Origin of the sequence: Pseudomonas sp. F9001, assembly GCF_013385435.1 — a bacterium.
GTDB lineage: Bacteria > Pseudomonadota > Gammaproteobacteria > Pseudomonadales > Pseudomonadaceae > Aquipseudomonas.
In genome coordinates this window covers 163,856-214,069 of sequence record NZ_JACAPX010000024.1, presented here as the reverse complement: position 1 = coordinate 214,069, position 50,214 = coordinate 163,856, and the positions used below count along the sequence as shown (strand labels likewise).

Sequence of the window (50,214 nt, the reverse complement as noted above, 5' to 3'; positions counted from 1 at the left end):
GCAAGCCAGCTCCCACACAAACCCTGCTCCCACATTTTGAATCGCATTTAGTCATTCTTATTGGGGAAGCGCCGCAAATCCAGGGTCATCGGCAATTCATCATTGATCACCACACTCGGCACCGGCAATTTCCCGGGGCTGTGTCCCAAGCGGAAAAACCGCGCCATCCGCCGGCTTTCAGCTTCATTGGCATTCACCGGCAGGCTGTCGTAATTGCGCCCGCCCGGGTGGGCGACATGGTACTGGCAACCGCCCAGCGAGCGCTGCATCCATGTGTCCAAAAGATCGAACACCAGTGGCGCATGCACCGGGATCGTTGGCTGCAGGCAGTTGGCCGGTTGCCAGGCGCGATAACGCACGCCAGCCACAAACTCGCCGACACGCCCGGTGGGTTGCAGCGGCACCGGGATGCCATTGCAGGTCAGCAGGTAACGCTGGGGCGGCAGGCCACTCAACTTGACCTGCAGGCGCTCCAGGGACGAATCCACGTAACGCACCGTACCGCCCACCGCACCCTCTTCGCCCAGCACATGCCAGGGCTCAAGGGCCTGGCGCAATTCCAGTTCGATGCCGCTGACGGCGTAGTCACCGACCTTGGGAAAACGGAACTCCAGGTGCGCGGCAAACCATTCGGCCCGCAGCGGATAACCGGCAGCGTTCAGCTCGACGATCACGTCGGCAAAATCCTGCTCGATAAAGTGCGGCAGCAGGAAGCGGTCGTGCAGCTCTGTGCCCCAGCGCGCCAGCTTCGGCGGCGCATAGGGTTCACGCCAGAACCGCGCGACCAGTGCCCGCAGCAGCAACTGCTGGGTCAGGCTCATGCGGGCGTGGGGCGGCATTTCAAAGGCACGCAATTCCAGCAGGCCCAGGCGGCCGGTGGCACCGTCCGGCGAGTAGAGCTTGTCGATGCAGAACTCGGCGCGGTGGGTATTGCCAGTGACGTCGATCAGCAGGTTGCGCAGCAGGCGGTCCACCAACCATGGCGGGCATTCTTCGCCCGCTTCGGGCATCTGCGCGAAGGCGATTTCCAGCTCATACAACGCATCGTTGCGCGCTTCGTCGACCCGTGGCGCCTGGGAAGTCGGGCCGATGAACAGGCCGGAAAACAGGTAGGACAGCGACGGGTGGTTATGCCAATAGCTGATCAGGCTGCGCAGCAGATCGGGGCGCCGCAGGAACGGTGAGTCCTTGGGCGTAGCGCCACCGAGCACAAAGTGGTTACCGCCGCCGGTGCCGGTGTGGCGCCCGTCGATCATGAATTTTTCTGTGGTGAGGCGGGTTTGCCGGGCTTCTTCGTAGAGAAATTCGGTGCGTTCCACCAACTCGTCCCAGGTGGCGGACGGCTGCACGTTGACCTCGATCACACCCGGATCCGGCGTCACCCGGAAGTTGCTCAGGCGTGGGTCGCTCGGCGGCTCATAGCCTTCCAGCAGCACCGGGCAATGCAGTTCTTCGGCGGTGGCTTCGATGGCGGCCACCAGTTCCAGGTAATCCTCGACCCGTTCCAGCGGCGGCATGAACAGGTACAAGCGGCCGTCCCGTGCCTCGGCGCACAGGGCGGTGCGGGTCAGCCAGTCGGCAGACTCGTCGATCTTCGGGATACGGTCTTGGCTGGCAGCTGCCTCGCCATGGCTTTGCAGTTGCGAGGTGGTCGGCAGGTCTGCCAGGTCCTGATTGGGATCGGTGGGGTGCACGAACGGATAGTCCGCCGCCGTTACCCACGGTTGCGAGGCCAGTGGCAGGCGATAACCCAACGGTGAATCGCCCGGCACCAGGCGGCAATGGTTGTCCCGCAGGTACCAGCGCCCGCTCTGCCAGCGGTCATTGGCCGCCGTGCGTGCCAGCGGCAGCACCTGGCCGATGACTTTATCCAGGCCCTGGCTGAAGACCTTGCGCAGGCGTTCGCGCTCAAGCTTGTCCTCCAGGCGCGGATCTTCGGCGCTGACGTTTTGCGGCAAGGCGCCTTCGCGCCACAGGTAATAGAAATTGTCTTCGTAGGCCGGGAATACAAACCGCGCGGGCAGCTTCAAGCGCTCGGCGACACTGGCCAGGAACCGCCCGGCCATCACGCCATCGGCACCGTAGCTTTGCTGCTCATCGGCGATCAGCGCGCTGTTGTGCCAGATCGGCACGCCGTCGCGGCGCCAGTAGCAGTTGAGGGACCAGCGCGGCAGTTGCTCGCCGGGGTACCACTTGCCCTGGCCGAAATGCACCAGGCCCTTGGGTGCGTAGTGCTTGCGCATGCGCTGGAACAGCTCGGCGGACAGCCGGCGTTTGTCCGGGCCCAGGGCGGCGGTGTTCCATTCGGCGCCGTCGGGGTCGTCGATGGAAACGAAGGTGGGTTCGCCGCCCATGGTCAGGCGTACGTCGTCCTTGTGCAGGTCACCGTCGATCTGCCGGCCCAGGGCCTGGATCGCCAGCCACTGCTCTTCGGTGTAGGGCTTGGTAACCCTGGGCGCTTCCCAAATCCGCTCCACGGACATCTCGTGGGTAAATTCGCACTCGCAGGGTTCCACCAGGCCACTGATGGGCGCCGCGGAAGAAGGATCAGGACTACAGGCCAACGGGATATGACCTTCACCGGCGAACAAACCGGAGGTGGCATCGAGGCCGATCCAGCCGGCGCCGGGCAAATAGACTTCGCACCAGGCGTGCAGGTCGGTGAAATCCACCTCGGTGCCGGACGGGCCATCGAGGGCTTTGACGTCGGCGGTCAGCTGGATCAGATAGCCCGACACAAATCGTGCCGCCAACCCAAGGTTGCGCAGCAGTTGCACCAGCAACCACGCCGAATCCCGGCAGGAACCGGAGGCGTTTTCCAGGGTGAATTCCGGTGTTTGTACCCCCGGCTCCATGCGGATCAGGTAGCCGATATCGGCGGCCAGGCGCTGATTCAGGCCCACCAGGAAATCCACCGCCGGCAACGGCGTGCGGTCGATACCCGCCAGATACGCGGCGAATCTCGGGGTCAGCGGCAATGTTTCGAGGTACGGCGCCAGCTCGCGCTGCTCATCGGCGGCGTAACTGAAAGGGATTTTTTCGGCGTAGGGTTCCAGGAAGAAATCGAACGGATTGAATACCGCCATCTCCGCGACCAGGTCGACTTCGATGCGCAGCTCGTCAGTTTTTTCCGGGAACACCAGACGGGCCAGGTAATTGCCCTGGGGATCTTGCTGCCAATTGATGAAGTGCTGTTCCGGCAGCACCTTCAGCGCGTAGGAAAGAATCCGCGTGCGGCTATGGGCCGCCGGACGCAGACGAACAATCTGTGGGCCGAGTTCGACCGCGCGGTCGTAGCGGTAATGCGTAACGTGGTGCAACGCGACATGAATCGACACGGCGGCCTCCTGCGAGCCAGGGCATGGAAACAAAGCGCGCAAGACTTATGCCAGAGCAGTGGTCATTGCGCTTTATCGTGGGACCCGGTGCAGTACAGCACCAAAACGGCGCGATGGCTGCCGTCGTGGTGCGAGGGTTGCACATATTTGTGGCGGGAGTGTGAGGGTGGGTGGTGAATCTACCCAGTCAACGGGCTTTGTGCCTGGCGATCACGGCTTCACGCAGGTGGCGAACTTCGACCAGTTTCTGGCGCATTTCGCGGTGGCGCTTGCTGTTAAGCACCAGCAGCGCCAGCAACGGCAACAGCACGCTCATGCCATAAATAAATGGATGCGGTCGGTACTCGATCGTGGGCAGCACACACACAAGACAAAGCCCCAGCAACGCCACCAGCGGCCACACCCATTGCGGGCGTCCGCGGGCGATCATGAAGTTGCAGTGCACGATGACCAACGTCAGAGCGATTCCGCCGAGAAAGGAGTACTTGGCGTTATCCGCCAGGGGAAGGTCCCGGAAATAGCTGTCAAAAAACAAAGGCACCGCGAAGACCAGGGAAAATACCGCCGCCAATATCGCCCCCATGAAAACCGGAAAGTACCGGGATAGAAAGGCACGAATGCTCGGTGCTTGGTTCATTGCTCAATCTCCTCGTATAGACCTACGGCAATGGTTCGGACATTCCCGGAGAGCGCACTGCCCGTGAAGCCAATCGAGGCGCCCAACGCATCCTGTATTTGCGTGACCGTTGCGTGCTTGACCTGTGTGGGCGTGAAGCGCTTGGGCAGCTCACCTGACAACTGACGCAACTTGAGCATCTTCGAGCTCAAGCGAGGGTCGTTAATGCTCAGCAACTCCTTGGTCAGTTTGGCGCGCTCTTGTCGATTCAAGCCTTTCAGTACCTCCCGAACACTTTTGCCGGTGGTCGCCCTATTCAGCCGGACCAGCTTGAGGGTGGTGAGTGACGATGCACCGACTCCGACCAACGATGCGGCGTCCAACGCGATCATCGTGTATTGATACCATTCCTCGCCGTCGAGCTCGTCGTTGCGCGACGGATTTCTTATTTCGTTGACGGTCCGGTAGCCACCGGCAAAACACTGAACGGTACTGGCTGCCGCAGCGGTGTAGCCGAGGGCTGCGACCACCGTACTGGCACCCGCCGAAAACGGTATCGCGACAGAGCCGCTGAGCACCACTACCCAGCCGATGACTGCACCGGCACACGACAGCGTGGTGTTGATCGCTTCACCCACCAGCCGCGATTCACGGGGATTGTCTTGCACCTGCTGGGCGAACTGCGCCGGCGCTATGTACCGCTGCGCTTCCCGCAGGATCACGCGTTTGGGCGCAATGCTGCAGATGGGTTGGAATTCGCGCAGGGTGACGACGTTGAAGTCAGCATCGATATACACCACACCCGCCCCCACGATGCCGGGGTCGGCGTCGATGGCAGCAAACAGGCGTGGCAGGTTGATCTGGCTTTCGATGCGCTGGCGGGCCATGAACTGGGAGCGGTTGGAGTCCATGCCGATGCCAAGCAGGGGGCTGCTCATGGGGGTGTTCTTCCTTGAAATGGGTGGTGTCTGAACTGGCGCTTTCGCGAGCAAGCCCGCTCCCACATTCGACCGCATTCTCATGCTGAAACCCGGTCACATGTGGGAGCTGGCTTGCCTGCGATGGCGCTCGAATGGGCGCCACCTTAACAAACAGGCTACCCACCCGCTAGAAAGCAAAACGCCAGCACGAGGCTGGCGTTTTGCGTTTCAGGCTGCGATCAACGCGGCACGACCGGCTTGCGGGCTGGCTTCTTGCCTTTGCCCTTGGCGGCGTCGGTGCGCTCCTTGGCGGCCTGCTTGTTGCGCGCCATGGCCGCGGCCTTGGCTTGCTCGCGCTTGTCCCAAGGGTTGCTGCCATCACTGCCACGCGGCGGCAGGCCGGTGTGCTGGGTGAGGATCCTGGTGGTGGTTTCCTTCGCAACCTTGTGGCTGCCAGCCGGCGTCGAGTTTTTGCGACGGGCGCTCTGGTAGCTGTCGGTGGACGGTTGGTGCAACGGGATCAGTTGCTCCTTGCCCGGCCCGATCAGGTCTGCACGGCCCATGCGGGTCAAGGCTTCACGCAGCATCGGCCAGCCTTTCGGGTCGTGGTAGCGCAGGAAGGCCTTGTGCAGACGGCGCTGTTCTTCGCTCTTGACGATGGTCACCGCGTCGCTCTTGTAGGTAACCTTGCGCAGCGGGTTCTTGCCCGAGTGGTACATCGCCGTGGCGGTGGCCATTGGCGACGGGTAGAACGCCTGCACCTGGTCGGCGCGGAAGCCATTGCCCTTGAGCCACAGGGCCAGGTTCATCATGTCTTCATCGGTGGTGCCCGGGTGGGCGGCGATGAAGTAAGGAATCAGGTACTGCTCCTTGCCCGCTTCCTTGGTGTACTTCTCGAACATGCGCTTGAACTTGTCATAGCTGCCGATGCCCGGTTTCATCATCTGGTTGAGCGGACCTTCCTCGGTGTGTTCCGGGGCGATCTTCAGGTAGCCACCAACGTGGTGGGTCACCAGCTCTTTCACGTATTCCGGCGACTCGACCGCGAGGTCGTAGCGCAGGCCGGAAGCGATCAGGATCTTCTTCACACCCGGCAACGCACGGGCGCTGCGGTACAGCTGGATCAACGACGAGTGGTCGGTGTTCAGGTTCGGGCAGATGCCCGGGAACACGCAGGATGGCTTGCGGCACGCGGATTCGATTTCCGGGCTCTTGCAGGCAATGCGGTACATGTTCGCGGTCGGGCCGCCGAGGTCGGAAATGACGCCGGTGAAGCCTGGCACCTTGTCGCGGATCTCTTCGATTTCGCGAATGATCGACTCTTCGGAACGGTTCTGGATGATTCGGCCTTCGTGCTCGGTGATCGAGCAGAAGGTGCAGCCGCCGAAGCAGCCACGCATGATGTTCACCGAGAAGCGGATCATGTCGTAGGCCGGGATCTTTTCCTTGCCGTACGCCGGGTGTGGAACACGGGCGTAAGGCATGCCGAACACGTAGTCCATTTCTTCGGTAGTCATGGGAATGGGCGGCGGGTTGAACCACACATCCACTTCGCCGTGCTTCTGTACCAGCGCGCGGGCGTTGCCCGGGTTGGTTTCCAGGTGGAGCACGCGGTTGGCGTGGGCATACAGCACCGAGTCGCCACGGACTTTTTCCACGGACGGCAGACGGATCACGGTCTTGTCACGGGTCATGCGTGGGCTGGCCAGGATCTGTACCACCTTGGCCTCTTCCGGGTCTTCCACCGGGCCCTTTTCCTGCTCGATGGCGCAGGCCTGGGTGTCCTGGGTATTCACGTACGGGTTGATGATCTTGTCGATCTTGCCCGGACGGTCGATACGGGTGGAGTCCACCTCGTACCAGCCTTCAGGCGTGTCACGGCGAATGAACGCAGTGCCGCGCACGTCGGTGATGTCTTCGATCTTGTGGCCCCACGACAGGCGCTGGGCGACTTCGACGATGGCCCGCTCGGCGTTGCCGTACAGCAGGATATCGGCACAGGCGTCGATCAGGATCGAGTTGCGTACACGGTCCTGCCAGTAGTCGTAGTGGGCGATGCGGCGCAGGGAGGCTTCGATGCCGCCGAGCACGATCGGCACGTGCTTGTAGGCTTCCTTGCAGCGCTGGCTGTAGACCAGGCTCGCGCGGTCCGGACGTTTGCCGGCCATGCCGCCTGGGGTGTAGGCGTCATCGGAGCGGATTTTCTTGTCGGCGGTGTAGCGGTTGATCATCGAGTCCATGTTGCCGGCCGCGACGCCGAAGAACAGGTTCGGCTCGCCGAGCTTCATGAAGTCGTCTTTGGACTGCCAGTTGGGCTGGGCAATGATCCCGACGCGAAAGCCCTGGGACTCCAGCAGCCGGCCGATGATTGCCATGCCGAACGACGGATGGTCCACGTACGCGTCACCGGTGACGATGATGATGTCGCATGAATCCCAGCCAAGCTGATCCATCTCCTCCCTGCTCATCGGCAGGAATGGCGCAGGACCGAAACATTCGGCCCAGTACTTGGGATAGTCAAATAACGGCTTGGCTGTTTGCATGACGGTGACCGGTGTTGAGATGAAAAATCGCGGGCGCGGAATATAGCACAAAATTTGACCAATTCCGACCTTTGCAGTCGGAATTGGCGGGCAGCGCTTTTACTCGTCTTCGAAGTTATAGCTGCCCGGCGCCAGGTTCTCGAAGCGGGTGTATTTACCGATGAAGGCCAGGCGCGTGGTGCCGATTGGCCCGTTACGCTGTTTACCGATAATGATTTCAGCGATGCCTTTATGCTCGGTTTCCGGGTGATACACCTCGTCCCGGTATACGAACATGATCACGTCAGCATCCTGCTCGATCGCTCCGGATTCCCGCAAGTCGGAGTTGATCGGGCGTTTGTTCGGACGCTGCTCAAGAGATCGGTTGAGCTGCGACAGGGCAACCACCGGGCAGTTGAATTCCTTGGCCAGGGCTTTCAACGAGCGGGAAATCTCGGAAATCTCGTTGGTCCGGCTGTCACCGCTGGAGCCCGGGATCTGCATCAACTGCAGGTAGTCGATCATGATCAGGGCGATGTCGCCGTGCTCACGCACCAGGCGTCGGGTACGCGCGCGCATTTCCGACGGGCTGATGCCCGCGGTGTCATCGATAAACAGCTTGCGATCGTTGAGCAGGTTGACCGCCGAGGTCAGGCGCGGCCAATCGTCGTCTTCCAGGCGACCGGCACGCACCTTGGTCTGGTCGATGCGGCCCAGGGACGACAACATACGCATGATCAGCGATTCGCCTGGCATCTCCAGGGAATAAACCAATACGGCCTTGTCGCTGCGCAACACGGCGTTTTCCACCAGGTTCATGGCGAAGGTGGTTTTACCCATGGACGGACGGCCGGCGACGATGATCAAGTCGGCTGGCTGCAGGCCGCTGGTCATGCCGTCGAGGTCGGTGTAGCCGGTGGACAGGCCGGTGATGGCGTTGTCGGTGTTGAACAAGGTGTCGATACGGTCGATGGCCTTGGTCAGCAAGTCGTTGACGCTGACCGGGCCGCCGGTTTTCGGCCGGGCCTCGGCGATCTGGAAGATCTGCCGTTCGGCTTCGTCGAGAATCTCTTCGGCAGTGCGGCCTTCCGGGTTGAACGCGCTGTCGGCGATCTCGGTGGCGATGCCGATCAACTGGCGCAACGTGGCCCGCGCACGGACGATCTGCGCATACGCCTTGATGTTGGCGACCGATGGCGTGTTTTTCGCCAGCTCGCCCAGGTAACCCAGGCCGCCCACTTGGGACGTCTGGCCTTCCTTGTCCAATTGCTCGGCCAGGGTCACCACGTCGATCGGTGAGTTCTGGTCGGCCAGCTTGGCAATGGCGCGGAAGATCAGGCGGTGGTCATGACGGTAGAAATCGCCGTCCGAGACTTGATCCAGCACGCGTTCCCAGGCGTTGTTGTCCAGCATCAAGCCACCGAGCACGGCCTGTTCGGCCTCGATGGAATGCGGCGGCACCTTCAGGGCAGCGGTTTGCAGGTCATATTGCTCAGGAGCGGAGATATCGTTCATGGCCACTTGGAATAGTTGGAGAATCAGGAGCTACAGAAAAACAAAAGGCACGACCTGTGAACAGGATCGTGCCCGATGTTAACTGCCTGGCACGCGAGGTGCCAGTCAGTTAGGTGTTGCTTAAGCTGCTACCACAACAACGCGTACGGTTGCCTCGACTTCAGCGTGCAGGTGCACGGCTACATCGAATTCGCCAACGTTGCGGATGGTGCCGTTCGGCAGACGAACTTCGCTCTTCTGCACTTCAACGCCGGAGGCGGTCAGTGCATCAGCGATGTCGTGGGTGCCGATCGAACCGAACAGCTTGCCTTCGTCACCGGCGGTGGCAGTGATAGTCACTTCCAGCTCAGCCAGTTGGGCAGCGCGAGTTTCGGCCGAAGCTTTTTTGTCTGCTGCTGCTTTTTCCAGCTCAGCACGACGCTCTTCAAACGCAGCCAGGTTGGCAGCGGTTGCAGCGGTGGCTTTGCCGTATGGCAGCAGGTAGTTACGACCGTAGCCGGCCTTAACGTTCACTTTGTCGCCCAGGTTGCCCAGGTTGGCGACTTTTTCCAGAAGGATCAGTTGCATGTGAAAATCCTCTAACTTTTAACCTTCACCGTTCGCGTTATCGGCGTCTTTCGGCGCCAGACGACCGCGAAAATCAATCAGGCCGTCGACAATGGCCAAGACCACGAGTAACGGATAGATCAGCTGCATGAACAGCAACAGCGTCACGTACAACCCCACCAGCCAGAATCTGCCCAGTCGCTTTTGCGCCACCAGCCCATGAATCAGGGACAGGCCGGCGAATACCAGCGGTACGCTGCACAACGGCACCAACAGCGCCAGGCCAAAAGTCGGCCCGACCACCATGAACGCCAGCAGCAACATCGCCGGTCCAGCGGGGATTCTGATACTGCGAAACTCGCGACCAAAACCACCCGGGTTATACAACAACGCCTGCCAGTAACGCCCAAGAATCAGGCTCAGCAAGCTGACAATCTGCAACAGTGCCGCTATCAGGCCGGTAAGCATCGGTGCAACCACTGACGCAAAGCGCGCTCGCTCCTCTACCGATAACTGCTGGTAGAGATCCCCGAGGGCCAGCGGCAGGATCTTTATGATCTCCTGCGCCAGCGCCTCGATTTGCGGGCGGAAAGCCGCGCCAAGCGCCAGTGAATACACCAACCCCAATGCCACGCTGACCAGCAGCGTACGGACCCAGGACTCACTTGCGCGCAAAACCAACGCAAGGGTCGATGAACCGAGCAGTACCAGAAGTACCCGTGGATCATCGAATTTCAACCACCAGACCAAGGCCGGCAGTATTCCCAGGGCAAGAACGCCAAGGGCGTCCTTCAAACCGCGCCGCAGAAGCACAAGGCAACCCGCGGCAGCACCCAACCAATACAACAACGGCAATGCTGCACATCCAGCCACTACCAGAGTGGCCTGCACACGACCGCGCATGATGAACTCAGCTAAGGCGCGCATGCATTCAATCCCTTACTACTTGTCGACTGCCCGGTCTCAGCGGCCGTGGCTGTCGGTGTAGGCCAGCAGGGCCAGGAAGCGGGCGCGCTTGATAGCGGTGGCCAGCTGACGCTGATAACGAGCTTTGGTACCGGTGATGCGGCTTGGAACAATTTTGCCGGTCTCGGATACGTAGGCTTTCAGAGTGTTGAGATCTTTGTAATCGATCTCCTTCACGTCTTCAGCGGTGAAGCGGCAGAATTTACGACGACGGAAGAAACGTGCCATTTGATAGGCTCCTTAAAAGGTCCGTGGATTACTCGTCAGCGTTATCGCTGTTGTCGCTGTCATCACTATCAGCGCTTTCAGCGCCTTCGTGCTCAGGACGGTCGCGACGCTCACGGCGCTCACTGCGGTTTTCTTCAGCCTTGAGCATCTCGGATTGGCCGGTAACGGCTTCTTCGCGACGGATGACCAGGTTACGGATCACTGCATCGTTGTAGCGGAAGTTGTCTTCCAGCTCGGCCAGGGCCTTGCCAGTGCACTCAACGTTCAGCATCACGTAGTGAGCCTTGTGAACATTGTTGATTGCGTAGGCCAGTTGACGACGGCCCCAATCTTCCAGACGGTGGATTTTGCCGCCGTCTTCTTCGATCAGCTTGGTGTAACGCTCTACCATGCCGCCGACTTGCTCGCTTTGATCCGGGTGGACCAAAAAGATGATTTCGTAATGACGCATGAATGCTCCTTACGGGTTGTAGCCTGCCGCTCAAAAACGGTCAGACAAGGAGTGAATGACACTTATGGATCTTGCCGAAGGGAGGCACATGCGTGCCTGCCATGAAGGCAAGGGGCGCAATTGTAGAGAAGGGGGAGAAAGGGTGCAAGGTGATTGGTGATTATTTGAACAGCCCCCATACACCACAAAAACAAATGTGGGAGGGGGCTTGCTCCCGAAAGCGATGTGCCAGTCACCAAATGCACTGACTGATACACCGTATTCGGGAGCAAGCCCCCTCCCACATTTTGACCTGCGCCAGACTTGGTTATTTCTTGGCTTTAGCCTTGGCGCCACGCTGGCGCTGGGCTTCGAACAGGCAGACGCCCGTTGCGACTGAAACGTTGAGGCTGCTGACGCTACCGGCCATCGGCAGGTGCACCAGGTAATCGCAATGCTCGCGGGTCAGGCGGCGCATGCCCTTGCCTTCGGCCCCCATGATCAGGATGGTCGGGCCGGTGAGGTCCTGGTCATAAATGCTGACCTCAGCCTCCCCCGCCGCACCCACGACCCACAGGCCGCGCTGCTGGAGTTTCTCGAGGGTGCGCGCCAGGTTGGTCACGGCCACCAACGGAATCACTTCCGCCGCACCGCAGGCGACTTTACGCACTACAGGCGTCAAGGTTGCCGACTTGTCTTTAGGCACGATCACCGCCAACGCACCGGCAGCATCCGCCGAACGCAGGCAGGCGCCGAGGTTGTGCGGATCGGTCACGCCGTCGAGCACCAGCAACAGCGGTGCGCCTTCGGTGCGGTCGAGCAGCTCGTCGAGCATCGCTTCGCCCCAGACCTGGCTTGGACTGACGTCGGCTACCACGCCCTGGTGAACGCCTTCGACCCAGACGTCCATCTCGCGCCGCTCAGCCTGGCCGATGGCAACTTTGTTCTGATTGGCAAGTTCGACCAGCGCTTGAACACGCGGCTCACTGCGGCCTTCTGCCAACCACACCTGCTTGACGCGTTTCGGGTGGTGACGCAGCAATGCTTCTACGGCGTGTACGCCGTAGATTTTTTCCAGACTCATGACTTGGCCTTAGGTTTGCGCGACCCGCCGCTTTTCGCGGGGGCCGATCCCGCTTTTGGCGGGCCTTTACGGTGTTTACTCGGCTTGCTCGACGGCTTTTCCGCCTCGCGGGACTTTCCCCCAGACGCCGCTTTACCACCGCTTTTGGCTTCGTTGAGCAACTGCTGCTTCAACTCGCGGCTCTTGCGCAGCTCGGCGTTTTTCGCCGCGGCATCGCTAGGGCGGTAGGCTTCGGGGGCCTTGTCCTTGGCAGACGAACGACGCGCAGGCTTGGCTGGCGCAGGCTCGGCGACCGCTGCTTTCGCAGGAGCACCTTTGCCTTTGCTGGCCGGGGCTGCAGTTTCGCTGCCACGTTTTTTACGGCCAGTCGGTTCAGCCGGCTTGTCAGGCATACCGAAATCGATCTTGCGCTCGTCGAGGTCGACGCGCATGACCTGCACTTCAACGGTATCGCCCAGACGGAAGCTGCGACCGGTGCGCTCACCCGCCAGGCGGTGATGCACAGGGTCGAAGTGGTAGTAGTCACCCGGCAAGGCGGTGACGTGCACCAGGCCCTCGACGTAGATGTCGGTCAGCTCGACGAACAAACCAAAACCGGTCACGGCAGTGATCACACCCGGGAACGACTCGCCCACGCGGTCTTTCATGAACTCGCACTTGAGCCAGTTCACTACGTCGCGGGTGGCTTCGTCGGCACGGCGCTCGCTCATGGAGCACTGCTCGCCCAACTGTTCCAGGGCCGCTTCGTCGTACGGATAGATCCGTGCCTTCGGAATGGTCATGGCACCAGCACGCTTGACGTGCGGGGTGTTCTGCTTGGAATGGATCACGCTGCGGATCGCCCGGTGCGTGAGCAAGTCCGGGTAACGACGAATCGGCGAGGTGAAGTGGGTGTACGCTTCGTAATTCAGGCCGAAGTGGCCCTGGTTATCGGCGCTGTACACCGCCTGGCTCAGGGAGCGCAGCATGACGGTCTGGATCACGTGGTAATCCGGACGGTCCTTGATGCTCGCGAGCAGAGCCTGGTAGTCCTTTGGCGTCGGGCCGTCCTTGCCTTTGTGCAGGGACAGGCCGAGCTCACCGAGGAACGCACGCAGCTTCTCCAGACGCTCCGGCGGCGGGCCGTCGTGCACCCGGTACAACGCAGGAATCTCGTGCTTTTTGAGGAATTCTGCGGTGGCCACGTTGGCCGCCAGCATGCACTCCTCGATCAGCTTGTGAGCATCGTTGCGCGTGGTCGGGGTGATCGCGGCGATCTTGCGCTCGGAACCGAAGACAATCCGGGTTTCCTGAGTTTCAAAGTCGATCGCGCCACGCACGTGACGAGCGCCCAACAGCACCTTGTACAGCGCGTAGAGCTGCTTGAGGTGCGGCACGACATGCCCGTACTCACCGCGCAGGGCCTTGGCTTCGCTGGTTTTCGGCTGTTCCAGGATGGTGCTGACCTTGTTGTAGGTCAGGCGGGCCTGGGAGTGAATCACCGCTTCGTAGAACTGGTAGTCGGTCATTTCGCCGGTTTTCGAGATGGTCATCTCGCACACCATGGCCAAACGGTCGACTTTCGGGTTCAGGGAGCACAGGCCGTTGGACAACTGCTCAGGCAGCATCGGGATGACGCGCTCGGGGAAGTACACCGAGTTGCCGCGCACCTGGGCTTCATTGTCCAGGGCCGAACCGATCTTCACGTAGCTGGACACGTCGGCAATCGCGACGAACAACTTCCAGCCGCCGGAGAACAGGCGCAGTTTGCCAGGCTTGGCTTCGCAGTAGACCGCATCGTCGAAGTCGCGGGCATCTTCGCCGTCAATGGTGACGAACGGCAGATGACGCAGGTCGATGCGCTTCTCTTTGTCTTTTTCTTCGACTTCCGGCTTGAGCTTGGCGGCTTCTTTGAGCACAGCCTCAGGCCAGACGTGAGGGATATCGTAGGTGCGCAGCGCAACATCGATCTCCATGCCCGGCGCCATGTAGTTGCCGACCACTTCAACGATATCGCCCTGTGGCTGGAAGCGCGCAGTTGGCCAGTGGGTGATTTTCACCTCGACGAACTGGCCCACTTTGGCGGCGCCATTGCGCCCCGGGGTGATCAGCACTTCCTGCTGGACCTTGGGGTTATCCGGCACCACGAAACCGATGCCGCCTTCTTCGAAGTAACGGCCGACGATGGACTCGTGGGCACGGGACACCACTTCGACGATCACGCCTTCACGGCGACCGCGACGGTCGAGGCCGGAAACGCGGGCCAGGGCACGGTCGCCATCGAACACCAGGCGCATTTGCGCCGGGCTCATGAACAGGTCGTCGCTGCCATCGTCCGGGATCAGGAAGCCGAAACCGTCACGGTGGCCGGCGATGCGGCCGAGGATCAGGTCGAGCTTGTCCACCGGCGCGTAGGTGCCGCGGCGGGTGTAGATCAACTGGGCATCGCGCTCCATGGCGCGCAGGCGACGACGCAGGGCCTCGAGTTGGTCTTCGGTGGTCAGACCGAACTCTTCAACCAGCTGCTCGCGGCTAGCAGGCGAACCCCGATCGGCGAGGTGCGCCAGGATCAGTTCGCGGCTAGGAATAGGGTTTTCATATTTTTCCGCTTCACGAGCGGCCTCGGGATCGAGGGACTGCCAATCGGCCATTAGAGAGTTTTCACCTTGTCTATATGCGGGTTAGTTTGGCATACGCGTATTGAAACGGGAAATTTCAGGTGTCAACAAGCCCGTAAAAGCACTTTGTAGCCCTTGGAATGCACCTTGCGCGACCGTCGGCGAAATATTCCAGACTTTTTTCATGGCAGGGCTTTACAGCTCAAAATAGCCTCCGTATAGTGCGCGCCATCGACGACGGCAACGTTGTTGATGCTGCCCAGGTGGTGAAATTGGTAGACACGCCAGCTTCAGGTGCTGGTGATCGCAAGGTCGTGGAAGTTCGAGTCTTCTCCTGGGCACCAATTTCAAACTCAAGGTTATGCCTTGAGTCTCCAAAAACCCGCGAAAGCGGGTTTTTGCGTTTCAGGCCTTTGATTTTTAAAGAGAATCTTGATTTATATTTTTGAATCAGGGGTTTACAGATCAAAAAGCCCTCCGTATAGTTCGCTCCATCAACAGCGCAAGCGTTGATAATGCCCAGGTGGTGAAATTGGTAGACACGCCAGCTTCAGGTGCTGGTGATCGCAAGGTCGTGGAAGTTCGAGTCTTCTCCTGGGCACCAAATTCAGATCAAACCCGCGAAAGCGGGTTTTTTCGTTTCCGGGGTTTGAAAACCTGACCGGTGATTTCCCCCCTCGTCCGCACTTGAGAAGTTTTATCGTTTATCCTTGTAAGGATTTGTTGCACTCAAGTGAGGAAAACCCCGGATGATGATCCGCGATACCCGTCTCAAGACATCCCTTCTGCGTGGCCTGACCATCACTCTGCTCGGCCTGACCCTGCTCTCGCCCGCCGCCTATTCTGCCGATAAGGTTGCACTGACCTTGTACAACGGCCAACACAAGGAGGTCGGCGATGAACTTGCCAAGGCCTTCGAAGCCAAGACCGGCATCCACGTCAATGTGCGCAAGGGCAGCAGCAACCAGCTGGCCAGCCAGGTCGTCGAAGAAGGTGACCGCTCCCCTGCCGACGTGATCTACACCGAAGAATCGCCGCCGCTGAATAAACTCGGCGAGCAAGGCCTGCTGGCAACCATCGACGCCAGCACCCTCGACGTCCTGCCGAAGGAATACGTGGCCGCCAACGGCGCCTGGATGGGCGTGACCGCACGCACCCGCGTCGTGGCCTTCAACCCGAAGCTGATCGCCGAAAAAGACCTGCCCAAGTCGGTACTGGATTTCGCCGGGCCCGAGTGGCAAGGCAAGGTCGGTTTCGTGCCCACCAGCGGCGCGTTCCAGGAACAAGCCGTAGCGATCATCAAGCTGCACGGTCGCGAAGCGGCTGAAGAGTGGCTGACCGGCCTGCGCGCTTTCGGCAAGGTCTATAGCAACAACATGGTTGCGCTCAAGGCCGTGGAAAATGGCGAAGTCGCCACCGTGCTGGTGAACAACTACTACTGGTTCGCCCTGAAGAAAGAAAAAACCAACCTGGATTCGCAGTTGCACTACTTCACCAACGGCGATGCCGGTGGCCTGATCACCGTGTCTGCCGCGGCTGCACTGAAATCCAGCAAGCATCCAAAGGAAGCCCAGCAACTGCTGGCCTTCATGGCCAGCGAAGAAGGCCAGCGGGTGATCACTAACACTTCCGCCGAATACCCGCTGCGCAAGGGCATGGAATCCAACCGCGGCCTCAAGCCTTTCAGCGAGCTGCAACCGCCGAAAGTCACCCCTGCCGACCTGGGCAACGCCGAAGAAGCCCTGGAACTGGAACGTGACGTTGGCTTGAACTGATGAACCCATCGCTCCCCGCCCCCGCCTTGCGCGGGGGTTTTACGCCGAGACGCAAACGCCCTTCGATCTGGTTGCTGCTACCAGTCCTGCTGCTGGTAGGCCTGAGCCTGTTGCCGCTGGCGTATGTCGGCCTCAAGGCCTGGCAAGCAGGATGGGCCGAGGCGGTGCATTTGCTGTGGCGGCCCTATGTATTCGGGTTGCTGCGCAACACCCTGGCGCTGATGGTCGGCGTCACCGTGGCCTGCGGCGTGATCGGCTTGTCCCTGGCCTGGCTGCTGGAACGCAGCAACCTGCCGGGGCGGCGGATCTGGGGGGTGATCCTGTGCCTGCCGTTCGCGGTGCCGGCGTTTGTCAGCAGCTTTACCTGGGTTTCGTTAAGCGCCAACTTTGAAGGGTTGGGCGGAGCGATCCTGGTGATGACCCTGTCCAAATACCCGCTGGTGTTTCTGCCGGTGGCGGCAACCCTGCGCAATCTTGATCCATCCCTGGAAGAATCGGCCCGCACCCTCGGACTGAATCGCTGGGGCGTATTCTTTCGCATCACCTTGCCGCTGCTGTGGCCGTCGCTGCTGGCCGGGGCACTGTTGATTGCCCTGCATATGCTGGTGGAGTTCGGCGCGCTGTCGATCATCGGCTTGCAGACGTTTACCACCGCGATCTACCAGCAATTCGAGCTGGAGTTCAGCAACGCCAATGCGGCGATGCTTTCGGCGGTGCTGCTGGTGATGTGCCTGACGCTGCTCTGGCTGGAGCTGCGGGTGCGCGGCAAGGGCCGACACGTGCGTACCGGCCAGGGCGCGGCGCGGCATGCCGAACAGGTTCGACTCGGCAAATGGGCGGCGCTGGGGCAGCTGTATTGCCTGCTCCTGGCGATCATCGGCAGCGGCATTCCACTGGGCATGCTCGGTTATTGGCTGGCAGTGGGCAGTTCGGCGGCATTTCCGGTAGCCGAGATCAGCGAGGCGCTGCTTTCTTCGTTGGCGCTGTCCCTGGGTGGCGCCGCGCTTTGCCTGTTGTTTGCCGTGCCGGTGGGCTTGCTGGTGGTGCGCTACAAGGGCCAGCTCGCACTATGGGCCGAGCGCCTGCCGTACCTGCTGCACGCCCTGCCCGGCCTGGTGATTGCGCTGACACTGGTGTATTTCGCCCTGCATTACGTGCCGGCGCTGTATCAAACGTCGGCGCTGTTGCTGATCGCTTATGCGCTGCTGTTTTTGCCCCTGGCCCAGGCGCCGATCCGCACGGCGCTGAACAAGGCAGCACCCCAGCTGGAAGAGGCGGCGAGAACGCTGGGCGCGTCGTCGTTCAGTGCGTTTTGCCGGGTGACGCTGCCGATTATTTTCCCGGCATTGGGGGCGGCGTTTGCGCTGGTATTCCTGGATGCGATGAAGGAATTGACGGCGACGTTGCTGCTTAGTCCGACCGGGCTGAATACCTTGGCGACTGCCGTGTGGGCGCACACCTCGAATGTGGAATTCGCGGCAGCGGCGCCGTATGCGGCGTTGTTGATTCTAGTGTCGGGGCTGCCGGTGTATCTGCTGACGACCCGGATGTATCTGAGCCGCTGAATCAGCCATCGCAGGCAAGCCAGCTCCCACATTTGAGCGCATTCCAGAGTTGGAACTCGGTCGAATGTGGGAGCTGGCTTGCCTGCGATGAGGCCGAAACAGGCGACATCAAGCCCTGAACTGCCCCAGGCTCGCCTTCAACTGCGCTGCCAACCCATCCAGCACCTTGCCACTGGCGGTCGTCTCCACCACTGCCTGAGCCGCGCGCTCGGCCTGGGCATGAATGATCTCCACCCGCCCACGCACCGCATGCGCGCCTTGCGCCTGATGCTCAGCCGCCCGCGTCGCCAGGCCAATCGCTGCATGCACCTGCTCCACCGAGGCCTGTACCGACTGCTGCAGGCGCACGCTGTCGCGTAATACCAGCAAACCCTCGCTGGCCTGGCGCCCGGCCTTGCCGATGGTTTCCACGGCCTCACGGGCGCCTTGCTGCAAGGCCACGATGTGGGCCTGGATGTCGCCGGTAGAACTCTGGGTTTTACTGGCCAGGGCGCGAACCTCGTCCGCCACCACCGCAAAGCCGCGCCCGGTCTCACCGGCTCGCGCCGCCTCAATAGCCGCGTTGAGCGCCAGCAGGTTGGTTTGCTCGGCAATCCCGTGGATCACCGTCAACACCACCTCGATCTGCTCGCTCTGCTGCGCCAGCCGCTCGATCACCTTGGAACCGGCCTGCACCTGCCCCGCCAACGCCTCGATCAAGCTGCCGACTTCGGCTGAAGTGCGGGAATTTTCATCAGTCGCCTGGCGAATATCCACCACCTGCTGCAAGGCCGCCTGCATCGCATGGCTTTCCGCCTGGGCCTCATCCGCCATTTGCGACAGCGCCCGCAGGCTTTCGGCAACCTCATCACGCTGCAAGCCGGCGGCCGCATCGGCACCCGCATTGCGCAGGGTCATCGCGCCGATTTCCACACCGGTACGCTGGGCCACATCACCGGCTTCACGCACGATCGGCTGCAACTTATCCACAAAGCGATTGACCGCCGAGGCCATGTCGCCGATTTCGTCCCGGCTATTGATCTGCACACGCTTGGTCAGGTCGCCCTCGCCTGCCGCCAGATCGTCCATCGCTGCAATCAGCAGCTTCAGGCGATTGACCACCCGACGGCCGAGCACTACAGCAATCAACAGCAATACACCAAAACCTACCACCGCCAGGCCCATGCCGATGCGCCAGCGCAAGGTGCCCGCCGCCTCTTGCACGGCGCTGGTGGTATTGGCGGTCATCTGGGTGGCGGTGGCTTGCGCCGACTGCAAACGCGCGCCCATGGCCGCCGCGCTGTCAGCCGCGGCACCCTTGAGGCTGTCGCCCACCAACTGGTCACCGCTGGCAATCAGTGCAGCAAAACGCTTGTCCAGCGCGGCCAGGTCAGCCTCGACCGAGGCAGTCGAAACCCCCATGCGGACCTTACCGATCTCTACGCCATTGGGGCTGATGGACGCTTCGACGTAGAACACCGAGGGATCATTCTTCGCCGCATCCAGCACTTTATCCAGGGCACGTTCGCCCTTGCCCTTTTCCAGCAGCGCCTGGTTGATCGGGTTTTCACGATTAAGGTAACGGGTCAGGTGCTCGCCAGCCGCGTCGTCATACACCACAAACAACACGTTGGGATTGCGCTGGGCCCTGCGGGCGAATTCCGACAGCGTCGGCACGTCGCTGTCCCACATGGCGCGCGGCGCCACCGAGGCGAGCAGTTGCGCCATGTCATTGGCAGAGTCCTGCAGGTCTTTTTCCAGGGTCGCACGCAGTTGCTTCTGCTCTTCCTGCAGGCGCGTGGAAAGCCCCGCCGTCAGACGCTGGCGCGTGCTGGAAGACAGACTGTCCAGGCTGGATGTCACTTCCTTGCCGGCTTGCGCCAACTCGCCGGACAGTTTCTGGCTGTCGACGCCCAGGCGATTGCCCAAATCAGCTTCCAATGCAGTGACGGTGCTTCGCGTCAGGGCGACGGCCACCAGTACTTGCACCAAAAGAGCGATACCTAGGGTAACGAACACCGGCCGCAACAGCCGGCTTTGTAACAATGAGAGAACGGCAGACACTGGGAATCCCTCCACCACGGGTGCCATTAATTTGATAGCACCGCGAAAGAAAGAACCATAGCAAGGGTCGTGCCGTTTACCGGGCGGAAACGACAAAGGGCTCCCGAAGGAGCCCTTTGCTTTTTACATCAACAGCTTATTAAGCGAACGGGTGACGCAGAACGATGGTCTCGTTGCGGTCCGGGCCCGTCGAAATAATGTCGATCGGCGCACCGATCAGCTCTTCGACGCGCTTGATGTAAGCGCGGGCGTTGGCTGGCAGTTCTTCCAGGGTCTTGGCGCCCACGGTCGATTCGGTCCAGCCTGGCACTTCTTCGTACACAGGCTGCAGGCCTACGTAGCTGTCCGCGTCAGTCGGGGCAACGTCCTTGCCTTCCGCATCCTTGTAGCCGATGCAGATGTTGATGGTTTCCAGGCCGTCGAGTACGTCCAGCTTGGTCAGGCAGATGCCCGAGATGCTGTTCACATCGATAGCGCGACGCAGGATAACGGCGTCGAACCAGCCACAACGGCGGGCACGGCCGGTCGTCGCGCCGAACTCGTGGCCTTGTTTGGCCAGGTGCGCGCCGACGTCGTCGAACAGTTCAGTCGGGAATGGACCCGAACCTACACGCGTGGTGTATGCCTTGGTGATGCCGAGGATGTAGTCCAGGAACATCGGGCCAACGCCCGAACCCGTCGCAACGCCGCCAGCGGTGGTGTTGGAACTGGTGACGTACGGGTAGGTGCCGTGGTCGATGTCCAGCAACGAGCCCTGGGCGCCTTCGAACATGATGTCTTTGCCGGCGCGACGCAGGTCGTGCAGCTCGGCAGTCACGTCCAGCATCAGCGGCTTGAGCAGCTCGGCGTATTCCTTGCACTCGGCCAGGGTCTTTTCAAACTCGATGGCCGGCTCTTTGTAGTAACCCACCAGCATGAAGTTGTGGTAATCCACCAGTTCACGCAGCTTGTCTTCAAAGCGCGGCATGTTGAGCAGGTCGCCCACACGCAGGCCACGACGTGCAACCTTGTCTTCGTAGGCCGGGCCGATGCCGCGACCGGTCGTGCCAATCTTCAGCTCGCCACGGGCCTTTTCACGGGCCTGGTCCAGCGCAACGTGGAAGGACAGGATCAGCGGGCAGGAAGGGCTGATACGCAGGCGCTCGCGCACTGGCACGCCTTTCTCTTCCAGCTTGGTGATCTCGCGCAGCAGGGCGTCAGGTGCAACCACCACGCCGTTGCCGATCAGGCACTGCACGCCTTCGCGCAGTACACCCGACGGGATCAGGTGCAAGACGGTTTTTTCGCCATCGATGACCAGGGTGTGGCCAGCGTTGTGGCCACCTTGGTAGCGCACTACGGCGGCAGCATGTTCGGTCAGCAGATCAACGATCTTGCCTTTGCCCTCATCACCCCATTGGGTGCCCAGGACTACGACATTCTTACCCATAACACTTGTCCTCATTCGCGCAAACTTGGTGCCGGCAGCGGCCGGCAGGAAAACTCAAGAAGCCAGTGGCGATACTTGCCAAAGCCCATTCTGCTGAATCAATTGCCGGTCGCAGTCCGCTTCACGGGCGGCGGCCAATGGCTGCCCAGGCAAGGCCTGGACCACACGTTGACCCTCACTGCGCAACTGGCAAACCTGCTGCCAGAGTGCTGCGTCCGTACTGTCGGGCATCCAGATGCCACCAGACGGCAGCACGACCTCAGCACGCCCCAGGGTCACCAGGGTTTTCAAATCGGTGGAAAAACCGGTCGCCGGACGAGCGCGACCGAAGTCGGCGCCGATATCGTCGTAACGTCCGCCCTGGGCGATGGCCTGGCCAACACCCGGGACAAACACCGCAAACACCACACCGGTGTGGTAGTGGTAGCCGCGCAACTCACCCAAATCAAAATACAGCGGCAACTGCGGGAAGCGCGCAGACAACTGCTCGGCAATCGCCAGCACATCGTCCAGGGCCGCCAATACATCAGCCGGCGCATTCGCCAGGCGATCACGGGCGGCGGTCAGTACTTCACGGCCGCCACACAGATCCACCAGCGCACGCAGCATGCCGGCCAGGTCGGCAGGCACGCCCGCCGTCAGGGCAATCACTTCATCGATGGCCTTGCGCTGCAAGGCATCGAACAACTGTTGTTCCACTTCACCCGACAAGCCGGCCGCACGGGCCAGGCCGCGGTAGATACCGACATGCCCAAGGTCCATGTGCACATCCGGCACATCGGCCAGCTGCAACATGGCCAGCATCAGGCTGATGACTTCCACGTCGCTGCTCGGGCTGGCATCACCGTACAACTCGGCGCCCAACTGGATCGGGCTGCGGGACGACGACAACGCACGCGGTTGCGCATGCAGCACGCTGCCGGCGTAGCACAGGCGGCTTGGCCCTTCGCGACGCAGGGTGTGCGCATCAATGCGCGCTACTTGCGGCGTGATGTCGGCACGAAAGCCCATTTGCCGGCCCGATTGCGGGTCGATGACCTTGAAGGTGCGCAGATCCAGGTCCTGGCCCGCGCCGGTCAGCAGGGATTCCAGGTACTCGATATGCGGAGTCACGACAAACTCGTAACCCCAGCTCTGGAACAGATCCAACACCTGGCGGCGCGCGATTTCAATGCGCGCAGCTTCTGGTGGCAGTACTTCTTCGATGCCATCTGGCAGCAGCCAGCGGTCTACCGTTGCCATTACGCCATTCCCCTATGATCCGGGCGGCCAGCCCTCGGGCGAGCCTTGAGTGAAGCAGAAAATACCCGGCCCCTGCATAAACCACGCGCAAGAGCGACGTGACGAACGACCAACAATCGGCCTCGTCGGGCACTTTCCTCGAAAAACCTGTGGCGCCTGCGGAGCAAAACCACAATCAAACATGCAGACGCAAAAAAGCCGGGAATTTCCCGGCTGCCGCATCATACACCCGTTTTCTGAAAGGATCACCCCGCCCGGCATTTTAGCCGCCCGACGGAGCGATTCTCAGACTACATGCGGGTTACTTGGACTTTTCCAGGTAGCGGAAGAAATCGCTACTTGGGTCCAGCACCATGACGTCGGTTTTGTTCGCAAAGCTTTCACGGTAGGCGCGCAGGCTACGGTAGAACGCGTAGAACTCCTGGTCCTGGCCATAGGCCTTGGCGTAGATCGAAGCGGCTTGAGCATCACCATCACCACGGGCCTCTTCAGACTCGCGATAGGCTTCAGCCAACAGTACGCGACGCTGACGGTCGGCATCCGCGCGGATCCCTTCTGCCAGTTCGTTACCCTTGGCGCGGTGCTCACGAGCCTCGCGCTCACGCTCGGTGCTCATACGCTCGAACACGCTGCGGTTCACTTCCTTCGGAAGGTCGATGGCCTTGACCCGAACATCGATCACCTCGATGCCCAGCTCTTTTTCCGCCATCGCATTCAACGAACGCGTGATGTCCGCCATCAGCGCGTCACGTTCACCGGATACCACCTCGTGCAGGGTGCGCTTACCAAACTGGTCACGCAGGCCCGATTCCAGACGGCGCGACAAACGCTCGTCGGCAATCTGCTTGAGGCCGGAGGTCGCGGTGTAGAAGCGCTCGGCATCCTTGACGCGCCACTTGGCGTAGGCGTCAACCATCACAGCTTTCTTTTCCAGGGTCAGGAAGCGTTGTGTCGGTGCATCCAGGGTCATCAGGCGGCCGTCGAACTTGCGCACCTGGTTGACGTAGGGGACTTTCACATGCAGGCCCGGCTGGACATCCGCCTGGACCACGCGACCGAATTGCAGCAACACCGCGCGCTCGGTCTGAGACACGATATAGAAGCAGTTCCAGGCAGCGATGACCACGACGACGCCCACAATCAGGGCGGTCAGCGATTTATTGCTCATCAACGACTCTCCCTGGTACGTGTTTGCTGTTGCAGCAGGTCAGCGGCCGCACGGGCGCTCGCTTCGTTGGCAGCAGCATTGGAACCGGTAGCCGGTGCGCTGGTGCTGCTACGACCACCTTCGATCATCTTGTCCAGCGGCAGGTACAGCAGATTGTTCTGCCCGCCCTTGCTGCCGGTCACGAGAACCTTGCTGGTGTTGCTGAAGACTTCCTGCATGGTGTCCAGGTACAGACGCTCACGGGTGACTTCCGGTGCCTTGCGGTACTCGGCCACCAGCTTGGTGAAACGATCTGCCTCACCCTTGGCGCGGGAGACCACTTCGTCGCGGTAACCGTTGGCATCCTCAAGGATGCGCTGGGCCTGGCCACGGGCTTCCGGCACCACGCCGTTGGCGTAGGTTTCAGCCTGGTTGCGCGAACGCTGCTCGTCTTCACGGGCACGGATCACGTCATCGAAGGCTTCCTGCACTTCACGCGGTGCCGCTGCGCTCTGTACGTTGACCTGGGTCACGGTGATACCGGTGCGGTACGTGTCGAGGAACCGTTGCAGGCGCTCCTTGATTTCGCTGGCCATCAATTCACGGCCTTCAGTCAGCACCTGGTCCATTGCGGTGGAACCCACCACGTGGCGCAGGGCGCTTTCGGTCGCATGTTGCAGGCTGATCTCCGGCTGGTCGACGTTCAGCACGAAGTCCTGCAGGTTGCTGATCTTGTACTGCACGGTCAGCGGCACTTCGACGATGTTCTCGTCTTCGGTCAGCATCTGGCCCTGCTTGGTGTAGGCACGCTCACGCGTGACGTTTTCCATGTACTTCTTGTCGATCGGCGGGAAGTAGATGTTCAGGCCAGGGCCGACAGTCTCGTAGTACTTGCCGAAGCGCAGCACCACGGCTTGCTCCTGCTCGTCCACCACATAGACGGCGCTGTACAGCCAGACGGCCGCCAGCACGACGAGGCCGATGCCGAGCAGGCCGTAACCACCGCCCTTGCTCGTACGACCGCCTTCGTCACCACCACGTTTTTTTCCACCACCGAACAACCCATTCAGGCTTTCCTGCAGCTTTCGGAAGGCCTCGTCGAGATCTGGTGGCCCCTTGCGGTCGCCATTATTGCGGCGTTTACCACCCCAAGGATCCTGATTATTCGAGTTGCCACCCGGCTCATTCCAAGCCATAGCGCTCTCCATCTGATAAAGCAAAGACGCACCCACGGCGCGCCGACCAATGCTACAGAATGCCTGTCACAGCGGCACAACCGCTTTCTCAGGCTTTTATTGCAAAGTGTGTTGTTCGATGAACTCTGTCGGCACAACGCCTTCACGGCTGACCAGCCGATTCAGCTCCGAGCGCGGCAATCGAACGGCCAGCAAGCTGACACCTTCTTCGTCGTGTTCTTCTTTCTGTACCGCGCCCAGCTCGAAAAACTGTGCACGCAGTCGAGCAAAACGCTGCGGCAAGCGCAAGGTGCCGACGAACAAATCGCTGCCCAACAGCTCGGCAATGGCTTGTTCAAGCAATTCCAGGCCACTGCCATCACGCGCCGACAGCCAGACCCGCTGGGGCTTGCCGTTTTCGTCGCGCTGGATTTGTGGCTCAACGCCTTCAAGCAAATCGAGTTTGTTATAGACCTCGAGGATCGGCAAGTCCTGGGCACCAATCTCGCCCAGCACCACCATGACCTGTTCAATCTGCAACATGCGATCCGGTTCGGCCGCATCGATCACGTGCAACAGCAGGTCGGAATTGCTCGACTCTTCGAGCGTAGACCGAAATGCCTCGACCAGCTTGTGGGGCAAGTGACGAATGAAACCCACGGTATCGGCCAGGACAATCGGCCCCAGGTCGTCCAGTTCCAGACGGCGCAAGGTCGGGTCGAGGGTCGCGAACAGTTGGTCGGCCGCGTACACGTCCGATTTCGTCACGTTGTTGAAGAGTGTGGATTTGCCGGCGTTGGTATAGCCCACCAGGGAAACGGTCGGGATATCCGCACGCATACGGCCACGTCGCGATTGTTCGCGCTGGCTGCGCACCTTCTCCAGGCGGCCCTTGATCTGTCGCAGGCGCACCCGCAGCAGACGCCGGTCGGTTTCCAGCTGGGTTTCACCCGGGCCGCGCATGCCGATGCCGCCACCCTGGCGCTCAAGGTGAGTCCAGCCACGCACCAGCCGGGTGCTCATGTGGTCAAGCTGGGCCAGTTCTACCTGGAGCTTGCCTTCATGGGTACGGGCGCGTTGAGCGAAAATATCGAGAATCAGACCCGTGCGGTCGATCACGCGACACTCGAAAACTCGTTCGAGGTTACGTTCCTGACTGGGCGTGAGGATGTGATTGAAAATCACCAGATCGGCCTTTTCGGCGTGGACCAGGTCGCGCAGTTCCTCGACCTTGCCGCTGCCGATCAGGAATTTGGCGGTTGGCCGATGACGCGGCACGTTAAAAAACGCGACGGTCTCGGCGCCGGCCGAATTTGCCAACTCCTGAAACTCCTGCGGATCTTCGCGCGCCTCAGGGTCCTGTCCATCCAAGTGAACGAGGATTACTCGCTCACCACCACCGTGGCGCTCAAAGAACAAAGGAGACTCCTATCAGGCGTTACCTGGTGCAGGCTCGGCGTCACCCTGTTCTTCGGTTGCGCTAGGCAGACGAATTGGACGAACCGGCACTACGGTCGAGATAGCGTGCTTGTAAACCATTTGGCTTACGGTGTTTTTCAGCAGGATCACGAACTGGTCGAACGACTCGATCGTACCTTGCAGCTTGATACCGTTGACCAGATAGATGGAAACCCCAACTTTCTCTTTACGTAAAGTATTCAAGTAAGGGTCTTGTAGCGAATGCCCTTTTGACATGTGCCGCACTCCTTTAAGGATCAATAATAAAAATCGGAAAATAGATAGCTCATGGCCGTCACACCCCCAAGGATAGACGGCAATTGCAAGGACTCAGCTCAATATGGAGACCGTTCCCAAGTATTTCAAGGCGCGTGACAGATTGTCGCTGTCCAGGCTGTCCAGCCAGTGCAAATCGCTCCAACTGCGCAACCAGGTGAACTGACGCTTCGCCAATTGGCGCGTGGCAATGATGCCGCGCTCCTGCATTTCGGCTGACGTCAGCTTGCCATCCAGATGATCCCAGACTTGGCGGTAGCCTACAGCACGTATCGAAGGCAGCCCTGGATGCAGGTCACCTCTTGAACGCAGTGCTACGACCTCCTCCACAAACCCCTGTTCCAACATAATTGTGAATCTTTGTGCAATTCGTTCATGCAGCACCTGGCGATCCGTCGGAGCGATGGCCAGATTCGCCACAGTATAGGGCAATTGTGAGTGTCCCGAGGCGCCTGCTTCAGCACTTTGCGCAGTTTGTTTCAGCCTGTGTTCAGTCATGGTCTGGCCACTGACCCGCCAGACTTCCAACGCTCGCGTCAGGCGCTGGGGGTCATTGGGATGAATTCGCGCGGCGGAAACCGGATCCACAATGGCCAACTGATCGTGCAAGGCCTGCCAGCCAAGGCGCGCAGCCTCTTCTTCAAGTTCGGCGCGCACCTGTGGATCAGCTGGCGGCATATCAGCCAGACCTTCCTGCAAGGCCTTGTAGTAGAGCATCGTGCCGCCAACCAACAGCGGAATCTTGCCCCGCGCGGTGATATCGGCCATGGCGGCCAGCGCATCGATGCGAAAATCCGCCGCCGAATAGCTCTCGCTGGGATCAATAATGTCGATCAACCGGTGCGGATACTGGGCCAGCAGCTCTTTTGAAGGTTTGGCAGTGCCGATGTCCATGTCCCGGTAAACCAGTGCAGAGTCGACACTGATCAACTCGCACGGCAAGACCTTGGTCAGCTCGATGGCCAGGTCGGTCTTGCCGGCCGCCGTGGGGCCCATCAGGAAGATTGCGGGGGGCAAGGCACTCATCAACGGCCGCGCAAGAACAGTTTGTCGAGGTCGTCCAGGCCCATCTGGGTCCAGGTCGGGCGGCCATGGTTGCACTGGCCGCTGCGCTCGGTGTTTTCCATGTCCCGCAGCAGGCCGTTCATTTCCGGCAAGGCCAGCCGGCGGTTGGCGCGGATGGCGCCGTGACAGGCCATGGTGCCGAGCAGTTCATTGATGTGGGCCTGGATCCGGTCACTGGTGCCGTATTCCATTAGGTCCGCCAGTACGTCGGCCACCAGCCGGTTGGCCTCTGCCTGCTTGAGCAAAGCCGGAATCTGGCGGATAGCCAGGGTTTCCGGCCCCAGGCGTTGCAGCTCAAAGCCCAGCTTCTGGAACACGCTGACGTGCTCTTCGGCGCAATCCGCTTCCCGCTGGCTGACCGCCAGGGATTCCGGCACCAGCAGCGGCTGACCGCTCAGGCCTTCGCTGGCCATGGCGATCTTCAGGCGCTCGTACATGATCCGCTCGTGGGCGGCGTGCATGTCCACCAACACCAGGCCATGGGCGTTTTCCGCAAGAATATAGATACCCTTGAGCTGTGCCAGCGCGTAACCCAACGGCGGTACGTCGCCCTGGCCTTCCGGCAACGAGGCAGCGCCTGGCTCGGCGCCGGGCAGCGGCGCGAAAAACTCGCGATAGGCCGCCTGGGCCTCGGCCACCGGCACCGCCGATTGCGGACGCGGGGTGTACTGGTATTGATAACCGGCGCCGGCGCCTGAGCCTGGTGCGGTATAGCTCGGCTGGGCTTGCGGCGATTGCAGCAGGTTGGCCGCCAGGCTCATTTCGCCCTGAGGCCCGAACTCGCCGGCTTCCGGCCCTGAAGGACGGACAACAGCCGTGACAATCGGCGCCGCCAGGTGATCATCCGGCCGCACATCGCCCAAGGCGCGGTGCAGGGTGCCGTAAAGAAAGTCGTGGACCATGCGACCGTCACGGAAGCGCACTTCGTGCTTGGTCGGGTGCACGTTGACGTCGACCACCGACGGGTCGACCTCGAAAAACAGCACAAACGTCGGATGCCGCCCGTTGAACAGCACGTCGCGATACGCCTGGCGCACCGCGTGGGCCACCAGCTTGTCGCGCACCGCCCGGCCATTCACGAAGAAATACTGCATGTCCGCCTGGCTACGGGAGAAAGTCGGCAAACCCACCCAACCCCACAGTCGCAGGCCATTGCGTTCGATCTCGATCGGCAGCGCCTGCTCCAGGAACCCCGCGCCGCAGATGGCCGAGACACGCCGCGCACGGGCCGCATCATCATGGGCCTCGTGCAGGCTGAGGATGGTCTTGCCGTTGTGGCGCAGGTGGAAAGCCACATCAAACCGCGCCAGGGCCAGGCGCTTGATGACTTCCTGCAGGTGATCGAATTCGGTTTTTTCGGCCTTGAGGAATTTACGCCGGGCCGGGGTGTTGAAGAACAGGTCGCGCACTTCCACCGAGGTGCCCACCGGATGTGCCGCCGGCTGGACCCGGGGCGCCATGTCGCGGCCTTCGGTTTCAACCTGCCAGGCCTGGTCGGCGTCGCGGGTGCGGGAAGTCAGGGTCAGGCGAGCCACGGAGCTGATGGAGGCCAGGGCCTCACCACGAAACCCGAGGCTCATCACCCGCTCCAGGTCTTCCAGGTCACGAATCTTGCTGGTGGCGTGACGGGCCAGGGCCAGCGGCAGGTCATCGGAGGAAATCCCGCTGCCGTCGTCGCGCACCCGCAGCAGCTTGACGCCGCCCTGCTCAACATCGACATCAATGCGCCTGGCGCCGGAGTCGATACTGTTTTCCAGCAACTCCTTGATCACCGACGCTGGCCGCTCGACCACCTCACCCGCCGCGATCTGGTTGGCGAGACGCGGGCTTAGCAGCTCGATGCGCGAGGTATTGCTCAAGACTGTTTCGCTCATTATTGCGCCGCCAGTTCAGTGCCCGGGATGGTCAACACCTGGCCGACCTTCAATTCATCGGTCTTGAGGTTGTTGGCACTGCGCAAGGTTGCCGCTGACACCTGGAAGCGCACCGCCAGCATCGCCAGGGTGTCGCCCGGCTGCACGCGATGGTCACGCGGGCCCTGGGCGATTTTCCCGGAGTCACGCAGCCAGGCTATATAAGTGCCCGGCGGCGGGTTCTGCTGGAAGAACTGGCGAACACCGGCGCTGATGGAACGCGCCAACGCCTGCTGATGGCTGGCCGAGGCCAGTTTCGAGGCTTCGTTGGAGTTGGAGATAAACCCGGTTTCCACCAGGATCGACGGAATATCCGGCGACTTGAGCACCATGAACCCGGCCTGTTCCACGCGCTGTTTGTGCAGCGAGGTAACGCGACCAATGTTGCTCAGGACTTTCTGCCCGACGTTCAGGCTGGAGGTCAGCGAGGCGGTCATCGACAGGTCGAGCAATACGCCAGCGAGCATTTTGTCCTTGTCGTCGAGGGACACGTTGCCGGCCCCGCCGATCAAGTCGGAACGGTTTTCACTGTCCGCCAGCCAGCGAGCGGTCTCGGAAGTTGCACCCCGATCAGACAGGGCGAACACCGAAGCACCAAACGCAGCCGCCGAAGGGGCGGCGTCGGCGTGGATCGAGACGAACAGGTCGGCGCCCTTCTTGCGGGCGATTTCGGTACGGCCACGCAGCGGAATAAAGTAGTCGCCGGTCCGGGTCAGCTCGGCGCGGTAGCCTTTCATGCCATTGATCTGGCGCTGCAGTTCGCGGGCGATGGCCAGTACTACGTCTTTTTCATGCTGGCCGCGCGAGCCCGAGGCACCCGGGTCTTCGCCGCCGTGACCGGCATCGATGACCACAATAATGTCACGTTTGCCCGCCGGAGCCGGTGGCAGCGGCGGCAATTTGACCTGGGGTTGCGACTGGTTGACCGGCACCGCAGGTATCGTCGCGACGCTTGGAGTTGGCGCAGGCGGCGGCGCGGCATCGGCGGCGTTGTCGAACAGGTCGACCACCAGCCGGTTGCCATACTGCGCGTTGGGCGCCAGCACGAAGCTTTTCGGGGTCACGGCCTTTTTCAGGTCGATGACCACCCGCAGGTCGGTCGGCGTACGCTGGGCCGAGCGCATCGCGGTAATCGGGGTATTGGCCATGGCGACCTTCAACGGCGCGGCCAGGGTCGCACCGTTGATATCAATCACCAGGCGATCAGGCGCCGTGAGGGTGAAGACGCTGTGCTGAACCGGGCCGGACAGGTCGAATACCAGTCGCGTGTTATCCGGTGCCCGCCACAGGCGAACACTTTTCACCTGTGAGGCCGCCAGTGCATTGAAAGTCATTGCCGCAAGCAACACCCCTACGACAGTAACCAACGCGCGAAAGCGCATACCTAACCCCATCAATTATTTGAATTCCAATGCCAAGGCGGCGCACCACGACTCGCCGCGCGCGCTCTGGGACAACAACTTCAGCTGACGTCCTTGCTTATGCGGGGTAATGGTAATGGTCAGGTCCGGCTTTGGCAAAAAGCCTGTGCCTTTATCTGGCCACTCGATCAGGCACAAGGCGTCCTCATCGAAGTAATCGCGAATGCCCATGTATTCCAGTTCTTCCGGGTCCACCAGGCGATACAGGTCGAAGTGGAACGCTCGTACGTCACCGATTTCGTAGGGTTCTACCAAGGTGAACGTAGGGCTTTTCACAGCACCCGCGTGCCCCAACCCGCGAATGATGCCCCGGGACAAGGTGGTTTTTCCGGCGCCGAGATCGCCTTCCAGAAAGATCAGCCCTGAGCCTTGAGTGACCCGGGCAATACGGTTGCCCAAGGCGACCATGGCGTCTTCATCAGGCAGGAAAAGAACTACTTCAGACACGGCGATTGCTCCTCCAGCAACTGACGAATGGCAGGAATCAGGTCACTGGCGGCCAGCCCGCGACCGTAGGTACCCTGGCGATCTCCGGCAGTGGCATGCAGCCAGACCGCCAGGCAGGCGGCATCAAATGCCGGCATGCCTTGCGCCAGCAAAGCACCGACCAGGCCGGCCAACACATCGCCAAGGCCAGCGGTTGCCATTGCAGGATGGCCCTGATCGCAGCGGGCAACCCGACCGTCCGGGCTGGCGATCAAGCTGCCGGCGCCCTTGAGGATCGCCACCGCATTGAATTTCTGACTCAAGGCGCGCGCCACGTTAAGGCGGTCGGCCTGAACCTCGGCTGTCGAAATACCCATCAAGCGGGCCGCTTCGCCAGGATGCGGAGTGATCACGCAATTGGCCGGCAGGCTGGCGCTGCCCGCCGCCAGCAGGTTCAAGGCATCGGCGTCCCAGACTTGCGGCTGCCTGGCATTGGCCGCTACCGACAGCAGGCTTTTGCCCCAGGAGACCTCGCCCAGGCCCGGGCCGATGACGATCACGGAAATCTTTTCCAGCAGGCCCATCAATTGATTGGCCGAGTGCACGCCCACCGTCATCACTTCCGGCAACCGCGCCAGCGCCGCACCGACGTGTTCGCTACGGGTCGCCAGGGAAACCATGCCGGCACCACTGCGCAGGGCACTTTCAGCACTGAGCAAGGCGGCGCCGCCAAAACCGCGGTCGCCGCCGATCAGCAATACATGGCCGAACTGGCCTTTATGGGCGTCCGGGGAACGCGCAGCGAGTTGCGGCAATTGGCCGGGCAACAGGTGCTGAACGTCGGGTATTTCGTGTTTTGTCTGCGGCATGCGTCTTCAAGCTCCGATGTCTGGCAGAATTATACGCATCTAACCTGCGGTTTCTCTTGTTCATGCCTGCTATTACCTACGACCTGCCCGCCCTCGCCCAATCGATCAAAGACTGGGGCCGCGAGCTGGGCTTTCAACAAGTGGGCATCAGCGGCCTCGACCTCGCCGAGCATGAACAGCACCTGCAACGCTGGCTCGACGCCGGCTACCACGGCGAAATGGACTACATGGGCGCCCACGGCAGCAAGCGCTCACACCCGGAGGAGCTGGTACCCGGCACCTTGCGCGTGGTCTCACTGCGCATGGACTACTTGCCGGGCGACACCCAAATGGCCCAACTGCTGGCCAAACCCGAAAAAGCCTACATCTCCCGCTACGCCCTGGGCCGCGACTACCACAAGCTGATCCGCAAGCGCGTGCAGCAACTGGCCGACCGCATCCAGGCGCAAATCGGCCCGTTCGGCTTCCGCGCCTTTGTCGACAGCGCCCCCGTGCTGGAAAAAGCCATCGCCGAGCAGGCCGGGCTCGGCTGGATCGGCAAGAACACCCTGGTACTCAATCGCAAGGCGGGCAGTTACTTCTTCCTGAGCGAGCTGTTTGTCGACCTGCCGTTGCCGGTCGACCCACCCCACGCCACCGAACATTGTGGCCGCTGCACCGCCTGCCTGGATATCTGCCCTACCAACGCCTTCGTCGGGCCCTACGTGCTGGACGCCCGGCGCTGCATTTCCTACCTGACCATCGAGCTGAAAAGCGCGATCCCCGAAGAACTGCGCCCACTGATCGGCAATCGGGTATTCGGCTGCGATGACTGTCAGATCGTTTGCCCGTGGAATCGTTTCGCGCGGCCTACCGACGAAGGCGATTTCAAGCCACGGCACAACCTGGATAACGCAGAGCTCGCCGAGTTGTTTATGTGGGACGAGGACAAATTCCTCAGCAGCACCGAAGGTTCTCCCCTGCGCCGCGCCGGCTATGAGCGCTGGCTGCGCAACCTGGCGGTGGGCCTGGGCAATGCGCCATCAAGCATTCCGGTGCTGGAAGCGCTGAAGGCGCGTCGGGAATACCCCTCGGAACTGGTGCGCGAACATGTGGAATGGGCGCTGAACCAGCACGCCGAACGTCAGTGCACGTCGTCGTTGTAGACGAACTTGGGCATTTCCCAGTGAAAACGGATCGCCAGCAGGCGCAATAGAAAGCCGCTGAACAGCGTCAGCAGGATCGATTGCTCACTTGGCAGCTCAAGGTAGATGCACAGCATGTAGAACCAGGCGGCCAGGAACGACACGCTGGCGTACAGCTCGCGGCGGAAGATCAACGGAATGTCGTTGCAGAAGATATCCCGCAGGATGCCGCCGAATACCCCGGTGATCACACCGCTGACTGACGCCACCAGCATGCCGTGGCCCATTTCCAGGGCGGTCATGCTGCCGATCAGGGTGAAGGCCACCAGGCCCACGGCGTCCAACGCGAGGAACAGCGAGCGCAGGTGGCGCATCAATGGAGCGATGAAGATGGTCACCAGGGCCGCGACGGAGGTCAGCACCAGGTACTCCGGGTGTTTGACCCAGGTCAGCGGGTAGTGGCCGAGCAACACGTCACGCACCGAACCGCCGCCCAGCGCCGTCACGCAGGCGATCAGCACCACACCGAACCAGTCCATCCCGCGCCGCCCGGCGGACAAGGCACCCGTCATGGCTTCGGCGGTGATGGCGATGAGGTAGAGCATCAGCAGCATGATGGCGATCCTTGCAAAGTTGTGGCGAGGGGGCTTGTCCCCCGTTGGGGTGCGAAGCAGCCCCTTTTAAAGGCAATAGAGTTTTCAGGTAGATCGGGATGTCAGATTTTAGGGCCGCTTCGCAGCCCAACGGGGGACAAGCCCCCTCGCCACAGACAAGCCCCTCGCCACAAAAGCCCGCTGGGCTCAGGTATTACCGCTTTAGAACTTGATGAAATGCTTGCGGTAATGCTGCAGCTCGGCAATCGACTCGCGAATATCGTCCAGCGCCAGGTGGGTGCTGCCCTTGTGGAAGCTGTCTTTGACTTCCGGCGCCCAGCGCGCGGCCAGTTCCTTCAAGGTCGACACGTCCAGGTTGCGGTAGTGGAAGTAGCTTTCCAGCGCCTTCATGTGGGTATAGAGAAAGCGGCGGTCCTGGCAAATGCTGTTGCCGCAGATCGGCGACTTGCCCTTGGGCACCCACTTTTCCAGGAAGGCGATGGTTTCGGCTTCAGCCTCGGCCATGCTCACGCGGCTGTCGCGCACACGCTGGGTCAGGCCCGAGTTGCCGTGGGTGCGGGTGTTCCACTCGTCCATGGTGGCCAGCACCGCGTCGCTGTGGTGAATCGCGATCACCGGACCTTCGGCCAAGGTGTTGAGGTTGCTGTCGGTGACTATGGTCGCCATCTCGATGATGACGTCGGTGTCAGGGTTCAGACCGGTCATTTCCAGATCGATCCAAATCAGGTTCTGTGGGTTTTGCATGTCGTGGTTCCTTGGCACCTTGGCGTAGCTGCGCAGTTTAGCAGGCAGGGCGTGCTAGACTCGCGACCGTTTCACCTAACCTTTGCATTATCGACACGGAACACCAATGGCCAAACGCCAGCTCAACCGTCGCCAAAACTGGCGCATCGAAAAGATTCAGGGCGAACGCGCTGCCCGCGCCGCCAAACGTGAATCCTCCGCCGTGGAAGCGCTTGAGGGTGGCGACCTGGGCCCCGAGCAAACGGGCCTGGTGATCGCGCACTTCGGTGTGCAGGTCGAAGTCGAGGCCACCGAAGGCGATCACGCCGGCCAGGTGTTCCGTTGCCACCTGCGCGCCAACCTGCCTGCGCTGGTGACCGGCGACAAGGTGGTATGGCGTGCCGGCAACCAGGGCATCGGCGTGATCGTCGCCCAGTTGCCGCGCACCACCGAACTGCGTCGCCCCGACAGCCGTGGCCAGCTCAAGCCGGTAGCGGCCAACGTCGACATGATCGTCATTGTCTTCGCGCCACTGCCTGAGCCCCATGCCAACCTGATCGACCGCTACCTGGTAGCCGCCGAACACGCCGGCATTCGCCCGCTGTTGCTGCTGAACAAATTCGACCTGATCGACGAACAGAACGCCCCGGCGCTCAACGCGTTGCTGGCGGTGTACCGCACCCTCGGCTACCCGGTACTGGAAGTCTCGGCGCATCACGGCAATGGCATGGAACAGTTACAGACTGAACTGGACGGGCGCATCAGCGTGTTCGTCGGCCAGTCGGGCGTGGGCAAGTCGTCCCTGGTCAACAGCCTGTTGCCGGAAGTCGAAACCCGTGTGGGTCCATTGTCGGAGCTGTCCGGCCAGGGCACCCACACCACCACCACCGCGCGATTGTTCCACTTCCCGGGCGGCGGTGAACTGATCGACTCCCCCGGCATCCGTGAATTCGGCCTGGGCCATGTGAGCCGTGCCGATGTTGAAGCGGGCTTTATCGAGTTCAACGACTTGATCGGCACCTGCCGCTTCCGCGACTGCAAACATGACCGCGAGCCGGGTTGCGCCCTGCTCAAGGCACTGGAAGACGGCCGCGTGCAGCAGCAGCGGATGAACAGCTATCGCTCGATCATCGCCAGCTTGCCCGAGACCAGTTACTAAGCAGCAAACCGGTGCCGTGCCATGCCTTGATACACATAAGGCACGGCACGGAACCCCCGACCCCATTGATTAAATCGAGTCAGCCATCAAGAATCCGCTGCAACTGGGCGGCCCATGACGCAAGCCAGCTTGAATTCGATTTTCCCAATGCTCATACTCGCTCCGTCACCAGCGCAAGCTGGCAGGAGTCTGGATCCTTTTCGGGGTTGATCCAGCGGCGCAGAAGGGGCGAAGCAAGCTCCACTGCGTGTCGAATGAAGCCGCCTTCGGGCGGCTTTGCTTTTTCCGCGGAATCAACGATTGCCTCTCTACTACCATCCCAAACAAGGCGATGTTCTTCTGTGCGACTTCACTCGGGGCTTTGTAGCGCCCGAAATGCTGAAGATCCGCAAAGTCGTTGTGATCTCGCCGACTGTCACCCACAGCCGAAAACTGTGCACAGTGGTCCCGATTTCCTCCACAGCGCCTGACATACAGCACGACTGGCACCATTTATTGCGAACCAATCCACTGCATACCGATGGCTATAAAGCGCTGTGGGTGAAATGCGACATGATCTACACGGTCAGTTTCGAACGACTGGACAAACTGCACAGAAAGACCAGGACCACTGGGCGAGAGTATTTCGTGCCGCGCTTGGGCGCGGAAGATATGCGAGGCGTGATTGACGGTGTGAAGGCCTACCTCCCGCTCTGATACAACCGACAGAAAAAAGCCCCGAGAACCCGGGGCTTTTTTAATCGTCGAAGCAATCGATTGAGTCTGACGGCCTCATGAACCCGTGGCGGGCAGAGTCGGGTCTTTCATCCCGCCGTCATCAAACAGGTTCAGCTTCTGTCGCAGCTCATGGGCCGGCAAAGGCTCCTGCTCCGGCGGCAGTGCGTTCGGGTCTGCCGGCACTTCGCCCGGCGCGCCTTCACCCTGGGTCGGTACCGGTGGCGTCGCAGGCGGGTCACCTTCAATTGCACGCTGGGCCTTTTTGGTCAGCACGACGATATCGATGCGTCGGTTGATCGGATTGAACGGATCCTTGGGATCAAACAGCTGCGAGGAAGCAAACCCCACCACCCGTGCCACTTGCGGGTCCGGATAGCTGCCGGCCACCAGTGCACGACGCGCGGCATTGGCCCGGTTGGCCGAGAGCTCCCAGTTGCCGAAGTCGCCCTGGCCTGCATACGGCTTGGCGTCGGTGTGGCCGCTGATGCTGATCTTGTTCGGCACCGCCTTGATGGTGTCGGCCATGGCCAGCAGGATGTCTTCAAAGTACGGCTTCAAGCGTGCACTGCCGGAATCGAACATCGGCCGGTTGGCGGCGTCCGTGATCTGGATGCGCAAGCCATCCGGGGTGATCTCGAAGGAAATCTGGTCCTTGAACTTCAGCAGTTGCGGGTTTTCCTCAACCTTGGTTTGCAGTTCCTGCAGCAGCAATTCCAGGCGTTCCTGCTCGACCTGTTCGGCCATGCTCTCGACGGTGTCGCGCTCGATCGGGATCTTTTCCTGCGGCGAGTCGGTCTTGATTTCCGGGTTGATGGTGCGCTCGGGCGCCAGTTGCGGCGAACCACCGAGGTCGATCACAAAAGGCGTGCCGCTCTCGGAGAAACCGATGGGGTCCTTGAAGTAACCGGCGATGGCGATCTTCTGTTCCGGCGTGGCGGTGGACATCAGCCACAGCACCAGGAAGAACGCCATCATCGCCGTCGCAAAGTCGGCGAAGGCGATTTTCCAGGCGCCGCCATGGTGCCCCGCAGCGAAGCGCTTGACGCGCTTGATGATGATCGGCTGGTTGTTTTCCATGGCTTAGCGACCGCGAACCGCTTGTTCCAGCTCAGCGAAGCTTGGACGGTGCTTCGGATACAGAACCTTGCGCCCGAACTCCACTGCCAACGATGGCGGCATGCCGGAAGCCGAAGCCACCAGGCAGGCCTTGATGGCTTCGTACAGATTCACTTCTTCCTTGGCATCGTGGGCCAGGGACGTGGCCAGCGGGCCGAAGAAACCGTAGGCCGCGAGAATACCGAAGAAGGTACCTACCAGTGCCGCACCGACGTGCATGCCGATGGCTTTCTGGTCGCCTTCACCGAGGGAGGCCATGGTCACCACGATCCCGAGCACCGCGGCAACAATACCGAAACCGGGCATGCCGTCGGCGATGCCGGTCACGGCGTGGGATGGGTGCTCCAGCTCTTCCTTGAGGCTGAACAGTTCCATGTCGAACAGGCCTTCCAGCTCATGGGGCGCCATGTTGCCGGACGACATGATGCGCAGGTAATCACAGATGTAGGCGGTCATGCGCTCGTCTTTGAGCACGGCCGGGTACTTGGCGAAAATCGGGCTCGCCGCGGCGTCCTCGATGTCGCCTTCGATGGCCATCATGCCTTCGCGGCGGCTCTTGTTGAGGATCTCGTAGATCAGCCCCAGCACTTCCAGGTAGAAGGTGTGGGAGAAGCGCGAGCTGAACATGCCCAGCGACTTCTTGATCACGTGCATCGTCATGTAGCCGGGGTTGGCCTGCAGGAATGCGCCGAACGCCGCACCGCCGATAATCAGCACTTCGAAAGGCTGGATCAGCGCCGCAATCTTGCCGTGGGAAAGGACGTATCCGCCGAGCACGCTCGCGATGACGACGATGATGCCGATAATTTTAGCCATAGGGGATGAGTACTTGCGCCGTCGGGTTCAGGGTCATATTCGCAAGAGTTGAAAACTCTTGTTCTACTTATCGGCAAATCTGCGCCAGACTATAGCCCGTTATGGCGAAAAACCAGTTCGGCCCGTCCCGGGCGTGTTGACCGCAAGTGATGATCGCGCCCCAATCATGGCAAATGAAACGACAGTCCCAACTCAAAAACCCGCCACCCTCGCCGCTTGGGTAAAGCGCCTGGACGATGTGCTGTTGCCTGTTCCACAGGCGAGCCACGACCGGGTTTGCAAGGCCATCGGCGACAACCGCAGTTCGTTGCGGGATATTGCAGAGCTGATGCAGAACAGCCCGGCGCTGGTGCTGAGCGTGATGCGCGAGGCCAACAACCAGGCCCACGGCAGCCTCGCGGAGCCGGCAGAAAACCTCGAAGTGGCGATCAATCGCCTCGGCCTCAAGCGCACCGAGGAGTTGCTGCGGCGCCTGCCTTCCGTGCCGCTGAATGAAATCCCCGTGGCCCTGCGCCAGCTGCAGATGATCAGCCAGCACGCTTCGCAACAAGCCAGCGGCCTGTTCGCCAGCCGCCTGGCGCGGTTGTGGCAAGACATTCACTGGGGCAGCCTGCTGTTCCTTTCACCGCTGTGGCCGATGGCGATTGCCTATCCCAAGCTGCTGGAAGAATGGGAGCTGCGGGTGATTCACAAGGGCGAATCGGCCCGCACAGTCGAACAGGAGCTGTTCGGCGTACGCCTGCTGGACCTGTGCCTGGGGTTGACCGACACCTGGCGCCTGCCGATCTGGGTGTCCCAGGGTTATACGTTGCTGCTGACGGAACAACGCTTGCTGGTCAAGGCGCTGAGCATTGCCCGTGAAGACGAGCCGTTGCGCCAACAGCAGTTGCTGGATGCCGACCCGAACCTGCGTCGCTGGCTGAACCAGCCGGCCAACACTGTGCTGTTGGCCAACGGCCTGGCGCTGGCGGCGCAGGAGTCCTGGACCTGCCCGCACACCCAGCGCTGGCAATACCTCACTGCGCTTTACCTTCAACAACCGTTGGCCGAAGTGCAGCAACAGTCCCACCAACACGCGGCGATCAGCGCCCGCAGCACCCTGATGCGCGACCTGTGGCACCCGGCGCTGTCGTTGATCTGGCCATGGGATGTGCAGCGCGTTCACCACGGCTTGCTGCCGGCACCGCCACCCACCGCCGAGTCCCTGGCGATCTGGCGCAAGCGCTGCACCGAATTGCTCGTAGAGCCGAGCCGCTTTGCCAACGCCATGCACCTGACCACCTGCGCCAAGGAAGCCCTCGTGGCCTGCGGCATGCAACGGGTGATGCTGCTGATGGCGGACAAAACCTTGAGCACGCTACGTGTGCATCAAGTCGACGGCCTGCCGAAGGACGCCGACCACATGAGCCTCGACGTGGCGCAAAGCACCCTGCTGCAACGCCTGCTGGCCAAGTCCGCCCAGGTGCGCCTCAACCCCGACAACCACGCCCAGTTCTCGGCACTGCTGCCGCCGGAACTGCGCCGCCTGTTCAAGGGCGAACACCTGCTGCTGCGCTCCCTGAGCTGCAATGGCCGGGTGGTGATGCTGATGGTGGCCGACCAGGGCGGCGGGCCGTTCTCGGAAACCACCGTGCAGGCCTTCGGCAAAACCGCCCAATGCATCGAAAAGGCCCTGCACAGCTTTACCAACCGCAGTGCCTGACGCTTGCGCTACAATCGCCCTCCCTTAGCGCCCAATTTTTATGCCCAGGAGACCTCACATGCCTGACTTCTCTGGCTTGCCGCTGGTCATCGAGGCCAGTGACCTGCTCGGTCGCCTCGATGCCGAACACCTGATCCTGGTGGACCTCACCAGCGCTGCGCGTTACGCCGAAGGGCATATCCCCGGCGCACGTTTCGTTGATCCAAAACGCACTCAACTGGGCCAGCCACCAGCGCCGGGCCTGCTGCCGGGCAAGGCCGATCTTGAAAAGCTGTTCGGCGAACTGGGCCACACCCCGGATGCCACTTACGTGGTGTATGACGACGAAGGCGGTGGCTGGGCCGGGCGATTCATCTGGATGCTCGACGTCATCGGCCACAAGAAGTACCACTACCTCGACGGCGGCCTGCTGGCGTGGCTGGAAGAAAAACACCCAGTGTCCACCGAGGTACCGGCCAGCGCCGGCGGCCCGGTCAGCCTGACGTTGCATGAAGAACCCACCGCCACCCGCGAATACCTGCAAAGCCGTCTCGGCGCTGCCGACCTCGGCATCTGGGACGCCCGTGGCCCGCTGGAATACTCCGGCGAGAAAGTCCTCGCGGCCAAGGGTGGACACATCCCGGGCGCGGTGAACTTCGAATGGACCGCCGGCATGGACAAGGCACGCCAACTGCGCATCCGCCGCGACATGCCGCAGATCCTCGAAGACCTCGGGCTGACCCGCGACAAAGAAATCATCACCCACTGCCAGACTCACCATCGTTCTGGCTTCACCTACCTGGTGGCCAAGGCGCTCGGTTATCCGCGAGTCAAAGGTTATGCCGGTTCCTGGGGCGAATGGGGCAACCACCCCGACACCCCCGTTGAGATTTAAGGTTTAAGGACAGTTAATGAAAAAGCAGTTGTTCATCCTCAGCCAGTACTTGCTGCCCCACCACCTGCTGTCGCGTCTGGCCGGTTGCATTGCCGAATGCCGCGTGCGCTGGTTCAAGAATGCGTTCACCAGCTGGTTTGCCAAGCGTTATCAAGTGGACATGTCCCAGGCCCTGGTTGAAGACGTGACCGCTTACGAGCACTTCAACGCCTTCTTCACCCGCGCGTTGAAAGACGGTGCACGGCCGCTGGATCAGACCCCAGGCGCGGTGTTGAGCCCGGCCGATGGCGCTGTCAGCCAGTTGGGCCCGATTGAACATGGCCGGGTGTTCCAGGCCAAGGGCCACAGCTTCAGCGTGCTGGAATTGCTGGGCGGCGATGCGGCGGTGGCTGCGCCGTTCATGGGCGGCGATTTCGCCACTGTTTACCTGTCGCCGAAGGACTACCACCGGGTGCATATGCCATTGGCCGGCACCCTGCGGGAAATGGTTTATATCCCTGGCCGAATCTTCTCGGTAAACCAGACCACCGCCGAAAATGTGCCGGAACTGTTTGCGCGTAACGAGCGTGTTGCCTGCATCTTCGACACCGAACGCGGCCCGATGGCCGTGGTGCTGGTTGGCGCGATGATCGTGGCATCGATTGAAACGGTTTGGGCAGGCTTGGTAACGCCGCCAAAACGCGAGCTGAAAACCTTCCGTTATGACGAAGCTGCCCGTGGGCCGATCCACCTGGAAAAAGGTGCGGAACTGGGGCGCTTCAAGCTGGGTTCGACGGCAATCGTGCTGTTTGGGCCGGACCAGGTTCAATGGTCGGAAGCACTGCAGGCGGGGACGCCGGTGCAGATGGGCCAGGGCATGGGTTTGCCGAAAGCCTGACCTAGCGATCATTCCCACACTCCGCGTGGGAATGCATCCCGGGACGCTCCGCGTCCCAACCTCAAAATCGGACGCGGAGCGTCCAGGGCGGCGTTCCCACGCAGAGCGTGGGAACGATCTTCAGAGCTGACCGTCGCGATCGCGAAAGCCCAACAGGTACAACACGCCATCCAGCCCTAAAGTCGAAATCGCCTGCTTGGCCGATTGCTTGACCAGCGGCTTGGCCCGGAACGCCACACCCAACCCGGCAATCGCCAGCATCGGCAAGTCATTTGCCCCGTCGCCGACCGCAATGGTCTGCTCCAGACGCAACCCTTCCTTGTGTGCCAATTCCCGCAACAGGTCAGCCTTACGCTGTGCGTCGACAATCGGCTCCACGGCCACACCCGTCACCTTGCCGTCCACCACTTCCAGCTCGTTGGCGAACACATAGTCGATACCCAGCTTGGCCTGCAATTGCTTGGCGAAGTAGGTGAAACCGCCCGACAGGATCGCGGTCTTGTAGCCCAGGCGCTTGAGTTCGGCGAACAGGGTTTCGGCGCCTTCGGTCAGGCGCAGCGAGGCGCCGATGGAGTCCAGCACGCTGACGTCGAGGCCTTTGAGCAGCGCCAGACGCTCCTTGAAGCTGGCTCGGAAATCCAGCTCACCAGCCATGGCACGCTCGGTAATTTCCGAAACCTGCTCGCCTACACCGGCAGCCTTGGCCAATTCGTCGATAACTTCGGCTTCGATCAGCGTCGAATCCATGTCGAACACCGCCAGGCGGCGATTGCGGCGGAACAGCGAGTCTTCCTGGAAGGCGATATCGACATTCAGCTCCTGGGCAACGCTCAGGAATTCGGCACGCAGGGCCTGGGGATCTGCCGGCTCACCGCGTACGGAGAACTCAATGCAGCCCTTGCCCTTGTCCGCTGGCGTGTCCAATGGCATGCGACCCGACAGACGGTCAATATGGTCGATATTCAAACCGTACTGAGCCGTGATCGAACTGACACGCTGCAATTGCTCGGCCGTGACCTTGCGGGTCAACAGGGTCACGATGTGACGTTTTTTGCCCTGGCCGGCCACCCAGCTCTGGTAATCCTCTTCGGACACCGGGGTGAAACGCACCTGCTGATCGAGCTTATACGCCGTAAACAGGATGTCCTTGAGCACGGACGAGGCTTGCTCGGTGCTGGGAATTTCCACCAGGATGCCGAACGACAGCGTGTCGTGAATCACTGCCTGGCCGATGTCGAGAATGTTCACACCACCCTGGGCCAGAACACCGGTAATGGCTGCGGTGAGACCCGGACGGTCCTCACCTGTGATGTTAATCAGGACAATTTCGCGCAAAGCGCACCCCCGAGCTGGAAAAAAACCGCATTCTACCCACTTTCAGTGACCATCGGGCACAGCCAGCGCTTTGCCGGTCTTGGGCCTGTCGCTATACTGCGCGTCAACTTCACGGACTAAAGAGCCGAGCTTAAGTGAACCGGCCCACGCCAGTAAAAACCGATAACTTCTTCCTGCTGATCTTCCGGGCACTGCGCCACCGCCGTGTACCGATCGCATTACGCATCGCCAGCCATAACGTGATCCTGGTCGCCCTGGCCCTGGTCATCTACGCCTGCGTGATGGGTTTGCAGTTCAAGCAGGCCATGCACGAGCAAGCCGACGCTTTGGGCGAGAGCCTGACCACCCAGACCGCCACCTCGGCGACTGAGTTGTTGGTGTCCAACGACATCCTCAGCCTCAACGTGCTGCTCAACAACCTGACCAAGAACCCGCTGGTGGCCCACGCCGCTATCTATAGCGTGGACAACCGGATCATGGCCGAAGCCGGGCAACGCCCGAAAAACGGCCTGCTGGGTGAAGCCGAAGGCCTGTACCAGAGCAATATCACGTTTCAGGACGTGAAGGCCGGCCAACTGCGCATCAGCCTGGACATGCAACAGTTCCAGCAGCCGATGACCATCAGCCTGCAAAGCATGGGTATCCTGAGTGCGATCCTGCTGGCACTGTCCCTGGCCTTGAGCCTGCGCCTGGGCCGGCATATCTCCACGCCACTGATGCAACTGCGCATCTGGCTGCGGGATATCGATGAACACACCCCGGCCACCGACCGCCAGGACGAAATCGGCGACCTCGCCCGCCAACTGCACACCAGCTTCGCGCCGGAGCCCGTAGTGCCCGAGGTTGAACCCGAGCCCGAGTTCGACGACACCGACTACGAAGACGACGAGCCCGAGTTTGAAGTGCGCAACCTGCGGGACCCGAGCTTCGACGAGTCTGCGCCGGTGGCGGCCCAAAAGCCGGCGACCCGTCATGTGATCAAGGCAGAAGAAGACGAACTGGACGAAGAAGACCCGTTCGCCGATCTTCGCGATACTTCAGTGCCAACCGCTCCTGTTGTGCAGCCTGCTCCGGTGCGCAGCACCCAGCCCCAGCACAGCGCCGTATTGGCCGTGCAACTGGGCGCACAGGATCAACTGCGTCGCTTGCCGCGGGCACGCCTGACCGAGCTGCTGGAACGTTATCGTGACTGCCTCGACCAGGCGGCCTCGCTGTATCAGAGCGAGCTGCACACCCTGAACGACGGCAGCACCTTGATGCTGTTCCACAGCGAAGACAGCGGCGAAGACTACCTGACCAACGCCATCTGCTGCGGTGAACTGCTGCGGGCCCTGGGCCATGCGCTGCAAATCGAAGTGGCCGACAGCGGCATCACCCTGCAACTGCAATTGGGCCTGACGGTGGGCGACGATCTGTATGGCATGAGCCAGATAGATCTGCTCCTGACCGAGATTGCCCAGGATGCGCTGGCCTTGTCGCAACACAGCCGCAACCTGCTGCTGGTGGAACGCAAGATCAGTGACGACGTGCTGATTCGCCAGCGTGCGCGGATCCGCCCGATTGCCAGCCCTGAAGGTGCGTGCTGTGTGGAGCGGTTGATGGAGCCTTACCCGTCGATGCTTGAGCGCCAGCTGGCGCGGATGCATGAGACGCGGGCGAAGAACTAAAGAACAACGCAAATCAATGTGGGAGCGGGCTTGCTCGCGAAAGCGGCCTGTCAGTCAGCCTATGTATCGACTGATCCGCCGCCGTCGCGAGCAAGCCCGCTCCCACATTAGATCTGCGTACCGCTCAGATCCCGCACAAACAAAAGGCCCGCTCATCAGCGGGCCTTTTTGTTGGTCTGTATTCAGGTCAGAACCTGAACACTTCCATATCGGTGCGAATCGGCACGGCCATCGGCATCTTCGGCTTCTCCGGTGCCGCAGCCTTGGGCTGCGCCGGGGCTTGTTTGCGTGGCGCTTCTGCCACCGCTGGCTGATTGGCCAATGGCTTGAGGGCCACCGACAGCTGGTCAGCCAAACGTTGCAGCAACACACCCTGGGCCTGGACCTGGGACGCGGTGCTGCCGCTGTGCTCTTCCTGCAAGTGCACGATGCGGTTATCCCGCACCTGGCCACGACGGTCGATCAGGCGCCATTGCGCGTCGAGGATAGCGGGCTGCGAAACGCCCGAGTCCAGTCGCGTAATGGTCAGCAGCACCTGTACGTCCGGGGCAAAACCCAACGGCGCCGGCGCCAATACCACACGCTGGCTGTCCAGGTGGCCAGCCACCTGGCGCAACATCAACTGATTGATGTCGGACGAAAGGCTACCGGCCCAGCGGCCATCGGTGGAACCTTGCAGGCTGCCGTCGTTCTGACGTTGCAGCAGGGTTTCACGTTGCAGATAGTCGGCCACTACAACAGGGCCAAGCAATACAGCCATGCCGGCACTTTGTGCAGGCTGAGCCGGACTTCCACTGTCCAGCTGATACAGCGACACCGGTTGGTGTGTGCTGCAACCCGCCAGGCCCAAAAGGCCAGCGAGCAACAAAAATAAAGGAAGGCGCGGAGCAGTCATCATCCCATCCAGGTGGCTGCCACAAGGCGAACCACAATGTAATACTCAAAAATACCTGTACGCGCTCAGCCACGCCGGCGCTGGAAAGGCCATATCATCCGTGAATATGCGCCATGACTCCAGCGCGAAAGCGTCGATCTACGGGTTAAATCGTAGATCGGGCGCTCTATATCGCCTTAAACGGGCGTTTCCACCAGTAAAGCGTCCACTCGCTGGAAGCCGCGCGGCAGTTTATTGCCACGACGACCCCGCTCACCCTTGTAGTGCTCGAGGTCGTCAGGGCGCAGTGACAACGTGCGCTTGCCGGCCTGCAACACCAGGGTCGAGCCTTCCGGGATCACGGCGATGTCGGTCACGTACTCTTCGCGACTGGCCACCCGCTCCCCGGGAATACCAATGATCTTGTTGCCCTTGCCTTTGCCCAACTGCGGCAAATCGCTGATCTTGAACACCAGCAGGCGCCCTTCGGTCGTCACCGACGCCAGCCAGTTGCCTTCACGGTCTTCCACCGGACGCGGCAGGATCACCTTGGCGTTGTTCGGCAGGCTCAACAACGCCTTGCCCGCCTTGTTCTTGGCCTGCAGGTCTTCACCCTTGACCACGAACCCATAGCCCGCATCGGAAGCGATGACGTACAACGAGTCATCGTCCGGCAGCAGCACGCACTCAAAATTCGCACCCGGCGGCGGTGTCAGGCGTCCGGTCAATGGCTCGCCCTGCCCCCGCGCCGATGGCAAGGTGTGCGCCGGCACCGAGTAACTGCGACCGGTGGAGTCGATAAACACCGCAAACTGGTTGGAACGCCCCGCCGCCGCGGTTTTGAAACCGTCGCCAGCCTTGTAAGACAGGCCGGTGGCGTCAATATCATGCCCTTTGGCTGAGCGAACCCAACCCTTTTCCGACAGAACGACGGTAATTTTCTCGTTGGGCAGCAGCTCGGTTTCGGTCAGGGCCTTGGCTTCGGCGCGCTCGACAATCGGCGAGCGGCGGTCGTCGCCATAGGTTTCGGCGTCCTTGATCAGCTCGGTGCGCACCAGCTTCTTCAGCTTGGCCTCGCTGCCCAGCAGGGCCTGGAGCTTGGCTTGTTCCTTGAGCAGCGCGTCCTGTTCGTCCCGCAGCTTCATCTCTTCCAGTCGCGCCAACTGACGCAGACGGGTGTCGAGGATATAGTCGGCCTGGATTTCGCTGAGTTCGAAGCGCGCGATCAGCTCGGCCTTCGGGTGCTCGGCGGTACGGATGATATGGATCACTTCATCCAGGTTGAGGTAAGCGATCAGCAAGCCGTCCAACAGGTGCAGGCGGCGTTCGACCTTGTCCAGGCGGAATTGCAGGCGGCGACGCACGGTCTGCACCCGGAATTCCAGCCATTCCACCAGCAAAGCCCGCAGGTTCTTCAACTGCGGCTTGCCGTCCAGGCCAATGATGTTGATGTTGACCCGATAGCTGGACTCCAGCTCGGTGCTGGCGAACAGATGCTGCATCAGCACTTCATGGTCGACCCGGCTGTTGGTCGGGATGATCACGATGCGGCACGGGTTTTCGTGGTCGGACTCGTCACGCAGGTCGGCGACTTGCGGCAGCTTCGACGGCTTGGCCTGCATCAGCGCGGCAATCTGCTCCAGCACCTTGGCCCCGGATACCTGATGCGGCAGCGCGGTGACGATGATGTCGCCGTCTTCGATGTGGTACACGGCGCGCATGCGCACCGAGCCTTTACCGGTCTGGTAGATTTTCAGCAGGTCGGCGCGAGGCGTGATGATTTCTGCTTCGGTCGGGTAATCCGGGCCCTGGATATGCTCGCAGAGCTGTTCGACCGTAGCCTTCGGCTCATCCAGCAGGCGCACGCAGGCGCTGGCCACTTCCCGCAGGTTGTGGGGCGGTACGTCAGTGGCCATGCCCACGGCGATACCCGTGGTGCCATTGAGCAGGATATTCGGCAAACGTGCCGGCAACACCAGCGGCTCGTCGAGGGTGCCGTCAAAGTTCGGGCCCCAGTTGGCCGTGCCCTGGCCCAGTTCGCTGAGCAGCACTTCCGAATACCGCGACAGACGCGCTTCGGTGTAACGCATGGCGGCGAAGGACTTCGGATCATCCGGCGCACCCCAGTTACCCTGGCCGTCCACCAGCGTGTAGCGGTAGCTGAACGGCTGGGCCATCAGCACCATGGCTTCGTAGCACGCCGAGTCGCCGTGAGGGTGGAATTTACCGAGCACGTCACCGACGGTACGCGCCGACTTCTTGTGCTTGGAGTCAGCGTCCAGGCCCAACTCACTCATCGCATAGATAATGCGCCGCTGTACGGGCTTCAGGCCGTCGCCGATATGCGGCAAGGCACGGTCCATGATCACGTACATGGAGTAGTTGAGGTAGGCATTTTCGGTGAAGTCAGCCAGCGACCGGCGTTCAACGCCATCTAAGCTGTCTGCAAGGATGTCACTCATGCGGGCCTCATCATTGTTTGGTCTGGCGCAGCAGCAAAGTGCCGCTGCGCTGGGTAAATTCAAGTTGTTTCAATGCACTCATGCCCAGCAATACCTGTTCATCGCCCAAACCCGGTACCACGATGGCGCGCACGTCCCGAAGGACGATATCGCCCAGTTGCAGACGGCCCAACTCGGTCCGAAAGCCCTGGGTTCGTCCGTTGGCCGTACTCACGCCAACCGGCATGCCGCGTTCAAGCCCGAGACGGTCGGCCAATTCAGCCGGAACCGCCACGTCGGTGGCCCCGGTGTCGAGCATGAACTGCACCGGCTTGCCGTTGATCTGGCCAGTGGCGACAAAATGCCCTTGGCCGTTGCCCAGCAGTTTTACTTCGATATAACCCTCGTGCTGCTCCGAGGTCACCACGGCATTGGGGTTTTCCTGTCGCGCTTCCCACTGCCCAAAAAATCGTGTCGCCAAAAACAGGCCGGCGCCCCACGCGACGAACATCAACACACGCCCGGCGCGCTTGCCGGGTGGTTGCGCACTCATGGCTTGGCGCTCCAGCCACCCGCAGGGGCGGCGAAACGATAGACCACCGGCCGCTTTTCGCCATCGGCGCGGGCACCGAAGTTATTGTCGATGCCGATCCAGGCACCGTCAGCGTCCACCACCAAGGCTTCGGCCAATCCATAGGCCTGGGCATAACGCCGATTCGGCGTCAGCGCTTCATCGGCAAACGACCAGCACAACTCCACCTGGGCCGTGACCGCATCCCGGCGACACACCTGAAACGCATTGCGCTCCAGGGTAAACAGCTTGCCATTGAACAGCGCCAGGTCGGCAAAGTCCTTGGACACCGCCTTGGCGCCCGGGAACTGCGCCGGCTGCATCTCCTGGCCGGCCTCGCTCAGCAATACACAAGGGCCTTCACAATCCCAGAGGGTTTGCGGGCGCTTGATGGAAATCAGCCCGCGCCGCTCGCGTTCGGCCGCAAGCCAGATTTGATTGCCTTCCGGGTTCACCACGATGCCTTCAAACAACGCGTTGAAGTGCAGCAACATGCCACTGGCCCGAGCTTCGCGAACCATGCCCGGGGCGATCTTCAGCCACTCCGTTTCACCGTGTTCTGAGGAGAAAGGCACCCTGAGAACCGCCGCGTGGGCTTCGCTGACAATGTAACGGTTACCCGCCGCATCGCAGCTGATGCCTTCAAAATCCAGATCACCACCACGAATCAACGCAGCTGCCCTGGTGCGTGAGCGCAGGCCAAAGGGCAAACCCGACGCCGGCACCGGCGGCACATCAATCCCGTATTTCTCTGCTTTCCAGACGTCACCGGCGGTATCGAGCCGGTAGATCTGGTCGTCATCGCGATCGGAGACTGTCCACAATTCGCTACCGCATAAGGCCAGGCCCGACAGGTTGCCGCCGCGCATGCCTTCCACCGGGTGTTCCGACAACAGCTTCAGCTCAGCCACAGGCGCCGCGACCACCGAGGTGGTCGCTAACCCGCTCAACAACAGTATCGCCAGGGCGAAACCGCTGCGCATCAGCCCAGAACCTCGGCCAGGTTGCCCTTGGACTCCAGCCAGTTCTTGCGGTCCG

The 50,214-nt window shown here is 61.2% G+C and carries 42 protein-coding genes and 2 tRNA genes (1 of these 44 running past the window's edge); 11 read left to right on the top strand and 33 right to left on the bottom strand.

Going from position 1 to position 50,214, the window contains the following annotated elements; genetic code table 11:
- Positions 1-47 precede the first annotated feature (47 nt).
- The 11 genes from HX818_RS22605 to rnr form a co-directional block, all read right to left on the bottom strand.
- On the bottom strand, positions 48-3,338 hold the full coding sequence (locus HX818_RS22605) for a transglutaminase family protein (protein ID WP_177020767.1): 3,291 nt from the start codon (positions 3,336-3,338) through the stop codon (positions 48-50).
- Positions 3,339-3,525: 187 nt separating this feature from the next.
- Positions 3,526-3,975, bottom strand: coding sequence for a hypothetical protein (locus HX818_RS22600; RefSeq protein WP_177020766.1), 450 nt, complete (start codon positions 3,973-3,975; stop codon positions 3,526-3,528).
- On the bottom strand, positions 3,972-4,892 hold the full coding sequence (locus HX818_RS22595) for an NAD synthetase (RefSeq protein ID WP_102604267.1): 921 nt from the start codon (positions 4,890-4,892) through the stop codon (positions 3,972-3,974). Before HX818_RS22595 ends, HX818_RS22600 begins: the two co-directional genes overlap by 4 nt.
- Positions 4,893-5,113: 221 nt before the next feature.
- Positions 5,114-7,417: a YgiQ family radical SAM protein gene (locus tag HX818_RS22590; RefSeq protein WP_008439091.1), complete on the bottom strand. Its 2,304-nt coding sequence runs from the start codon at positions 7,415-7,417 to the stop codon at positions 5,114-5,116.
- A 99-nt stretch (positions 7,418-7,516) separates the two neighbouring features.
- Complete coding sequence (gene dnaB / locus HX818_RS22585) at positions 7,517-8,911, bottom strand: replicative DNA helicase (protein ID WP_003217484.1); 1,395 nt, start codon at positions 8,909-8,911, stop codon at positions 7,517-7,519.
- Between the two features lie 120 nt (positions 8,912-9,031).
- Positions 9,032-9,478 (bottom strand): 50S ribosomal protein L9, encoded by a 447-nt coding sequence (rplI, locus tag HX818_RS22580; RefSeq protein ID WP_003171376.1) that lies wholly within the window; start codon positions 9,476-9,478, stop codon positions 9,032-9,034.
- An 18-nt stretch (positions 9,479-9,496) separates the two neighbouring features.
- Positions 9,497-10,384: a hypothetical protein gene (locus tag HX818_RS22575; protein ID WP_003217488.1), complete on the bottom strand. Its 888-nt coding sequence runs from the start codon at positions 10,382-10,384 to the stop codon at positions 9,497-9,499.
- Positions 10,385-10,420: 36 nt separating this feature from the next.
- Positions 10,421-10,651, bottom strand: a complete 231-nt coding sequence (gene rpsR / locus HX818_RS22570) for a 30S ribosomal protein S18 (RefSeq protein ID WP_002551829.1) — start codon at positions 10,649-10,651, stop codon at positions 10,421-10,423.
- A gap of 28 nt (positions 10,652-10,679) precedes the next feature.
- Positions 10,680-11,102, bottom strand: coding sequence for a 30S ribosomal protein S6 (rpsF, locus tag HX818_RS22565; RefSeq protein ID WP_003217491.1), 423 nt, complete (start codon positions 11,100-11,102; stop codon positions 10,680-10,682).
- 307 nt (positions 11,103-11,409) lie between these two features.
- The gene (rlmB, locus tag HX818_RS22560; RefSeq protein WP_177020765.1) at positions 11,410-12,165 is read right to left on the bottom strand and encodes a 23S rRNA (guanosine(2251)-2'-O)-methyltransferase RlmB; all 756 of its coding nucleotides are present in this window, start codon (positions 12,163-12,165) and stop codon (positions 11,410-11,412) included.
- Complete coding sequence (rnr, locus tag HX818_RS22555; protein ID WP_003217496.1) at positions 12,162-14,795, bottom strand: ribonuclease R; 2,634 nt, start codon at positions 14,793-14,795, stop codon at positions 12,162-12,164. Before rnr ends, rlmB begins: the two co-directional genes overlap by 4 nt.
- A 224-nt stretch (positions 14,796-15,019) precedes the next feature.
- On the opposite strand from rnr, the gene HX818_RS22550 reads away from it, so the two are divergent.
- The 4 genes from HX818_RS22550 (at position 15,020) to HX818_RS22535 (ending at position 18,102) form a co-directional block, all read left to right on the top strand.
- Positions 15,020-15,106: transfer RNA gene (locus HX818_RS22550), tRNA-Leu, on the top strand.
- A 173-nt stretch (positions 15,107-15,279) separates the two neighbouring features.
- Positions 15,280-15,366, top strand: a tRNA-Leu gene (locus HX818_RS22545).
- A gap of 145 nt (positions 15,367-15,511) precedes the next feature.
- The gene (locus HX818_RS22540) at positions 15,512-16,537 is read left to right on the top strand and encodes an extracellular solute-binding protein (RefSeq protein ID WP_008439094.1); all 1,026 of its coding nucleotides are present in this window, start codon (positions 15,512-15,514) and stop codon (positions 16,535-16,537) included.
- Entirely contained in the window at positions 16,537-18,102 is a 1,566-nt protein-coding gene (locus HX818_RS22535) for an iron ABC transporter permease (RefSeq protein ID WP_134325640.1), read from the top strand. Before HX818_RS22540 ends, HX818_RS22535 begins: the two co-directional genes overlap by 1 nt.
- A gap of 108 nt (positions 18,103-18,210) precedes the next feature.
- Here the strand turns inward: HX818_RS22535 and HX818_RS22530 are convergent, their stop codons facing one another.
- The 12 genes from HX818_RS22530 to HX818_RS22475 all read right to left on the bottom strand — a co-directional run bounded on the left by HX818_RS22530 (position 18,211) and on the right by HX818_RS22475 (position 32,566).
- On the bottom strand, positions 18,211-20,145 hold the full coding sequence (locus HX818_RS22530) for a methyl-accepting chemotaxis protein (protein ID WP_008439098.1): 1,935 nt from the start codon (positions 20,143-20,145) through the stop codon (positions 18,211-18,213).
- A gap of 139 nt (positions 20,146-20,284) precedes the next feature.
- Positions 20,285-21,574: an adenylosuccinate synthase gene (locus tag HX818_RS22525; protein WP_003217505.1), complete on the bottom strand. Its 1,290-nt coding sequence runs from the start codon at positions 21,572-21,574 to the stop codon at positions 20,285-20,287.
- Positions 21,575-21,628: 54 nt separating this feature from the next.
- Positions 21,629-22,816, bottom strand: a complete 1,188-nt coding sequence (locus tag HX818_RS22520) for an ATP phosphoribosyltransferase regulatory subunit (protein WP_177008316.1) — start codon at positions 22,814-22,816, stop codon at positions 21,629-21,631.
- Positions 22,817-23,117: 301 nt separating this feature from the next.
- On the bottom strand, positions 23,118-23,984 hold the full coding sequence (hflC, locus tag HX818_RS22515; protein WP_003217510.1) for a protease modulator HflC: 867 nt from the start codon (positions 23,982-23,984) through the stop codon (positions 23,118-23,120).
- The gene (gene hflK, locus HX818_RS22510; protein WP_087692480.1) at positions 23,984-25,159 is read right to left on the bottom strand and encodes an FtsH protease activity modulator HflK; all 1,176 of its coding nucleotides are present in this window, start codon (positions 25,157-25,159) and stop codon (positions 23,984-23,986) included. The genes hflC and hflK overlap by 1 nt, the downstream gene beginning before the upstream one ends.
- Before the next feature lie 96 nt (positions 25,160-25,255).
- Positions 25,256-26,557, bottom strand: a complete 1,302-nt coding sequence (gene hflX, locus HX818_RS22505) for a ribosome rescue GTPase HflX (RefSeq protein WP_003217514.1) — start codon at positions 26,555-26,557, stop codon at positions 25,256-25,258.
- A gap of 12 nt (positions 26,558-26,569) precedes the next feature.
- Positions 26,570-26,833 (bottom strand): RNA chaperone Hfq, encoded by a 264-nt coding sequence (gene hfq, locus HX818_RS22500; protein WP_003217515.1) that lies wholly within the window; start codon positions 26,831-26,833, stop codon positions 26,570-26,572.
- 93 nt (positions 26,834-26,926) lie between these two features.
- On the bottom strand, positions 26,927-27,898 hold the full coding sequence (gene miaA / locus HX818_RS22495) for a tRNA (adenosine(37)-N6)-dimethylallyltransferase MiaA (protein ID WP_003217518.1): 972 nt from the start codon (positions 27,896-27,898) through the stop codon (positions 26,927-26,929).
- Positions 27,898-29,796, bottom strand: coding sequence for a DNA mismatch repair endonuclease MutL (mutL, locus tag HX818_RS22490; protein ID WP_177020803.1), 1,899 nt, complete (start codon positions 29,794-29,796; stop codon positions 27,898-27,900). The genes miaA and mutL overlap by 1 nt, the downstream gene beginning before the upstream one ends.
- A gap of 14 nt (positions 29,797-29,810) precedes the next feature.
- Positions 29,811-31,244, bottom strand: a complete 1,434-nt coding sequence (locus HX818_RS22485) for an N-acetylmuramoyl-L-alanine amidase (RefSeq protein WP_202948682.1) — start codon at positions 31,242-31,244, stop codon at positions 29,811-29,813.
- Positions 31,245-31,247: 3 nt separating this feature from the next.
- Entirely contained in the window at positions 31,248-31,718 is a 471-nt protein-coding gene (gene tsaE / locus HX818_RS22480) for a tRNA (adenosine(37)-N6)-threonylcarbamoyltransferase complex ATPase subunit type 1 TsaE (RefSeq protein WP_003217524.1), read from the bottom strand.
- Positions 31,706-32,566 carry an NAD(P)H-hydrate dehydratase gene (locus tag HX818_RS22475; RefSeq protein WP_177020764.1) on the bottom strand — a complete coding sequence of 287 codons (861 nt, stop codon included), beginning with the start codon at positions 32,564-32,566 and terminating at the stop codon, positions 31,706-31,708. Before HX818_RS22475 ends, tsaE begins: the two co-directional genes overlap by 13 nt.
- 62 nt (positions 32,567-32,628) lie before the next feature.
- Here HX818_RS22475 and queG point away from each other — a divergent pair, with 62 nt between their 5' ends.
- Positions 32,629-33,711 (top strand): tRNA epoxyqueuosine(34) reductase QueG, encoded by a 1,083-nt coding sequence (queG, locus tag HX818_RS22470; RefSeq protein ID WP_003217527.1) that lies wholly within the window; start codon positions 32,629-32,631, stop codon positions 33,709-33,711.
- On the opposite strand, the gene HX818_RS22465 is transcribed toward queG, so the two are convergent.
- Both HX818_RS22465 and orn read right to left on the bottom strand, forming a co-directional pair.
- Positions 33,690-34,307, bottom strand: a complete 618-nt coding sequence (locus HX818_RS22465) for a trimeric intracellular cation channel family protein (RefSeq protein WP_172834585.1) — start codon at positions 34,305-34,307, stop codon at positions 33,690-33,692. The two genes, queG and HX818_RS22465, sit on opposite strands and share 22 nt — an antisense overlap.
- A 198-nt stretch (positions 34,308-34,505) precedes the next feature.
- The gene (gene orn, locus HX818_RS22460) at positions 34,506-35,048 is read right to left on the bottom strand and encodes an oligoribonuclease (protein ID WP_003217529.1); all 543 of its coding nucleotides are present in this window, start codon (positions 35,046-35,048) and stop codon (positions 34,506-34,508) included.
- Between the two features lie 106 nt (positions 35,049-35,154).
- Between orn and rsgA the strand changes: the two genes are divergently transcribed.
- Positions 35,155-36,186: a small ribosomal subunit biogenesis GTPase RsgA gene (rsgA, locus tag HX818_RS22455; RefSeq protein ID WP_003217530.1), complete on the top strand. Its 1,032-nt coding sequence runs from the start codon at positions 35,155-35,157 to the stop codon at positions 36,184-36,186.
- A 300-nt stretch (positions 36,187-36,486) separates the two neighbouring features.
- Positions 36,487-36,882 carry a type II toxin-antitoxin system PemK/MazF family toxin gene (locus HX818_RS22450; RefSeq protein WP_102370214.1) on the top strand — a complete coding sequence of 132 codons (396 nt, stop codon included), beginning with the start codon at positions 36,487-36,489 and terminating at the stop codon, positions 36,880-36,882.
- Positions 36,883-36,957: 75 nt separating this feature from the next.
- Here HX818_RS22450 and motB read toward each other — a convergent pair whose 3' ends face one another.
- A complete protein-coding gene (gene motB, locus HX818_RS22445; RefSeq protein WP_102367976.1) occupies positions 36,958-37,980 on the bottom strand; it encodes a flagellar motor protein MotB in 1,023 nt (340 codons plus the stop codon).
- Between the two features lie 3 nt (positions 37,981-37,983).
- Positions 37,984-38,835 carry a flagellar motor stator protein MotA gene (motA, locus tag HX818_RS22440; RefSeq protein ID WP_003217532.1) on the bottom strand — a complete coding sequence of 284 codons (852 nt, stop codon included), beginning with the start codon at positions 38,833-38,835 and terminating at the stop codon, positions 37,984-37,986.
- 166 nt (positions 38,836-39,001) lie between these two features.
- Between motA and HX818_RS22435 the strand changes: the two genes are divergently transcribed.
- Genes HX818_RS22435 through asd form a run of 3 tightly spaced genes read left to right on the top strand, consistent with a single transcriptional unit; the run spans position 39,002 to position 42,288 of the window.
- The gene (locus tag HX818_RS22435; RefSeq protein ID WP_102367975.1) at positions 39,002-40,537 is read left to right on the top strand and encodes an HDOD domain-containing protein; all 1,536 of its coding nucleotides are present in this window, start codon (positions 39,002-39,004) and stop codon (positions 40,535-40,537) included.
- Positions 40,538-40,595: 58 nt separating this feature from the next.
- Complete coding sequence (locus HX818_RS22430; protein ID WP_102367974.1) at positions 40,596-41,411, top strand: rhodanese-like domain-containing protein; 816 nt, start codon at positions 40,596-40,598, stop codon at positions 41,409-41,411.
- Positions 41,412-41,427: 16 nt separating this feature from the next.
- Positions 41,428-42,288, top strand: coding sequence for an archaetidylserine decarboxylase (gene asd / locus HX818_RS22425; RefSeq protein ID WP_003217535.1), 861 nt, complete (start codon positions 41,428-41,430; stop codon positions 42,286-42,288).
- Between the two features lie 120 nt (positions 42,289-42,408).
- On the opposite strand, the gene serB is transcribed toward asd, so the two are convergent.
- Positions 42,409-43,623 (bottom strand): phosphoserine phosphatase SerB, encoded by a 1,215-nt coding sequence (gene serB / locus HX818_RS22420; RefSeq protein WP_003217536.1) that lies wholly within the window; start codon positions 43,621-43,623, stop codon positions 42,409-42,411.
- A gap of 134 nt (positions 43,624-43,757) precedes the next feature.
- Here serB and HX818_RS22415 point away from each other — a divergent pair, with 134 nt between their 5' ends.
- Positions 43,758-45,290: an AhpA/YtjB family protein gene (locus HX818_RS22415; RefSeq protein WP_177020763.1), complete on the top strand. Its 1,533-nt coding sequence runs from the start codon at positions 43,758-43,760 to the stop codon at positions 45,288-45,290.
- A gap of 187 nt (positions 45,291-45,477) precedes the next feature.
- On the opposite strand, the gene HX818_RS22410 is transcribed toward HX818_RS22415, so the two are convergent.
- The 5 genes from HX818_RS22410 to parE form a co-directional block, all read right to left on the bottom strand.
- On the bottom strand, positions 45,478-46,185 hold the full coding sequence (locus tag HX818_RS22410; RefSeq protein WP_003217538.1) for a membrane integrity-associated transporter subunit PqiC: 708 nt from the start codon (positions 46,183-46,185) through the stop codon (positions 45,478-45,480).
- Between the two features lie 176 nt (positions 46,186-46,361).
- On the bottom strand, positions 46,362-48,626 hold the full coding sequence (gene parC, locus HX818_RS22405; protein WP_003217539.1) for a DNA topoisomerase IV subunit A: 2,265 nt from the start codon (positions 48,624-48,626) through the stop codon (positions 46,362-46,364).
- Positions 48,627-48,636: 10 nt separating this feature from the next.
- The gene (locus tag HX818_RS22400; RefSeq protein WP_008439113.1) at positions 48,637-49,158 is read right to left on the bottom strand and encodes a TIGR02281 family clan AA aspartic protease; all 522 of its coding nucleotides are present in this window, start codon (positions 49,156-49,158) and stop codon (positions 48,637-48,639) included.
- Positions 49,155-50,159, bottom strand: a complete 1,005-nt coding sequence (locus HX818_RS22395) for an esterase-like activity of phytase family protein (RefSeq protein WP_177020762.1) — start codon at positions 50,157-50,159, stop codon at positions 49,155-49,157. Before HX818_RS22395 ends, HX818_RS22400 begins: the two co-directional genes overlap by 4 nt.
- Positions 50,159-50,214, bottom strand: partial view of a DNA topoisomerase IV subunit B gene (gene parE / locus HX818_RS22390; RefSeq protein ID WP_003209518.1) — the 3' portion only. The gene runs 1,849 nt beyond the window's last position; 56 of the gene's 1,905 nt are visible here — the last part of the coding sequence; its start codon lies off the right edge, out of view; the stop codon is at positions 50,159-50,161. The genes HX818_RS22395 and parE overlap by 1 nt, the downstream gene beginning before the upstream one ends.

Excerpts from the sequence above, each read along its gene's own strand:
- HX818_RS22400 (WP_008439113.1), bottom strand. The coding sequence starts at position 49,158 with ATGAGTGCGCAACCACCCGGCAAGCGCGCCGGGCGTGTGTTGATGTTC.
- HX818_RS22520 (WP_177008316.1), bottom strand. The coding sequence starts at position 22,816 with ATGGCAACGGTAGACCGCTGGCTGCTGCCAGATGGCATCGAAGAAGTA.
- parC (WP_003217539.1), bottom strand. The coding sequence starts at position 48,626 with ATGAGTGACATCCTTGCAGACAGCTTAGATGGCGTTGAACGCCGGTCG.
- hflK (WP_087692480.1), bottom strand. The coding sequence starts at position 25,159 with ATGGCTTGGAATGAGCCGGGTGGCAACTCGAATAATCAGGATCCTTGG.
- HX818_RS22435 (WP_102367975.1), top strand. The coding sequence starts at position 39,002 with ATGGCAAATGAAACGACAGTCCCAACTCAAAAACCCGCCACCCTCGCC.
- HX818_RS22475 (WP_177020764.1), bottom strand. The coding sequence starts at position 32,566 with ATGCCGCAGACAAAACACGAAATACCCGACGTTCAGCACCTGTTGCCC.
- dnaB (WP_003217484.1), bottom strand. The coding sequence starts at position 8,911 with ATGAACGATATCTCCGCTCCTGAGCAATATGACCTGCAAACCGCTGCC.
- rlmB (WP_177020765.1), bottom strand. The coding sequence starts at position 12,165 with ATGAGTCTGGAAAAAATCTACGGCGTACACGCCGTAGAAGCATTGCTG.
- HX818_RS22590 (WP_008439091.1), bottom strand. The coding sequence starts at position 7,417 with ATGCAAACAGCCAAGCCGTTATTTGACTATCCCAAGTACTGGGCCGAA.
- HX818_RS22410 (WP_003217538.1), bottom strand. The coding sequence starts at position 46,185 with ATGACTGCTCCGCGCCTTCCTTTATTTTTGTTGCTCGCTGGCCTTTTG.
- hfq (WP_003217515.1), bottom strand. The coding sequence starts at position 26,833 with ATGTCAAAAGGGCATTCGCTACAAGACCCTTACTTGAATACTTTACGT.
- HX818_RS22600 (WP_177020766.1), bottom strand. The coding sequence starts at position 3,975 with ATGAACCAAGCACCGAGCATTCGTGCCTTTCTATCCCGGTACTTTCCG.
- HX818_RS22535 (WP_134325640.1), top strand. The coding sequence starts at position 16,537 with ATGAACCCATCGCTCCCCGCCCCCGCCTTGCGCGGGGGTTTTACGCCG.
- rplI (WP_003171376.1), bottom strand. The coding sequence starts at position 9,478 with ATGCAACTGATCCTTCTGGAAAAAGTCGCCAACCTGGGCAACCTGGGC.
- queG (WP_003217527.1), top strand. The coding sequence starts at position 32,629 with ATGCCTGCTATTACCTACGACCTGCCCGCCCTCGCCCAATCGATCAAA.
- rpsR (WP_002551829.1), bottom strand. The coding sequence starts at position 10,651 with ATGGCACGTTTCTTCCGTCGTCGTAAATTCTGCCGCTTCACCGCTGAA.
- HX818_RS22485 (WP_202948682.1), bottom strand. The coding sequence starts at position 31,244 with ATGGGGTTAGGTATGCGCTTTCGCGCGTTGGTTACTGTCGTAGGGGTG.
- rnr (WP_003217496.1), bottom strand. The coding sequence starts at position 14,795 with ATGGCCGATTGGCAGTCCCTCGATCCCGAGGCCGCTCGTGAAGCGGAA.
- HX818_RS22595 (WP_102604267.1), bottom strand. The coding sequence starts at position 4,892 with ATGAGCAGCCCCCTGCTTGGCATCGGCATGGACTCCAACCGCTCCCAG.
- motB (WP_102367976.1), bottom strand. The coding sequence starts at position 37,980 with ATGGAAAACAACCAGCCGATCATCATCAAGCGCGTCAAGCGCTTCGCT.
- HX818_RS22430 (WP_102367974.1), top strand. The coding sequence starts at position 40,596 with ATGCCTGACTTCTCTGGCTTGCCGCTGGTCATCGAGGCCAGTGACCTG.
- motA (WP_003217532.1), bottom strand. The coding sequence starts at position 38,835 with ATGGCTAAAATTATCGGCATCATCGTCGTCATCGCGAGCGTGCTCGGC.
- HX818_RS22525 (WP_003217505.1), bottom strand. The coding sequence starts at position 21,574 with ATGGGTAAGAATGTCGTAGTCCTGGGCACCCAATGGGGTGATGAGGGC.
- HX818_RS22575 (WP_003217488.1), bottom strand. The coding sequence starts at position 10,384 with ATGCGCGCCTTAGCTGAGTTCATCATGCGCGGTCGTGTGCAGGCCACT.
- HX818_RS22395 (WP_177020762.1), bottom strand. The coding sequence starts at position 50,159 with ATGCGCAGCGGTTTCGCCCTGGCGATACTGTTGTTGAGCGGGTTAGCG.
- hflC (WP_003217510.1), bottom strand. The coding sequence starts at position 23,984 with ATGAGCAATAAATCGCTGACCGCCCTGATTGTGGGCGTCGTCGTGGTC.
- miaA (WP_003217518.1), bottom strand. The coding sequence starts at position 27,898 with ATGAGTGCCTTGCCCCCCGCAATCTTCCTGATGGGCCCCACGGCGGCC.
- rpsF (WP_003217491.1), bottom strand. The coding sequence starts at position 11,102 with ATGCGTCATTACGAAATCATCTTTTTGGTCCACCCGGATCAAAGCGAG.
- asd (WP_003217535.1), top strand. The coding sequence starts at position 41,428 with ATGAAAAAGCAGTTGTTCATCCTCAGCCAGTACTTGCTGCCCCACCAC.
- HX818_RS22540 (WP_008439094.1), top strand. The coding sequence starts at position 15,512 with ATGATGATCCGCGATACCCGTCTCAAGACATCCCTTCTGCGTGGCCTG.
- rsgA (WP_003217530.1), top strand. The coding sequence starts at position 35,155 with ATGGCCAAACGCCAGCTCAACCGTCGCCAAAACTGGCGCATCGAAAAG.
- orn (WP_003217529.1), bottom strand. The coding sequence starts at position 35,048 with ATGCAAAACCCACAGAACCTGATTTGGATCGATCTGGAAATGACCGGT.